Annotated in this window: 62 protein-coding genes (2 of these 62 cut by a window edge); all 62 read right to left on the reverse strand. The window is 37.3% G+C overall.

Annotated elements, in window-relative coordinates; all coding sequences use genetic code 11:
- Nucleotides 1-1,108 carry the 5' portion of an aspartate kinase gene (gene dapG, locus BMX63_RS08025; RefSeq protein WP_093133855.1) on the reverse strand. The gene continues 104 nt to the left of window position 1, outside the view, so only the first 1,108 of its 1,212 coding nucleotides appear in the window; the start codon lies at nucleotides 1,106-1,108; its stop codon lies beyond the left edge, outside the window.
- An 18-nt stretch (nucleotides 1,109-1,126) separates the two neighbouring features.
- Nucleotides 1,127-2,182 carry an aspartate-semialdehyde dehydrogenase gene (gene asd, locus BMX63_RS08030; RefSeq protein ID WP_093133858.1) on the reverse strand — a complete coding sequence of 352 codons (1,056 nt, stop codon included), beginning with the start codon at nucleotides 2,180-2,182 and terminating at the stop codon, nucleotides 1,127-1,129.
- Between the two features lie 166 nt (nucleotides 2,183-2,348).
- Nucleotides 2,349-2,948, reverse strand: a complete 600-nt coding sequence (dpaB, locus tag BMX63_RS08035) for a dipicolinate synthase subunit B (protein ID WP_093133861.1) — start codon at nucleotides 2,946-2,948, stop codon at nucleotides 2,349-2,351.
- A gap of 17 nt (nucleotides 2,949-2,965) precedes the next feature.
- Nucleotides 2,966-3,844 carry a dipicolinic acid synthetase subunit A gene (gene dpaA, locus BMX63_RS08040; RefSeq protein WP_093133864.1) on the reverse strand — a complete coding sequence of 293 codons (879 nt, stop codon included), beginning with the start codon at nucleotides 3,842-3,844 and terminating at the stop codon, nucleotides 2,966-2,968.
- 209 nt (nucleotides 3,845-4,053) lie between these two features.
- Nucleotides 4,054-4,299: a YlmC/YmxH family sporulation protein gene (locus BMX63_RS08045; protein WP_093133867.1), complete on the reverse strand. Its 246-nt coding sequence runs from the start codon at nucleotides 4,297-4,299 to the stop codon at nucleotides 4,054-4,056.
- Nucleotides 4,300-4,349: 50 nt separating this feature from the next.
- Nucleotides 4,350-5,567 carry a M16 family metallopeptidase gene (locus BMX63_RS08050; RefSeq protein WP_093133869.1) on the reverse strand — a complete coding sequence of 406 codons (1,218 nt, stop codon included), beginning with the start codon at nucleotides 5,565-5,567 and terminating at the stop codon, nucleotides 4,350-4,352.
- Between the two features lie 32 nt (nucleotides 5,568-5,599).
- The gene (locus tag BMX63_RS08055; protein WP_093133872.1) at nucleotides 5,600-6,556 is read right to left on the reverse strand and encodes a polysaccharide deacetylase family protein; all 957 of its coding nucleotides are present in this window, start codon (nucleotides 6,554-6,556) and stop codon (nucleotides 5,600-5,602) included.
- 267 nt (nucleotides 6,557-6,823) lie between these two features.
- Nucleotides 6,824-8,935, reverse strand: a complete 2,112-nt coding sequence (gene pnp, locus BMX63_RS08060) for a polyribonucleotide nucleotidyltransferase (protein ID WP_093133875.1) — start codon at nucleotides 8,933-8,935, stop codon at nucleotides 6,824-6,826.
- Between the two features lie 179 nt (nucleotides 8,936-9,114).
- Entirely contained in the window at nucleotides 9,115-9,384 is a 270-nt protein-coding gene (gene rpsO / locus BMX63_RS08065; protein ID WP_093133878.1) for a 30S ribosomal protein S15, read from the reverse strand.
- Between the two features lie 130 nt (nucleotides 9,385-9,514).
- Nucleotides 9,515-10,462, reverse strand: coding sequence for a riboflavin biosynthesis protein RibF (ribF, locus tag BMX63_RS08070; protein ID WP_093133881.1), 948 nt, complete (start codon nucleotides 10,460-10,462; stop codon nucleotides 9,515-9,517).
- Between the two features lie 46 nt (nucleotides 10,463-10,508).
- Nucleotides 10,509-11,429, reverse strand: coding sequence for a tRNA pseudouridine(55) synthase TruB (truB, locus tag BMX63_RS08075; RefSeq protein WP_093133884.1), 921 nt, complete (start codon nucleotides 11,427-11,429; stop codon nucleotides 10,509-10,511).
- An 81-nt stretch (nucleotides 11,430-11,510) separates the two neighbouring features.
- Entirely contained in the window at nucleotides 11,511-11,867 is a 357-nt protein-coding gene (rbfA, locus tag BMX63_RS08080) for a 30S ribosome-binding factor RbfA (protein ID WP_093133886.1), read from the reverse strand.
- 32 nt (nucleotides 11,868-11,899) lie between these two features.
- Nucleotides 11,900-12,178, reverse strand: a complete 279-nt coding sequence (locus BMX63_RS08085; RefSeq protein ID WP_093133889.1) for a DUF503 domain-containing protein — start codon at nucleotides 12,176-12,178, stop codon at nucleotides 11,900-11,902.
- On the reverse strand, nucleotides 12,175-14,310 hold the full coding sequence (infB, locus tag BMX63_RS08090) for a translation initiation factor IF-2 (protein ID WP_093133892.1): 2,136 nt from the start codon (nucleotides 14,308-14,310) through the stop codon (nucleotides 12,175-12,177). The genes BMX63_RS08085 and infB overlap by 4 nt, the downstream gene beginning before the upstream one ends.
- Before the next feature lie 4 nt (nucleotides 14,311-14,314).
- Nucleotides 14,315-14,629 carry a L7Ae/L30e/S12e/Gadd45 family ribosomal protein gene (locus BMX63_RS08095; protein WP_093133895.1) on the reverse strand — a complete coding sequence of 105 codons (315 nt, stop codon included), beginning with the start codon at nucleotides 14,627-14,629 and terminating at the stop codon, nucleotides 14,315-14,317.
- Nucleotides 14,626-14,901 (reverse strand): RNase P modulator RnpM, encoded by a 276-nt coding sequence (rnpM, locus tag BMX63_RS08100; RefSeq protein ID WP_093133898.1) that lies wholly within the window; start codon nucleotides 14,899-14,901, stop codon nucleotides 14,626-14,628. The genes BMX63_RS08095 and rnpM overlap by 4 nt, the downstream gene beginning before the upstream one ends.
- 68 nt (nucleotides 14,902-14,969) lie before the next feature.
- On the reverse strand, nucleotides 14,970-16,022 hold the full coding sequence (gene nusA / locus BMX63_RS08105; protein ID WP_425441463.1) for a transcription termination factor NusA: 1,053 nt from the start codon (nucleotides 16,020-16,022) through the stop codon (nucleotides 14,970-14,972).
- 12 nt (nucleotides 16,023-16,034) lie between these two features.
- Nucleotides 16,035-16,508, reverse strand: a complete 474-nt coding sequence (gene rimP, locus BMX63_RS08110) for a ribosome maturation factor RimP (RefSeq protein WP_093133901.1) — start codon at nucleotides 16,506-16,508, stop codon at nucleotides 16,035-16,037.
- Between the two features lie 321 nt (nucleotides 16,509-16,829).
- The gene (locus BMX63_RS08115) at nucleotides 16,830-21,122 is read right to left on the reverse strand and encodes a PolC-type DNA polymerase III (protein WP_093133904.1); all 4,293 of its coding nucleotides are present in this window, start codon (nucleotides 21,120-21,122) and stop codon (nucleotides 16,830-16,832) included.
- A 74-nt stretch (nucleotides 21,123-21,196) separates the two neighbouring features.
- Nucleotides 21,197-22,906: a proline--tRNA ligase gene (locus tag BMX63_RS08120; RefSeq protein ID WP_093133907.1), complete on the reverse strand. Its 1,710-nt coding sequence runs from the start codon at nucleotides 22,904-22,906 to the stop codon at nucleotides 21,197-21,199.
- Nucleotides 22,907-22,978: 72 nt separating this feature from the next.
- Nucleotides 22,979-24,238 carry an RIP metalloprotease RseP gene (gene rseP / locus BMX63_RS08125; RefSeq protein WP_093133910.1) on the reverse strand — a complete coding sequence of 420 codons (1,260 nt, stop codon included), beginning with the start codon at nucleotides 24,236-24,238 and terminating at the stop codon, nucleotides 22,979-22,981.
- 15 nt (nucleotides 24,239-24,253) lie between these two features.
- The gene (gene dxr, locus BMX63_RS08130; RefSeq protein WP_093133913.1) at nucleotides 24,254-25,402 is read right to left on the reverse strand and encodes a 1-deoxy-D-xylulose-5-phosphate reductoisomerase; all 1,149 of its coding nucleotides are present in this window, start codon (nucleotides 25,400-25,402) and stop codon (nucleotides 24,254-24,256) included.
- A 20-nt stretch (nucleotides 25,403-25,422) separates the two neighbouring features.
- The gene (locus BMX63_RS08135) at nucleotides 25,423-26,217 is read right to left on the reverse strand and encodes a phosphatidate cytidylyltransferase (protein ID WP_093133916.1); all 795 of its coding nucleotides are present in this window, start codon (nucleotides 26,215-26,217) and stop codon (nucleotides 25,423-25,425) included.
- Between the two features lie 15 nt (nucleotides 26,218-26,232).
- Nucleotides 26,233-26,994 carry an undecaprenyl pyrophosphate synthase gene (locus BMX63_RS08140; RefSeq protein ID WP_093133919.1) on the reverse strand — a complete coding sequence of 254 codons (762 nt, stop codon included), beginning with the start codon at nucleotides 26,992-26,994 and terminating at the stop codon, nucleotides 26,233-26,235.
- A 207-nt stretch (nucleotides 26,995-27,201) separates the two neighbouring features.
- Nucleotides 27,202-27,759 carry a ribosome recycling factor gene (gene frr / locus BMX63_RS08145; RefSeq protein ID WP_093133921.1) on the reverse strand — a complete coding sequence of 186 codons (558 nt, stop codon included), beginning with the start codon at nucleotides 27,757-27,759 and terminating at the stop codon, nucleotides 27,202-27,204.
- A complete protein-coding gene (gene pyrH, locus BMX63_RS08150) occupies nucleotides 27,756-28,484 on the reverse strand; it encodes a UMP kinase (protein ID WP_093133924.1) in 729 nt (242 codons plus the stop codon). Before pyrH ends, frr begins: the two co-directional genes overlap by 4 nt.
- A 192-nt stretch (nucleotides 28,485-28,676) precedes the next feature.
- Nucleotides 28,677-29,561, reverse strand: coding sequence for a translation elongation factor Ts (gene tsf, locus BMX63_RS08155; protein ID WP_093133926.1), 885 nt, complete (start codon nucleotides 29,559-29,561; stop codon nucleotides 28,677-28,679).
- A 135-nt stretch (nucleotides 29,562-29,696) separates the two neighbouring features.
- Nucleotides 29,697-30,428: a 30S ribosomal protein S2 gene (gene rpsB, locus BMX63_RS08160; RefSeq protein ID WP_093133929.1), complete on the reverse strand. Its 732-nt coding sequence runs from the start codon at nucleotides 30,426-30,428 to the stop codon at nucleotides 29,697-29,699.
- A gap of 155 nt (nucleotides 30,429-30,583) precedes the next feature.
- Nucleotides 30,584-31,105, reverse strand: a complete 522-nt coding sequence (locus BMX63_RS08165) for a DUF6115 domain-containing protein (RefSeq protein WP_093133932.1) — start codon at nucleotides 31,103-31,105, stop codon at nucleotides 30,584-30,586.
- Between the two features lie 11 nt (nucleotides 31,106-31,116).
- The gene (locus BMX63_RS08170; RefSeq protein ID WP_093133935.1) at nucleotides 31,117-31,428 is read right to left on the reverse strand and encodes a hypothetical protein; all 312 of its coding nucleotides are present in this window, start codon (nucleotides 31,426-31,428) and stop codon (nucleotides 31,117-31,119) included.
- A gap of 22 nt (nucleotides 31,429-31,450) precedes the next feature.
- Entirely contained in the window at nucleotides 31,451-32,836 is a 1,386-nt protein-coding gene (locus tag BMX63_RS08175; RefSeq protein ID WP_093133937.1) for a flagellar assembly protein A, read from the reverse strand.
- A 58-nt stretch (nucleotides 32,837-32,894) separates the two neighbouring features.
- Nucleotides 32,895-33,668, reverse strand: a complete 774-nt coding sequence (locus tag BMX63_RS08180) for a FliA/WhiG family RNA polymerase sigma factor (protein WP_093133940.1) — start codon at nucleotides 33,666-33,668, stop codon at nucleotides 32,895-32,897.
- 31 nt (nucleotides 33,669-33,699) lie between these two features.
- Nucleotides 33,700-34,197 carry a chemotaxis protein CheD gene (locus BMX63_RS08185; RefSeq protein WP_093134095.1) on the reverse strand — a complete coding sequence of 166 codons (498 nt, stop codon included), beginning with the start codon at nucleotides 34,195-34,197 and terminating at the stop codon, nucleotides 33,700-33,702.
- 2 nt (nucleotides 34,198-34,199) lie between these two features.
- Complete coding sequence (locus BMX63_RS08190; RefSeq protein ID WP_093134098.1) at nucleotides 34,200-34,832, reverse strand: chemotaxis protein CheC; 633 nt, start codon at nucleotides 34,830-34,832, stop codon at nucleotides 34,200-34,202.
- An 8-nt stretch (nucleotides 34,833-34,840) separates the two neighbouring features.
- Nucleotides 34,841-35,308, reverse strand: a complete 468-nt coding sequence (locus tag BMX63_RS08195) for a chemotaxis protein CheW (protein ID WP_093133943.1) — start codon at nucleotides 35,306-35,308, stop codon at nucleotides 34,841-34,843.
- Between the two features lie 122 nt (nucleotides 35,309-35,430).
- Nucleotides 35,431-36,486: a protein-glutamate methylesterase/protein-glutamine glutaminase gene (locus BMX63_RS08200; RefSeq protein ID WP_093133946.1), complete on the reverse strand. Its 1,056-nt coding sequence runs from the start codon at nucleotides 36,484-36,486 to the stop codon at nucleotides 35,431-35,433.
- Between the two features lies 1 nt (nucleotide 36,487).
- Entirely contained in the window at nucleotides 36,488-37,357 is an 870-nt protein-coding gene (locus tag BMX63_RS08205) for a MinD/ParA family protein (protein ID WP_093133949.1), read from the reverse strand.
- A complete protein-coding gene (flhF, locus tag BMX63_RS08210; RefSeq protein ID WP_093133952.1) occupies nucleotides 37,350-38,507 on the reverse strand; it encodes a flagellar biosynthesis GTPase FlhF in 1,158 nt (385 codons plus the stop codon). The genes BMX63_RS08205 and flhF overlap by 8 nt, the downstream gene beginning before the upstream one ends.
- Nucleotides 38,507-40,537: a flagellar biosynthesis protein FlhA gene (flhA, locus tag BMX63_RS08215; RefSeq protein ID WP_093133955.1), complete on the reverse strand. Its 2,031-nt coding sequence runs from the start codon at nucleotides 40,535-40,537 to the stop codon at nucleotides 38,507-38,509. Before flhA ends, flhF begins: the two co-directional genes overlap by 1 nt.
- A gap of 20 nt (nucleotides 40,538-40,557) precedes the next feature.
- Nucleotides 40,558-41,640 carry a flagellar biosynthesis protein FlhB gene (gene flhB, locus BMX63_RS08220; RefSeq protein WP_093133958.1) on the reverse strand — a complete coding sequence of 361 codons (1,083 nt, stop codon included), beginning with the start codon at nucleotides 41,638-41,640 and terminating at the stop codon, nucleotides 40,558-40,560.
- A gap of 1 nt (nucleotide 41,641) precedes the next feature.
- Nucleotides 41,642-42,421, reverse strand: a complete 780-nt coding sequence (gene fliR / locus BMX63_RS08225) for a flagellar biosynthetic protein FliR (RefSeq protein WP_093133961.1) — start codon at nucleotides 42,419-42,421, stop codon at nucleotides 41,642-41,644.
- Between the two features lies 1 nt (nucleotide 42,422).
- The gene (gene fliQ / locus BMX63_RS08230; RefSeq protein WP_093133964.1) at nucleotides 42,423-42,692 is read right to left on the reverse strand and encodes a flagellar biosynthesis protein FliQ; all 270 of its coding nucleotides are present in this window, start codon (nucleotides 42,690-42,692) and stop codon (nucleotides 42,423-42,425) included.
- Nucleotides 42,693-42,716: 24 nt separating this feature from the next.
- Nucleotides 42,717-43,382, reverse strand: coding sequence for a flagellar type III secretion system pore protein FliP (gene fliP / locus BMX63_RS08235; protein WP_093133967.1), 666 nt, complete (start codon nucleotides 43,380-43,382; stop codon nucleotides 42,717-42,719).
- On the reverse strand, nucleotides 43,375-44,043 hold the full coding sequence (locus tag BMX63_RS08240) for a flagellar biosynthetic protein FliO (protein WP_093133970.1): 669 nt from the start codon (nucleotides 44,041-44,043) through the stop codon (nucleotides 43,375-43,377). The genes fliP and BMX63_RS08240 overlap by 8 nt, the downstream gene beginning before the upstream one ends.
- 41 nt (nucleotides 44,044-44,084) lie before the next feature.
- A complete protein-coding gene (locus tag BMX63_RS08245) occupies nucleotides 44,085-44,450 on the reverse strand; it encodes a response regulator (protein ID WP_093133973.1) in 366 nt (121 codons plus the stop codon).
- Nucleotides 44,451-44,470: 20 nt separating this feature from the next.
- Nucleotides 44,471-45,673, reverse strand: coding sequence for a flagellar motor switch phosphatase FliY (gene fliY, locus BMX63_RS08250; RefSeq protein ID WP_093133976.1), 1,203 nt, complete (start codon nucleotides 45,671-45,673; stop codon nucleotides 44,471-44,473).
- A complete protein-coding gene (gene fliM / locus BMX63_RS08255; RefSeq protein WP_093133979.1) occupies nucleotides 45,666-46,661 on the reverse strand; it encodes a flagellar motor switch protein FliM in 996 nt (331 codons plus the stop codon). Before fliM ends, fliY begins: the two co-directional genes overlap by 8 nt.
- Nucleotides 46,662-46,702: 41 nt before the next feature.
- A complete protein-coding gene (locus tag BMX63_RS08260; protein WP_177167241.1) occupies nucleotides 46,703-47,122 on the reverse strand; it encodes a flagellar basal body-associated FliL family protein in 420 nt (139 codons plus the stop codon).
- Nucleotides 47,115-47,333: a flagellar FlbD family protein gene (locus BMX63_RS08265; RefSeq protein ID WP_093134101.1), complete on the reverse strand. Its 219-nt coding sequence runs from the start codon at nucleotides 47,331-47,333 to the stop codon at nucleotides 47,115-47,117. The genes BMX63_RS08260 and BMX63_RS08265 overlap by 8 nt, the downstream gene beginning before the upstream one ends.
- 176 nt (nucleotides 47,334-47,509) lie before the next feature.
- Nucleotides 47,510-48,490 (reverse strand): flagellar basal body rod protein FlgG, encoded by a 981-nt coding sequence (gene flgG / locus BMX63_RS08270; protein WP_093133986.1) that lies wholly within the window; start codon nucleotides 48,488-48,490, stop codon nucleotides 47,510-47,512.
- A gap of 86 nt (nucleotides 48,491-48,576) precedes the next feature.
- Complete coding sequence (locus BMX63_RS08275) at nucleotides 48,577-48,963, reverse strand: TIGR02530 family flagellar biosynthesis protein (RefSeq protein ID WP_093133989.1); 387 nt, start codon at nucleotides 48,961-48,963, stop codon at nucleotides 48,577-48,579.
- Nucleotides 48,964-48,980: 17 nt separating this feature from the next.
- Nucleotides 48,981-49,436, reverse strand: coding sequence for a flagellar hook assembly protein FlgD (flgD, locus tag BMX63_RS08280; RefSeq protein WP_342732110.1), 456 nt, complete (start codon nucleotides 49,434-49,436; stop codon nucleotides 48,981-48,983).
- Between the two features lie 4 nt (nucleotides 49,437-49,440).
- Nucleotides 49,441-50,790 carry a flagellar hook-length control protein FliK gene (locus BMX63_RS08285; RefSeq protein ID WP_177167242.1) on the reverse strand — a complete coding sequence of 450 codons (1,350 nt, stop codon included), beginning with the start codon at nucleotides 50,788-50,790 and terminating at the stop codon, nucleotides 49,441-49,443.
- Nucleotides 50,791-50,833: 43 nt separating this feature from the next.
- Nucleotides 50,834-51,409, reverse strand: coding sequence for a MotE family protein (locus BMX63_RS08290; protein WP_093133998.1), 576 nt, complete (start codon nucleotides 51,407-51,409; stop codon nucleotides 50,834-50,836).
- Nucleotides 51,406-51,861 carry a flagellar export protein FliJ gene (gene fliJ, locus BMX63_RS08295; protein ID WP_093134001.1) on the reverse strand — a complete coding sequence of 152 codons (456 nt, stop codon included), beginning with the start codon at nucleotides 51,859-51,861 and terminating at the stop codon, nucleotides 51,406-51,408. Before fliJ ends, BMX63_RS08290 begins: the two co-directional genes overlap by 4 nt.
- A complete protein-coding gene (fliI, locus tag BMX63_RS08300) occupies nucleotides 51,861-53,180 on the reverse strand; it encodes a flagellar protein export ATPase FliI (protein WP_093134003.1) in 1,320 nt (439 codons plus the stop codon). The genes fliJ and fliI overlap by 1 nt, the downstream gene beginning before the upstream one ends.
- Nucleotides 53,167-53,955 (reverse strand): flagellar assembly protein FliH, encoded by a 789-nt coding sequence (gene fliH / locus BMX63_RS08305; RefSeq protein WP_177167243.1) that lies wholly within the window; start codon nucleotides 53,953-53,955, stop codon nucleotides 53,167-53,169. The genes fliI and fliH overlap by 14 nt, the downstream gene beginning before the upstream one ends.
- The gene (fliG, locus tag BMX63_RS08310; protein WP_093134009.1) at nucleotides 53,948-54,961 is read right to left on the reverse strand and encodes a flagellar motor switch protein FliG; all 1,014 of its coding nucleotides are present in this window, start codon (nucleotides 54,959-54,961) and stop codon (nucleotides 53,948-53,950) included. The genes fliH and fliG overlap by 8 nt, the downstream gene beginning before the upstream one ends.
- A 14-nt stretch (nucleotides 54,962-54,975) precedes the next feature.
- Nucleotides 54,976-56,574, reverse strand: coding sequence for a flagellar basal-body MS-ring/collar protein FliF (gene fliF, locus BMX63_RS08315; RefSeq protein WP_093134012.1), 1,599 nt, complete (start codon nucleotides 56,572-56,574; stop codon nucleotides 54,976-54,978).
- A 166-nt stretch (nucleotides 56,575-56,740) separates the two neighbouring features.
- On the reverse strand, nucleotides 56,741-56,998 hold the full coding sequence (gene fliE / locus BMX63_RS08320; RefSeq protein WP_245732777.1) for a flagellar hook-basal body complex protein FliE: 258 nt from the start codon (nucleotides 56,996-56,998) through the stop codon (nucleotides 56,741-56,743).
- Nucleotides 56,999-57,052: 54 nt separating this feature from the next.
- Complete coding sequence (flgC, locus tag BMX63_RS08325) at nucleotides 57,053-57,520, reverse strand: flagellar basal body rod protein FlgC (RefSeq protein WP_093134018.1); 468 nt, start codon at nucleotides 57,518-57,520, stop codon at nucleotides 57,053-57,055.
- Nucleotides 57,520-57,671, reverse strand: partial view of a flagellar basal body rod protein FlgB gene (gene flgB, locus BMX63_RS08330; protein ID WP_093134021.1) — the 3' portion only. 244 nt of this gene lie beyond the right edge of the window; 152 of the gene's 396 nt are visible here — the last part of the coding sequence; its start codon lies beyond the right edge, outside the window; the stop codon is at nucleotides 57,520-57,522. The genes flgC and flgB overlap by 1 nt, the downstream gene beginning before the upstream one ends.

Below are 57,671 nucleotides of genomic sequence, written 5' to 3' on the forward strand. Positions count from 1 at the left end.
TTTGAATTCCTTTTGAAGTTAAAGAACTAACGATTTTTGAAGTAACACCAGGGACCCCGGTCATACCGGCACCAACTGTAGAAACCTTTGCACAGTTCGGTACAGTCGCAGGCTTATATCCTAAATCCTCTAAAAGTTGAACAGCTTGATCCGCTGATGTACTTGGCACTGTATAGGTTACCCCATCAGGTGAAATATTAATAAAGTCCACTGAAATATTTGCCTCAGCCATTGTTGTAAAAACATCTTTATGAAGTTTATCTATATTGGCCTCTGATTTTACAGTAATTTGAGTAATATTCGATAAGTGAGCAATTCCTGTGATAAGACGATCCGGGATATCCTGGCCATTAGCCTCGGTTCTTGAAGATGTTACCAGGGTTCCTTCATCTTCGGAATAGGTAGAACGTATGCGAAGAGGTATCTCCGCTTGCATAGCAAGCTCTACAGCTCTAGGGTGAATCACTTTTGCACCTTGATGGGCAAGATTATTGATTTCATTATACGTAACCACTGATAATGGTCGTGCCTCTTCAACGATACGCGGATCTGCGGTCATTATCCCTTCAACGTCAGTGAAAATATCAACATAGTCGGATTTTAAGGCTGCTCCTAATGCTGCTGCTGTTGTGTCTGATCCACCTCTTCCAATGGTTGTGATTTCATCATGCTCATCTTTACCTTGAAAGCCCGCAACAACAACAACATCCTGAGTCTCTAATTCTTTTAGTATTCTTGCCGTTTTTACCTTTTCAATTTTAGCATTTGTAAAATCACTATTGGTTAAAAAACCAGCTTGTGCTCCAGTTAAAGCTGTTGCTTTTATATTTTGCTCATTTAGTTCATTTGAGAACACAATAGAAGATATGGTCTCTCCGCACGAAACCAATAAGTCCTTTTCACGATTTGAAATATAGGAATGTATGTCGTTCACAAGAGAAAGGAGCGTATCTGTAGCATAAGGATCTCCTTGCCTGCCGATAGCTGATACGACTACTACTACCTTATACCCTTCATCCATTGCTTTTTTTATATGGGAAATAGCGCTCTTCCTTGTATCTTTTGAACGTACAGAAGTTCCACCGAATTTTTGAACTACTAGTTTCATTGATACACCTCTACAACGTTATTTTTTCAACCAGTTATTTTCTATAATACTTTGAGCAATTTGAACAGAATTCCAGGCTGCACCTTTTAATAGATTGTCAGAAACAACCCAAAGGTGGAAGCCATTTGATTGATCCATATCCTGACGTATCCGACCAACAAACACATCTCTTTTTCCTTCTGCGCTTAATGGAGTTGGATAGGTTTGTGTGTTTGGATCATCTTCAAGTACAATTCCAGGAGCGTTTTGGAAAAGCTCTTTAATCTTTTCAACAGATGCTCCTCCCTGTTCCACTTCAACATACACACTTTCAGCATGTGATGTGAAGAATGGGAGTCGAACACAGGTTGCGGATACAGGTAATTCATTTAGGTGCATAATCTTTTTCGTTTCGTTTATCATTTTCATTTCTTCAAATGTATACCCATTATCCTGGAAAACATCAATTTGCGGTAATGCATTAAAGGCAATTGGGTAATGTTTTTCATCACTCTTAACAGGTAAGAGTTCAGCATTTACCTCATCACCGTTTAATAAAGCCTGAGATTGCTCTTTTAACTCTTCTACAGCTGCATTACCCGCTCCGGAAACTGCCTGATAAGTGGAGACAATCACTCTATTTATCCCAAAAGCTTTACGGATGGGTTCCAGTGCAGCTACCATTTGTATCGTTGAACAGTTTGGATTGGCTATAATCCCATTGTGTTCTTTAATATCCTTTTCATTTACTTCAGGTACAACCAAAGGGACCTCTGGATCCATACGATAGGCACTTGTATTATCAACAACCACTGCACCACGCTTCACTGCCTCGGGTGCTAATTTTTTTGAAATACTGCCACCTGCTGAAAATAACGCAATATCTACACCTTCGAAAGCTTCAGGTATCGCTTCCTTTATTTCAACTTCTTCCCCATTAAATGAAACCTTCTTTCCAAGAGAGCGTTTGGATGCTAGAAGAGAGATTTTATCAATTGGAAGATTTTGTTCTTCAAGTGTTTGAATCATTTTCTGGCCAACTGCTCCTGTTGCACCAACTACTGCTACATGATAGCTTTGTTGATTTTGTGACATTCATTTTCTCCTTTCCGTAATCAGTTAATCTTTTACTATTCATAATATTATAGATTAAAATTTTGCTCTAATCACAAGTTTACAATAATCAATTTTAAATTCAATCATAACCTCATTTATTAATCTCCATTCTAGCATAATGACGCTCTGAAAAGTATGGTTTTCCTTAATTTTCGTTAAACATACGCTGAATTAGAACCGGTTGATATTGTTTGCGTTCTAATGCACTTTCTACCGCTACTTGAAGCTGTTCCAGATCAGCAACAAGTGAATTCGGTTTTTTAAATGGATGATCCTGACCAAATGGAATAAAATAGAAGAATTGACTTGCCATTAGTCTCATTAAATTTACACCATTTAGTCCTAATGCATCATTTGTTGATATCCCTAATACGATTGGATTTTGATTTCTCATGGTTGCTTTTGCTGCCATTAAGACAGGTGAATCGGTTAATGCATTAGCAAGTTTACTCAAAGAATTCCCTGTTAAAGGGGCAATCACCATACAATCCAAAGGGTGCTTCGGCCCAAGGGGTTCTGCTTCAGGAATCGTTGAAATGACCTTTTGACCGGTAATCTCTTCTATTTTGCTTACATGATCAACCGCTTTCCCAAATTTTGTATCTACAAACTTCACTGTATTGGAAATTACAGGAACAACCTCCGCTCCTGCATCTACCAGGTTTTGAATTTGCGGAAAAATTTCATCATAGGTGCAATGAGAGCCGGTAACTCCAAAACCGATACGTTTACCTTTGACATCCATACGTCAAAACTCCTTTCTTATTGTTCATCTGTTAAAATTTGAGTAATGACACTGGCCAGTATATCTCCAGCTGTTTTTGGGGCCACAATTGAGGGTAAGCTGGGTGTAAGAATCGCTTTTACCCCTCTACGCTTTGCATAGCGAAAATCTGTTCCCCCCGGCTTAGATGCCACATCCAATATAATCGAAGTCAAGGGTAGATTTTGAATAACTTTAACATTAACAACTGGAGCTGGAATGGTATTCAAAAGAATATCGCAATCATCTACAGATTCACTGACATTCTTCATTTCAAACGATTCAAAGCCCATTTCATAAATACGGGCGAGATCCTTTTGACTTCGAGCTCCTACTTTGACTCTTGCACCTAAGGCTTGAAAGGTTCTGGCAATCGTAATTCCTACTCTTCCAAACCCAAGCACTGCAACTGTAGATCCATGTATTGTAAAATCTGTATATTGAATAGCAAGCATTAATAATCCTTCAACAGTTGGAATAGAGTTGTAAATAGCAACATCATCACGATTAAATAACGGAATTAATGTAAGATTTTTCTCTTCGCATAAGTTGGTTAAATACGGATTTGTAATCCCGGTAAATACCCGAGAGGATGGTGACAATTGGTCTAACCATTCTTTTGTTAACCTTGGGGAGTAATCGGAAAAATCAGTGTCTAAATACCCTTCCTGATCAACACCGCGTACAGGTAAAAGAACAGCGTCCAGTTCTTCGGGATTGATTTCTTCCATATTGGTTTTATTTACACCTGGAATCTCTTCCTCTAACTCGTCATAGCCAACTAAATATAAGGTTGCATCTGATTCACAAAGTTTTTTAATCACTTGCAGCTGCCTCGCATCCCCTCCAAGTACTCCTATTCGATAACCTGTTAACATGACAACACCTCACTATAGAGAACAGTTTATTTTAGTTAATTAGCCCAAATCATTTACGCTTTTATCGTATGACGGTTATTCCATAACGTGAATGGAATCTTCATGGAAAGGTTTGAAATGGGTTGTCTAATCGGAGCTAAAACGAAAAAAACCTTTGTTTTCACGCATATGTTATGCGGAAAACAAAGGTTTTTAATACCAGTATCTTTTTAATAGGAATCCTGAGAAGGCTTTACGACGACAATATCGTCACCTATTGTCTCAATTTCACTCCAATAAATTTTATCCTGCATTTCGCCCTTTTTAACACCAAACCATTTATAGTCCGGTATTAATATAGACTCAATCTTACCTGTTTTAGTGTCTACATCCAAATCTGACTGACCAAGAACACCCAGACGGGAGCCTTTTGTTACATCAATTAATTCCTTTCCGCTCAAGTCTTTAAATCTCATATCATTCCCCCCCTCCCACTTCCATACTATGCGAAGAGAGAGAAACTTATTTAATCTTTTGCAGAGATTAGCGCGCTAGAGTATGCCTGGTTAAAGGTTTGCTGAATGATGTTATTTATGGATTCATGATTGACTGCATCAATATGCTTAATAATATCATCAAGGGAACGATGACGTTTCAACAGCAGTTCGTTTTTACCATTGCGGCTCATACGACTGTTTGTACTTTCTAATCCAAGCATTAAATTCCCTTTTAATTGCTCTTTACTATTGTTCAATTCCTTATCTGTTAAACCATCTGTGATTAACTTTTGAATCGTGTCATGGATGGTTTCCTCCAAAACTTCCAGCTGGTCATTTCCTGTTCCTCCATAAACCGTTAAAAGGCCATCATCTAAAAAGGAACTATGATAGGAAAATACAGAATAAGCAAGACCTTTCGTTTCTCGTACCTCCTGGAATAAACGGGAACTCATACTTCCGCCTAAAACATTATTTACGACCACTAGGCTGTAAATATCATCATGTCCAACTGGCAAACCTTGATAACCCAGACAAAGGTGAGCTTGTTCTGTATCCTTCTTGCGCTTAAATTGCTGATGTAAAAAGGAGGGCTTCTCAAATTGGTTCTTCCCGCCTTTACGCTCAAAGGAACCAAACAGCTTTTCCACTTCTTTTATAAAGCCTTCATCCACATTACCTGCAACAGAAATCACAACATTTTCGGGACTATAATTTTCATCCATATAAGCATGTAAATCATTAGGAGTAAAGGAGGCTAATGTCTCCTCTGTTCCTAAAATCGGGTAACCCAACGGATGGTTTCCATAACTTGCTTCAGACAATAAATCATGGACAATATCATCTGGAGTATCTTCATACATTTTAATTTCTTCGTTTACTACCTTCTTTTCACGGTCCATTTCATCTTTATCCAAGGTAGAATGAAAGAACATATCTCCCAGGATATCCAGAGCATAAGTTGCATGCGTATCCATTACTTTAGCAAAATAACAGGTATATTCTTTAGAAGTAAAGGCATTCACTTGCCCTCCAATAGAATCAAAGCTTTCCGCAATTTCACGGGCTGATCGATTTTTGGTACCCTTAAACATCATATGTTCTATAAAATGGGAGATACCATTATTCATGTTCCCTTCATTACGAGAACCAGCAAGCACCCATATTCCAATTGAAACTGATCTTACTGTTGGGATTTCTTCTAAAACGATACGAAGTCCATTATCACATGTATATTTTTTAACCAAAATTCATCCTCCTATTATTGAGCATATTTCCATTACGATCGATTCTCTGTTAACAAATTGCCAACGGTACCAATTTTATAGTTTTTTTCCTTGATTTTCAAAATTAATTCTTCAAGTGTATCTTCCATAACTTCTGTAGGATGCATTAATATCATTGATCCACCTTCTAATTTAGGAACTACACGGTTCATAACATCCGATGGGCTGGGATCTTTCCAGTCAATAGTATCGATGGTCCACATAATGGTTTCCATATCATGCTGATCAGCTATATCAACAACATTAGCATTAAAACTACCTGCTGGTGGAGCTAATAGTTTAGGCTCTTTCTTAATAATGGAGTTAATAATTCCGTTTGTTTTGGTAACCTGGCTGGTCAGTTGTGATGAATTCATTTGACTCATATCTGGATGATTATAGCCATGACTTCCAATTTCATGACCTTCCTCATCAATCATTTTTAACAGGTCCACATTCTCCTGTGCCCACTTTCCATCTATAAAAAAGGTCGCTTTTATGTTATGTTTTTTTAAAATTTTCATCATGCTTGGAATGTATTCTTCTCCCCAGGAAACATTAATTAAAAAAGATACCATATTTTTCTCAGGATGCCCACGGTACACAGGGGCAGCTGGAAGGTCTTCAAACTTTACTTCAGGTTGTGTTTCACTAAATACTAATTTATTTTCGTCAAACTCTCCTTGTTTCTCCATGTTTAAGTATGATTTATCCAAATTAACCTTTAAGCCGTTTAGTCCCGGCATTTTTTTCCAAACCTTATCTATTTTAGCATCTTGAGGTTTTACCTCATATTCTGATGCTTTTTGTTCAATTTCCTTATACAGCGGATCATTTTTATCCACTGAGGAAACAGATATATTCTCAATCACCGAAACATAATCTTTAGTAAAGGAATTTTCAAAAAAACCGTATGATAGCATTACCAATCCAACAAACAAAAGCCCCTGCATCCAAAAACGCCGCCTCATAAAACCCCCCCTCCCTAAACCCTATGAAAAACATGTCCTATGTAGAACCGAAAAGCGGAGGTGACTGGTCAGGTCTGGTGGGATAAGCCAGAGACATGGAGTGGCACGTTTTTTTCGCCACGGAATGGCTTTGGCTTATATCCGCTTAGACCTAGGAGCCGCAGCTGGACATAGAAAAGCGAAGGCGACTGGGCATGTCCTGCCATACAAAAAAGACAATAAAAAAGAAACTGGCAGGCCAGCTTCTTACTTAAATTCTTGGTTTTACTATTCCTTATTCGCTACTTCCTGTTCTTTCATTGCATCCTTTCTGGAAAGATTAACTCTGCCTTGGTTATCAATTTCCTTAACCTTAACCAGAATTTCATCTCCAACGGAAACAACGTCTGAAACATTTTTAATATGGCGTTCATCCAGTTGTGAAATGTGAACAAGGCCCTCTTTGCCTTTAAAGAGTTCAACAAACGCACCAAATTTCTCAATACGTTTAACTTTACCAAGATATATTTTACCTACTTCAACCTCTCGAACAAGATCCTCAATAATCCCTTTAGCTTCTTTGTTCATTTCCATATCAGCCGATGAAATAAAGATATTTCCATCTTGTTCAATATCAATTTTCACACCAGTATCTTCAATGATTTTGTTAATCTGTTTTCCACTAGGTCCGATAACATCTCTGATCTTATCAGGATTAATACTCATCGTTAAGATTTTTGGTGCATACGTTGACAATTCATGACGTGGTTGATTAATGGTTTCAAGCATATGTCCTAATATATGCATACGTCCCTTTTTAGCCTGCGTTAGAGCTTCGTCTAAAATTTCACGTGATAGGCCTTCAATTTTAATATCCATCTGTAGAGCCGTTACGCCTGCTTCTGTACCGGCTACTTTAAAGTCCATATCACCAAGATGGTCTTCCATTCCCTGTATATCAGTTAAAATAGTATAATCGTCATCTTGTTTCACTAATCCCATTGCAATACCTGCTACTGGTGCTTTAATTGGGACACCTGCATCCATCATAGCCATTGTACTTCCGCAAATACTAGCCTGAGAGGTAGATCCATTGGATTCTAATACTTCTGAAACCACGCGAATGGTATAAGGGAAATCTTTTTCAGAAGGTACAATCGGTTCTAATGCACGCTCACCTAATGCACCATGTCCAATTTCACGACGACCCGGGCCACGGATAGGTCCTGTTTCTCCTACACTAAAGGAAGGGAAATTATAGTGATGCATAAAGCGTTTTGACTCTTCTAAATCAAGTCCGTCTAAAATTTGAACATCACCAAGTGCTCCTAACGTACATACACTTAAAGCCTGTGTTTGACCTCTGGTAAATAAGCCTGAACCGTGTGCTCGTGGTAAGACTCCAACACGTGAAGATAGAGGTCTGATTTCATCTGGAGCACGGCCATCCGGACGAACCTTTTCCTTCGTAATTAAACGGCGAACTTCTTCTTTAACCAATGCCTCTAGAACCTCACGAACTTGCCCAAGCACATCTTCGTCTGCTTCTTCTTCCGTATATTTCTCTATTATTTCATCTTTCACCTGGTCAATCGCTTCATCCCGTGCATGCTTTTCTTTTACCTGAATGGCTTCAACTAATTTTTCTTTTGCATCCTTTTCTACTTGCTCTCTAATGGACTCTTCAGCTTGAAAAAGTTCTACTTCCATTTTCTCTTTACCGACTTCTTCAATAATCTTTTCCTGGAATTCAACGAGTCTTCGGATTTCTTTATGACCAAACATAATCGCTTCAAGCATGACTTCTTCAGGTACTTCATTAGCTCCGGCTTCTACCATGTTGACCGCATCTTTGGTGCCGGCAACGGAAAGATTAATGTCACTTTGTTCTAATTGCTCCACAGTAGGATTAATGATGAATTCCCCATCAATTCGTCCTACGATTACACCTGCAATCGGTCCATTAAATGGGATATCTGAAACACCTAAAGCAATAGAAGATCCAATCATGGCAGCTACTTCTGATGAGCAGTCCTGATCAACACTCATTACTGTACTGATAACCTGAACTTCATTACGGAAGCCATCCGGAAATAGAGGTCTTATCGGACGGTCGATTAAGCGGGAAGTTAAAATCGCTTTCTCACTAGGTCTACCTTCCCTTTTAATAAAACCACCTGGAATTTTTCCTACAGCATATAACCTTTCTTCATAGTTCACTGTAAGCGGGAAAAAATTTAAATTTTTAGGTTCATTTGATGCAGTAGCTGTACATAATACAGCTGTTTCTCCATATCTTATCATGCAGGCACCATTTGCTTGCTTGGCAAGTTCACCAATTTCAATTTTAAGTGTACGGCCTGCAATATCAATGGAGTATTCCTTTTTGTCTTCTGCCATTTTATATACTACTCCTCTCAAACAAAAATTACGTTTATAGTTAGATTGTAACAACCGCATTTGAATTTATGTAAAAAAATACCCCTATCCAAAATATAACAATACTTCTTTCTATAGAAAAAGCGGGATTCTATCCCGCTTTTGTTCCTTCTCTAAAAATCCACGAAACTAAAATAGAATTAGCGACGCAGACCAAGTTTTTGAATTAACTCACGATAGCGAGTTACATCTTTTTTACGTAAGTAGTTCAACAAGTTACGACGTTTACCTACCATCTTCAAAAGACCACGACGTGAATGATGATCTTTCTTATGATAACGTAAATGGTCATTGAGTTTTGTAATTTCTTCAGTTAGGACAGCAACTTGAACCTCTGGAGATCCAGTATCATTTTCGTGTGTCTTAAACTCATTGATGATTTCATTCTTACGTTCTTGTGTTAGAGCCATCCTGTTTCACCTCCTAATTATGATAATCCCCATTCTCCTAGCGTAGCGTTGGTGAAGCGCTAAGCCAAGCGATGGTTGAATAACGTACGGATTATACGATACATCTTTTTAACTAAAAATGCAAGAGGATTTATGAGGAAATCGCAAAAAAATGTCGTATTCTTTCCTCGTCATTATGCAACTGTGACTTAAGCTCCTCAATACTGGAGAATTTCTGTTCGCCGCGTATATAATGGAACAAGTCTATTACGACCTCTTTACCATAAATGTTTCCAGAAAAATCAAAAATATACACTTCTATCGAAGGTTTTCCTTCATTTTCATTGAATGTTGGTTTATATCCGATATTAGCCATCCCATCATAAATAACCTCACTTACTGTAATTTTAACAGCATATACTCCTGCTTTAGGTAAATAATAGTCATCGGAAAGTTCAATATTTGTAGTTGGAAATCCTAGTGTACGTCCTCTTTTATCTCCTTGAATTACAGTACCTCTTAAGTGATAAGGTCTTCCTAATAGTTGATGGGCCTCTTCCATTTTACCAGTAGAAATTTTTTCCCGTATAGCCGTAGAACTTATTTTTTCCTCATTATGTGTAATCTTGTCTATAGTCGAAAAGGTAAACATCCCTCGAGAATGCTCTTCAATCGTATTCATCGTACCTTTCCCTTTATGACCATATGAAAAATCAAAGCCGGCTACCAAATGCTTAACACCAAGTTTGATTAGAAATTCATCTACAAATTGTTGTGGCTCTAATTGAGCTAAAGCTTCATTAAACCTTACAATAAAGACATAATCGATACCGAATTGCTCAAACTGATCCATTTTGTCCCTTTTTGGTGTTATGTAGTGGATCTCCTTTTTTTGTTTACTTAATACAACAGAAGGATGAGGATGAAAGGTCATAACCGCACTCTTATACCCCTTTTTTTGGGCAACTCTTTTCGCTTCCCCAATAACCTCCTGGTGCCCCCGATGTACGCCGTCAAAATAGCCAATAGCTAAAGACATCATTTCCTGTATATCATCCAAATAAATTTGATTTGGATATTCCAGATTAAAAACTTCCATTTTTCCACCTTCTTTACAACAGCAAATATTCTCTCTACGTTTAAGACTAAGTATGGACTTGAAACATTTTAAACGGTTTCATTAGGCTGTCCTTATTCGGATGAATTTGATATAAAGCAATTAATTCTTCCTTCATTGTCTTAATTCGAAAAGGGTTGGTTTGTGGTAAATCATTTGGTAAAGGCAATACTTGTCCATGCATAAAACGACTTTTTTCGTGATCACTCACATATAGTGTATCAAATTTTTGTAAAGCAAAGTCGATTGAGTATACATTTTCTTTCATTGTATTTTCATTTACGGTCTTTTTCAATTTTTCCAGAGAAATGGACTGTTTACAAGTAAATGAGCCAGACTCTGTGCGGGTCAACTTTGACATATATGCAGGATAACCCAGTGCTTTACCTATATCGACACATAACGTTCGAATATATGTACCTTTTGAGCATTCGATACGAACACGAAATGATGCTGTTGAATCGTTTTGTGACCAGGAAATGGAATGGGATAACAATTCCAGGTTATAAATATTTACTTGTCTTTTAGGCCGTTCCACTTCAATTCCTTGTCTGGCATATTCATAAAGCTTTTTCCCTTTTACCTTTACAGCAGAATACATGGGAGGTATTTGCTGAATCTCTCCTTCAAAATGGAATAAAACCTTCTTAATATCATCGATAGTAAAGTTATGAGAAACCTCTTTTTGGTCTATGATGCGCCCTTCCTTATCCTCTGTTTCGGTAGCCATCCCTAAGCAAACTTCCGCCTCATACACCTTTGGAGAATCCATAATGATGGATGAGATTTTAGTACCTTGCCCAATACAAATCGGCAAAACACCATCAACCTGGGGATCCAGCGTTCCTGTATGACCAGCCTTTTTTGTTTTTAAAAGCTTTCGAACTTGAAAAACACAATCATAAGATGTCATTCCAGCTTCTTTCCATAAGGGGAGGATTCCGTCCATTTTGATTCCTCCTATCTATATCTAATGGGTGTATGTAAACAAGTAAAAAGGATAGACACAAATTGCCTATCCCTTTTATGTCTACTGTCCATTCGAATCTTCATTGAGCTCACTTAAGATTCTTTCAATTCGATTTCCATACTCAATGGTTTCATCAAATTCAAAAGTAATTTCAGGTGTCTTACGTAATCGAATTCGTTTTCCAATTTCTGAGCGGATAAAGCCTTTTGCTTTTGCAAGACCAGCCAATGTATCGTGTTTTTGGTCTTCATCCCCTAAAACGGAAATAAAAATCTTCGCCTGCTGCAAGTCACCTGTTACTTTTACATCTGTTACAGTAACAAAGCCAATACGAGGATCCTTAATCTTTTTTCCAATAATATCCCCGAGTTCTTTTTTCATCTGTTCAGCAATTCGATTGACACGTAGTTCACTCATTATCTAACACCTCTTTATGTCAAGGGATGAGTCTATAACCATTCAAATTGTTTATGGGTTACTTCCAGTTCTGTAAAAGAGTCGACTACTTTTAAAACTTCTTGTAAAACCTTTTCTGCCTGTATTTTATCGGAAGAAACATGAGCGATTCCTATTGCTGTTCGCTGCCACAAATCTTGATAATCTAATTCACTTATGGACACATTAAATAAATGTCTGATTTTATGAATCAAACGTTTTAAAACCGATCGTTTTTGCTTTAGTGATTGGGTGTCATAAATGAAGCATTCGATTTCAAGATAGAGAATCATACAGGTTTAACTTCCTCCATTACAAAGGCTTCAATGATATCTCCTTCTTTAATATCATTATAGTTTTTAATCGTTATACCACACTCATACCCTTGGGCAACTTCTTTTACATCATCCTTATAACGTTTTAATGAATCGATTTCTCCTTCAAATTGTACGATTCCATCACGGATGAGGCGTACACCTGCATTACGGGTTACTTTACCATCCGTAATATAGCAGCCTGCAATGGTTCCCACCTTGGAAACTTTAAAGGTTTCACGAACTTCCGCCTGCCCCGTAACTTTTTCTTGATATTCAGGATCAAGCATACCTTTCATAGCCGATTCAATTTCTTCAATCGCTTTGTAAATAACGCGGTGAAGCCTTACATCAACATTTTCTGTTTCTGCAGTCTTCTTAGCATTTGCATCAGGCCTTACATTAAAGCCAATAACAATCGCGTTTGATGCCGAGGCAAGTATAATATCTGATTCCGTAATGGCTCCAACACCAGTGTGAATAATTTTCACTTTCACACCCTCTACTTCAATTTTACGTAAAGATGCTGCAACAGCTTCAACGGAACCTTGAACATCGGCTTTAACAATAAGATTAATTTCTTTCATATCTTGTTGCTTAATCTGCTCAAATAGGTCATCAAGGTTTAATTTAGCTGTATCATTTCGTTGAGCCTCAATTTGCTGTTGTTGTCTTGCTTCACCAATTTGTCTTGCCTTTTTCTCATCTTCAAAAGCTACGAAGCGGTCTCCAGCCTCAGGCACATCATTTAAGCCTGTAATCTCAATCGGAGTCGATGGTCCCGCCTCTTTAATACGACGTCCTTCATCATTAACCATAGCTCTTACTCGACCATGAGTATGGCCAACAACTAAAGGATCCCCAACATTTAACGTACCATTTTGAACGAGTAATGTAGCTACGGAGCCCCGTCCTTTATCTAATTGAGCTTCAATCACTGTTCCAACTGCATGTCTATTAGGATTTGCTTTTAATTCTTCTACTTCTGCAACAAGCGTAATCATTTCAAGCAAATCATCAATACCTTCTCCTTTAAGAGCAGATACAGGAACAAAGATTGTGTCTCCTCCCCAATCTTCCGGAACAAGCTCATACTCAGTTAGTTCCTGCATAACACGGTCAGGGTTCGCCCCTTCTTTATCGGTTTTATTTACCGCTATAATAATCGGGACTTCGGCAGCTTTAGCATGATTGATCGCTTCAACAGTTTGAGGCATAACCCCATCATCTGCTGCTACGACTAATATAGCAATATCCGTTACTTGAGCCCCTCTGGAACGCATACTTGTGAAAGCAGCATGCCCAGGAGTATCTAAAAAGGTAATTTTCTTCCCTTCATCCTGTTCAATTTGATAAGCACCAATATGCTGCGTGATTCCACCTGCTTCACCTTCTGTTACTTTGGTATGACGAATAGAGTCAAGTAATGTTGTCTTACCATGATCAACGTGCCCCATAATGGTTACAACAGATGGCCGCTCAACTAAATCTTCTTCAGCGTCTTCAAAAACATAATTTTCGATGTCTGTTTCATCAACAACCACTTCTTCTTCAACTTCAACTCCGTATTCTTCACCAAGAAGTTCTATAGTATCTTTATCCAGATCTTGATTAATCGTTGCCATAACTCCTAAAAACATTAACTTTTTAATAAGTTCAGATGGTTCTTTATTTAACTTTTCCGCTAATTCACCAACACTTAAAGAACCAGAAAAGGTAATCTTATTAGGGGCTTGGGTTTGACTATTTTGTTTATTTGATTGTTGTTGATTTTTATTATTGTTTTGTTTCATAGTATTTTTATTTTTCTTTTGTTTTTCTTTTTTATGACCGTTTTTTCTATTTTCATTAGTCTTTTTGTCAGACTTCTTATTCTGAGCTTGGTTGTTATTCTTAGGTTTTTTGTCTTGTTTCTTATTGTCTGGTTTCGTTGTTTGATCTTCAGGTTTTCCACCAAAACCAAATTCTTTATCCAATAAAGCTTTCGTTCCATCTGTTATGGTGGACATGTGGTTAGATACCTCAATGTCTAAACTTTTTAGTTTTTCAATGACTTCCTTACTTTTTAGCTTGTTCTGTTTTGCGTATTCATAAATTCGCATTTTACTCATACATTCACCCCCGGTTAGTTTGTTCGACCATGGAGACAATCTTTTTGGCGAATCCGCTATCTTTTACTCCGACAGCTACTCTGCCTTCTTTTCCAATCGCTTGGGATAATGTGTCACGATTATCTCCAATTACAAACGGTATATCATAAAACGTACACTTATCCGTAAATTTCTTTATTGTATTTGGTGCTGCATCCTCTGCAATAATTAAGAGCTTTAATTGCTTTGAACGGATATCTTTTAAAATGGTTTCCTCTCCTAAGCTGCACTTTCCAGCTCTGAAAGCTAATCCGACAAGATTTAAGTAGGACTGTTTCAATGCTTCACACCTTCAACATAGTCACGTAATTCTTGATATATTTTCGTATCTACCTTTACATTAAATGTTTGAGACAGAACATCTTTACTTTCAGCTTGTTCAATGACTTCTTTATCTTTAGATAAATAAGCACCCCGACCATTTTTCTTACCTGTCTCATCTATAAAAATATCGCCTTCTTTATTCTTTACAACTCGAATAAGCTCTTTCTTAGGCTTCATTTCTTTTGTCAAAACACATTTTCGTAAAGGTATTTTTTTATTTTTTGCCATAAGAAAATCTCCCCTTATTCAAAAGAATTGTCTTCTAATTCGGAATAAGTTTCTTCCTCATGGTTTTCCTATAGTAAACCTTCTTCTTTTGCAACAGACTCACTCTTAATATCAATCTTCCAGCCTGTTAATTTAGCTGCCAGTCGTGCATTTTGACCTCGTTTACCAATTGCTAATGATAACTGATAATCCGGAACGATTACAGTGGTTGCTTTGTCTTCCTCATCAACCAGAACAGATAGAACCTTTGCTGGACTTAACGCATTCGAAATATACACAACAGGATCCTCTGACCACTCTACGATATCAATTTTTTCTCCTTTTAGCTCATCAACCACAGCTTGAACTCTTTGGCCGCGCTGACCTACACAAGAGCCAACTGGATCAATTTCAGGATCCTCCGCATGTACAGAAATCTTGGAACGATCCCCTGCTTCTCTTGAAACAGATTTAATTTCTACGATTCCATCATAGATTTCAGGAACCTCCATCTCAAACAAACGTTTTAAAAGCCCAGGATGGGTACGGGATACAAATATTTGAGGTCCTTTATTGGTACTCTCAACTTTTGTTAGGAAAACCTTAATGCGATCATGGACATCATACGTTTCATTTGGCATAACTTCATTATGTGGTAAGCGACCTTCCGCTTTTCCTAAATCGATATAAATAAAACGATGGTCTTTACGTTGAATGATTCCTGTCATAACATCTTCTACACGATCAATAAAATCATTATAAATGACTCCACGTTCTGCTTCTCTAACGCGCTGGGTGACGACTTGTTTAGCTGCCTGAGCAGCGATTCGTCCGAAATCCTTTGGCGTTACCTCAAGCTCAACAACATCGCCTTCTTCATAACTTGGATCAATTTGTTGTGCTTCTTGCATGCTAATTTCGGTTTGTGTATCTTCAACTGAATCGACAACTGTTTTTCGTGCCAGTACATGCATGGAGCCTGTTTCCTCATTCAAGTCTACTCTAACATTCGTTTTAGACTTGAAATTCTTTTTATATGCTGATATTAAGGCAGCCTCCAGGGCATCGACTAATACTTCTTTATCGATGCCTTTTTCTTTCTCTAAATATTGGATTGCCTCAAAGAGATCGGTGTTCACCATTATGTCCTCCTTTTAATTAAATGTAACAGCTAAATGTGCTTTGGCTATTTGGTCGAAAGGAATCTCTACATTTTTCGTTCTTGTTTTCACTTGTACTTCCAAATTTACGATGTCATTTTCAAAAGAACGGAGCTTTCCTTCAAATTCTTTTTCACCATCAATAGCCTTATATACTTTCACGTAGATATTTTCACCTACATGATCGACAAAGTCCTTCTTCTTCTTTAGAGGTCTTTCTACTCCTGGTGATGATACTTCTAAGTAATATGGATCTTTAATAGGCTCCACTTCATCTAACTTTTCACTTAAAGCCTCACTTACTTTGCCGCATTCTTCTATATCCACACCGCCTTCTTTATCGACATAAACACGCAAGAACCAGTTTTTACCTTCCTTCACGAATTCAGTGTCTACAAGTTCCAAATTCATGTCGTCTAAAATGGGTTGAACGAGCTCTTCTGTTGTGTCTGTTACCTTTTTTCCCATTTTGATCACTCCTTTAGCGTTTATGTAGAATTCCCCCTGGCACTTAGCTCTTAATAGCTCAATGGACGATAAAATTCCCTGCCATTAAAGCAGGGAATTTACTAGAGCCATTTGCACAACATAACAAAAACGGAAGGGCTTAAAACGCTCTTAAACAAAAATGGAGGTTTATAAGACCTGATTTATACTTTATTTTTCTAAATAAAGTAATTTCCATCCAAGTAATAGGAAAGAGTGGGGTTCCCCACTCTTTATCCTCACTTCGTATCCTTTGTTATACCAACAAAAATATACCATAACTTCATAAACTTTGCAAACGTATTAAAATAGGGATAACTGATTGGCATCAGGTAATCCTTCTAAACAACCATGATCATCTAAATATTCGAGAACCGTTTTAGAGATACGACTTCTTTCGCGTAAGTCTTCTTTGGATAGGAATTCGCCATCTTCACGGACTTTCTGAATGTTTAATGCAGCATTTGTACCGAGTCCATCAATGGCATTAAAAGGTGGTATTAATGTATCTCCATCCACAAGGAAATCCTTTGCATCAGAACGATACAAATCTACTTTTTGGAATGAAAATCCTCTTTCATTCATCTCTAACGCCACCTCAAGCACGGTTAACAAGCTTTTTTCTTTTGGAGAAGCGTCATTTCCTTTGTTCATGATTTCTTCAATCCGCTTTCGAATGGCCTGACTGCCTTTAATCATAGTATCCAGTTCGAAATCACTGGCCCGCACACTGAAATAGGCCGCATAAAAGTAAATAGGGTAATGAACTTTAAAATAAGCAATTCGTATCGCCATGAGTACATATGCAGCTGCGTGAGCTTTCGGGAACATGTACTTAATTTTTTTACAGGATTCAATATACCAATCAGGTACATCATGCTTTTTCATTTCTTCAATCCATTCATCCTGTAGTCCTTTCCCTTTACGCACAAATTCCATAATCTTAAATGCCAGGGAAGCTTCTAAGCCTTTATGAAGTAAATAAACCATAATGTCATCCCGACAGCCAATAACCTCAGGTAACGTACAAATTCCTTTGTTAATCAGTTCCTGCGCATTTCCAAGCCAAACATCTGTACCATGAGATAATCCGGATATCATAACGAGTTCGGCAAATGTAGATGGTTTTGTATCTTCCAGCATTTGTCGAACAAATCTTGTACCAAATTCCGGCACCCCTAATGTTCCAGTTTTACACATGATTTGGTCCGCATCAACCCCAAGCGATTCAGGACCACTGAAAATTTTCATCACTTCAGAGTCATCAGTAGGTACATCTTGAGGGTCAATTCCGGTTAAATCCTGCAGCATACGTATGACGGTCGGATCATCGTGTCCAAGTATATCCAGCTTAAGCAAATTATCATGAATAGAATGGAAATCAAAGTGAGTCGTTCTCCACTCTGAGCTCCGATCATCTGCTGGATACTGAATGGGTGTGAAGTCGTAAATATCTTTATCATCCGGAACCACGATAATGCCACCTGGATGCTGTCCAGTTGTTCGTTTTACACCTGTACATCCCTGAACTAGACGATCAACCTCAGTCTGTTTATAAGTAATATCATGATCAGATGCATATCCTTTCACATAGCCATAGGCCGTTTTATCAGCTACCGTACCTATAGTTCCAGCACGATAAACCTTATCCTCACCAAATAGTACTTTTGTATAGTTATGAGCACGTGGCTGATATTCTCCTGAAAAGTTCAAATCAATATCAGGAACTTTATCTCCTTTAAAACCTAAGAACGTTTCAAACGGTATGTCCTGTCCATCTTTATTTAATCGTGTACCACATTGTGGACAATCCTTTTCTGCCAAATCAAAACCAGAACCAACTGATCCATCATCAAAAAACTCAGAATGCTGACAATTAGGACATACATAGTGAGGTGGCAGAGGATTAACTTCTGTGATTTCTGACATCGTTGCTACTAATGATGACCCAACAGATCCCCTTGAACCAACTAAATAACCATCATCCAACGACTTTTTAACTAGTTTATGTGAAATGAGATAGATAACCGCAAAGCCATTACCTATGATACTATCAAGCTCTTTATCCAGACGTTTTTCGACTATCTCTGGCAGTGGATCACCGTAAATACTTTTGGCACGACCATAGCTCATATTTCGCATTTCATCTTCTGCGCCATCAATATTTGGTGTATATAAATCCTCTTTAACTGGTTTAATGTTCTCAATCCAGTCACTAATTTTTTGTGTGTTTTGAACGACAAGCTCAAAAGCCTTATCTTCACCTAAAAAGGCTAAATCCTCCACCATTTCATTTGTTGTTTTGAAATAAACATCAGGTAGTGTCTGACGATTTAACGGATTTCCACTTTGAGATGCAATGAGAATCTGACGGTACACTTTTTCATGTTTTTCAATGTAGTGAGTGTTTCCAGTGGCAACAACAGGCTTGTCTAATTTGTCCCCAAGCTCTACTAGATTCTTTAAAATATCGTGTAAATCATGTTCATCCCGAACAAGCTCTTTTTCGATTAAATGAGCATAATTAGAAGGCGGCTGTATTTCAATATAATCATAAAAAGCTGCAACGTTTTCTGCTTCTTCTTTAGACTTCTGCATCATCGTCTCGAACAGTTCACCCTTATCACAGCCTGAACCTATTAAAATCCCCTCACGATATTTTTGCAGCTTTGAACGGGGAATTCGTGGAACCCGGTAAAAATAATCAATATGTGAATGGGATACTAACTTATATAAGTTCTTTAACCCTTCCTGATTTTGTGCTAATAACGTTACATGAAATGGTCTTGAACGCTGATAAGCATTCCCCTCTCCCATGTGGTTATTAAGCTGATTATGATTGGAAATGTCCTTTTTAAAGCATTCTTGAACCAGCTTCCAGAGTAAGTAACCCGTAGCTTCTGCATCATAGATTGCTCGGTGATGTTGGGTTAATTCAATGTTAAACTGTTTACATAACGTATTTAGACGGTGATTTTTTAAATTAGGAAGTAAAAATCTTGCAAGTTCAAGGGTATCAATAACTGGATTTGAAGCCTTTTCTTTCCCAATTTTCTTAAGCCCAGCATTTAAAAAACCCATATCGAAACTGGCATTATGAGCAACCAAAATGGAATCACCCATCCAGGTATGAAAGTCTTCTAATACTTCATCCACTTCAGGTGCGTCCTGAACCATATCATCCGTAATTCCTGTTAATTCAGTAGTGGTTTCACTTAACGGATGATGGGGATTGGCAAAGGCTTCAAATCGATCAACAATTTCACCATTTTTCACTTTTACGGCAGCAAGTTCAATAATGGTATCATAGACGGCCGATAAACCAGTTGTTTCGACGTCATAAACAACATACTCTGCATCTTCTAAAGAACGGTCCTGTTCATTATAAGCAATGGGAACTCCGTCATCGACTACATTAGCTTCAACACCGTATAGAACTTTAATGTTGTGCTTTTCTCCTGCAGCATAAGCTTCAGGAAATGACTGGACAACGGCGTGATCAGTTATGGCAACAGCTGGATGCTGCCACTTTGCTGCGGTTTCAATCAACCGGGAAGCCGATACAGGAGCATCCATTTGACTCATCATGGTATGGGCATGTAGTTCTACGCGTTTTTTATCCTCTGGGGCATTATCTGAACGAACCGTTTTTTGGATCTCGTTAATATCGCGTCCCATCATCGTAAGTTCGTTTGTAAAGGTGTCCGTTTGAATACTTCCTCTTGCACGTACCCACATACCTTTTTTGAACTGTTTAAACTTATCCTGATCACTCTCACCGTTTGAAAACATTTTAATCGTAATAGAATCCGTATAATCTGTTACTTTGGCAATCAACAGATGACGACCCGATCGAAGCTCACGAATCTCAACATCAAAAACATAACCTTCAATCGCTATTCTTCGTTCCTCTTCAATAATAGCCTTCATTCCAATCGGTTCTTCCTGAATAGGATAACCAATCATAAATGGCTCATCGCTTTTTTCTTCACTTTGTTTTCTTGCTCTTTCTTCCTTATCTTTCACAGCTTTTTGTATCAAGGTTTTATCTTCCTGCTGTCTCATCTCCATAAAACGCTTCCGGTCTTCTTCGGATTCTTTAGCATCGACTTGGATTTGCAACGGCGAACAGCCAATTTTCATACAAAAGTCTTGTAAAGGGCCTTGTAAACGTTTTTTAATGGCTTGTGATTCAGCCTCATTCCGAGCTGTTATCGTTAATTTGTTACCAGAGACTTCCGGAGTTTGTTCATAAAGATTATCTTTATAAGCTGGTAATAAATCAGGTATAGATTGAATAAAGACTGTCCAATATTCACCTAGATGCTCTTCCTTAAATTCCTTATTATCACTCTTTAGTATAAAATCTACAGAAGCGATATGATCAAAAGCTTCATGTATTTTGGTTTCAAATAGCTGGAATACGTCTGGGGGCAACAAATCCTGAATATGAAACGTAAAACGCCATTTTTTCTCCTTCTTAAAAACAGTTAATTTCTCTAAGGAGGCTTCTTGAAAATAGGTATTTATGATGTCATTAGGTAATTGAATTTGCTCCAGTAATATATCCATTTTTTCACGGTTGGTGACCGTCATAATCAAACCTCCCCTTTATAAACTGGAAAGCCCCTGTCGAATTTGGATGACAAGGGCTCAAAAAATGTTCTATTCTATTTTACCTCACTCATGAAAGAACGTACAGTATCAATAATATCAGATTTATAAATATCCTGCTGATCTCCGGATTGACGATATTTAAGCTCTGCGAAGCCTTCATCCGCACGCTTTCCAACAGTTATTCTAAGTGGAATTCCCACGAGGTCACTGTCTGCAAATTTAACACCTGCGCGTTCTTTTCGATCATCAAATAAAACTTCAATACCGGCTTTTTTCAATGTTTCATAAATTTCCTCAGCAAGCTCTTTTTGCTCATCCTTTTTCATGTTTAAAGCAAGAAGATGGACCTGATATGGAGCCACTTGAACAGGCCATGTGATTCCATGATCGTCATGATACTGTTCAACAATAGCAGCTAACGTCCTGGAAACTCCTATACCATAGCAACCCATAATGAACGGATTCGCTTTTCCATTTTGATCTAAGTAGGAGGCATCCATTTTCTCAGAATAGAACTTTCCTAATTTAAATACATGACCTACTTCAATCCCTCTGGCAAACTTTATCATTCCTTTACCATCAGGAGATGGATCCCCTTCTTGAATAAAACGTAAATCTGCATATTCTTTCACCATAAAATCCCGTTCAGGGTTTACATTAATATAGTGATAGCCATCTTCATTAGCCCCGCAAGAAACATTTACCACAGATTGAACAGCATAATCAGCTATAATGTCTACATTTTCTGGTACACCTATAGGACCTAATGATCCAAACCCTGCGTTCATGGCTTGCTTTGTTTCTTCTTCACTTGCTAAATCAACGATACTAGCGTCATATAAATTTTTTAATTTTACATCATTTACTTCATGATCCCCACGCGTAATAACTAAAACTAGCTGCTCGTCCACTTTAAACATAAGAGCCTTCAAGCCCTTATCCAGTGAATGTCCTAAATAATGAGCTACGTCTTCCATCGTTTTTTGATTTGGTGTTTCAACCTTTTGTAATTCTTTTGCTTCTTCATTTGAGGGTTCATATTTTGTAATGACAGGTGCCATTTCAATATTCGCAGCATAATCAGATGTATCAGAATAGGCAATCACATCTTCCCCTACATCTGATAAAACCATAAATTCATGGGTATCCTTTCCTCCCATAGCACCTGAATCAGCAATAACAGCACGGAAATCCAATCCACAACGAGTAAAAATGTTACGATAAGCATTAAATATTGTTTCATAGGTTTTATCTAAGCTGTCAAAGCTATCATGGAAGGAATAGGCGTCCTTCATTAGAAATTCACGCCCTCTTAGCAATCCGAACCGGGGTCTTTTTTCATCTCTAAATTTTGATTGAATTTGATAGACCGTTAAAGGTAACTTTTTGTAACTTTTCACTTCATCTCGAATTATACTGGTAATAACCTCTTCATGAGTGGCACCTAAAGCAAATTCCCGACTATGACGGTCATCAATTCGCATTAGTTCGAGACCATATGTCTGCCAACGGCCCGATTCCTTCCACAACTCAGATGGCTGTAAAGCAGGCATAAGAATTTCGGTAGCACCAGCTTCATCCATTTCTTCTCGTACGATTTGTTCTACCTTTCTTAAAACACGATTCCCTAATGGTAAAAAGCTGTACAGACCTGAAGCAATTTGTCTCATATATCCAGCTCTCACAAGCAATTGATGACTTTTAATCTCAGCATCAGTTGGATTCTCTTTTAAAGTAGGTAATAGCAAGTTACTTTGTTTCATAATCATGCACCTCGATTTTCTATTCTAAAAAGATTCGAATTTTTGTTCAATCTATGGGTGCCATCGAAATCACTAAGGAGTGAATAATCGTTGGATATCATTCCATGTTACAACAATCATGAGTAACATAAGGAGTGCGAATCCGAGAAAATGGACAATCCCTTCTTTTTGAGGATCAATTGGTTTACCTCGAACGGCTTCATATCCTATAAATATCAGGCGTCCTCCGTCAAGTGCCGGAAGCGGTAATAGATTGATGATTCCTAAGTTTACGCTTAACATCGCTGTCCAGGTTAAGAATGTATAAAAACCTGTTTGTACAGCCTGGTCTGTCACATCATAAATTCCCACAGGACCGGCAAGGCTGTCAATCGATAACTGGCCTGTAACTAATTGACCAACACTTGTTAAAATAAGTGTTGACAGTTCATAAGTTTCTGTAAAACCAAATTTCACAATTTCACCTGGTGAGTGCTCAAATGCCTGTCGAACCCCAATTTGACCAATTTCTTTTCCTTGCTCTTCAATCGCATCAGGCGTGATAGGAACGCTCATAACTTCCCCATTTCGGTCAACCATTAATTCAACTTCTTCATTCGGATGCTCTTGAATTTCCATAACGAAATCCACCCACGTATCTATGGACTGATTATCCACCTGTAAAATACGGTCCCCTTGTTGCAAACCTGACTCAGCTGCAGGATAATTTTCGCTAATCTCTCCAAGCTGCGCTTCCTCCACTGGAACCCCTTGTGCAAAACCTAAGATGATAAATACTATGATGGCAAGTACAAAATTCATCATTGGTCCTGCAAAAATTTGCATGGCTTTCTTCGGTACTGACTTTGATGCAAATTGACGATCATATGGAGCAATTTGTGTTTCATTTTCATCCATAATAAAGAATGCTTTAGGATCAACATCAAACGTTAAGCGCTCTTCACTATCCACATCATAACCCGTTATAACTAACTCATGATCCAAATCAGCCCCTTCCACCTCTATCACTCGGGCATTTGGATGTTTTGATTTATTGTTTACTATAATTTTTTCGACCTTGTCAGACTCATTAAATTCCAGGCCAATATGATGTCCGGGTTTTAGTTCAATAATTTCTGGATCTTCACCCGCAACACGTACATAACCCCCTATTGGGAGAAGTCTTATTGTATATAAAGTTTCCTTTTTGCGATAAGAAAAGATTTTCGGTCCAAATCCAATGGCAAATTCGCGAACTAACATTCCTGCTCTTTTCGCGAAAATCATATGGCCGAACTCGTGGATAAATACGAGCAGACCAAACATAAAGATAAATGCAATAACGGTATTCAAAGAAAGCACCTTCCTTTAGTTTACATAAGATTTTACTCGTCGTCTTGTTGATTGATCTACTTCTATAATTGTAGATAAATCAGGATCCTTTACTATTGTATGCTCATCCATTGCTTTTTGAATAAAATCTTCAATAGCAAGGAAAGAAATTTTGTTATTCAAAAACAATTCAACAGCTTGTTCATTTGCAGAATTCAAAACTGCAGGCATTGTCCCTCCATATTTCCCTGCATCATATGCCATTTTTAAACAAGGAAAGCGTTCCAAACTCATTTCTTCAAAATGAAGTTTACCTATATCAATTAAGTTTAACCCTTTTGTAATTGAAATATCAAGCCTTTTTGGATACGTTAAAGCATATTGAATTGGACCTTTCATATCTGTTGATCCGAGTTGGGCCATTATACTATGATCTTTAAATTCTACCATGGAATGAATCATGCTTTCTCTATGTAAAATTACATCGATTTGCTGAAAGGGGATGTTAAATAACCAGTGAGCCTCAATTACTTCCAGACCTTTATTCATCATCGTAGCCGAGTCTATCGTAATTTTAGCCCCCATGCTCCAATTTGGATGTTTAAGAGCATCCTTTAAGGTAACGTTCTGAAGTTCATTTCTCGTTTTGTCTCTAAAACTACCACCTGAGGCTGTTATAATGAGACGATTGATTTCATCTGTTCGCTCACCTTTAAGACATTGGTGGATAGCTGCATGCTCACTATCAACAGGAAGGAGTTCAACACCATATTTTCTAGCTTCCTTCATGACGAGGTGTCCAGCTGTGGCCAGGGTCTCTTTATTAGCAAAAGCAATTTTTTTTCTTTCTCTAATAGCTTCCAAAGTTGGCTCAAGTCCTACACTTCCCATAACTGCATTCACAACTATATCTACATCGGGGAGAGTCGCGATTTCAGTCATCCCTTCACTCCCCACACTTATTTTGGGATTATAGGTTATGGTTTTTTCTAATTCCTGCTTAGTCTCTTTATTTTTGACAACAATATATTCCGGGCGAAACTCATAGATAACAGGAAGTGCTTTTTCTATGTTTGAACCAAATGCAATAGCACTTAAATGAAATTCATTTTTTAATTGCCGAATAACTTCAATCGTTTGAAAGCCAACGGACCCTGTTGCGCCAAGCAATGTAATAGTTTGCACTTAAACCGCTCCTCACCCATTTAAGTAAAAAATCCAATAAAATATAAAACAGGCAGCATAAAAATTAAACTATCAAAGCGATCTAATATACCACCATGCCCCGGTAAAATTTTCCCCGAATCTTTTACATCATATCTCCGTTTAATGGCCGATTCCACTAAGTCACCAATTTGTCCTACAATCGATGCTATTACAGTAACCAATATGATCTGAAAAATGGAATATGCAGTAAATGGATAGATCAATTGAAAAATAGCAGCCGCAATGCAGGCTAATAAAACACCACCCAAGGAGCCTTCAACAGTTTTCTTCGGACTAATATCAGGCCATAATTTTATCTTTCCCATCGAGCGTCCAACGAAATAAGCACCTGTATCTGTTGCCCAGATCACAACTAGAGCATACAGCAAATATTCCAGTCCTGCTTCTCTTGCCACAATAAAATAATAGAATCCCATTCCTACATAAATAATAGCAGTAACCATAAAACCAACGGCTTCAAATGTAAACGTATTTTTTTTCAAAACCATATACCCTAATAATAAAAATAAACCTAAAGTAAACCATTCAATTTTAATAAAGTTCTCTAGAAAAGGGACTTGTAGCATAGATGAATCGTATAAAATAATCCATAATGATAGCATAGAAATCATTGACGGCCAGGAAAGGAAAGAAATATTGCGCATTTTTAATAACTCTAAAAGTGATAGTGAGGCTAATAAATAAATGATAAGCTGAAAAAACCACCCACCAAATATGACAATCGGTACAAATATGAGTAATGCTATAATGGCAGTTAACACTCTTTCTTTCATGCTTTCTTCAACACCTTAAATTCCCCCATATCTCCTCTTACGATTTTGATACTCTATGAGGGATTTTTCAAATTCATTTTCATCAAAATCTGGCCATAATACATCCGTGAAGTAAAATTCAGCGTATGCAATTTGCCATAATAAAAAGTTACTGATGCGAACTTCGCCACTGGTTCGTATTAATAAGTCTGGATCATTATAATCTTTTGTATACAATCTATCGGAAATTACTTCTTCATTTATCTCATCCACTGTCAAGCGGTGTTTGTTCACATCATTAACAATTTGTGTAACAGCTCCCACAATTTCATTTCTGCTTCCATAATTTAAGGCAAAATTTAAAATAAGTCCATCATTATGTGCAGTTTTATCAATGGAAGTCTGAACGGCTTGTTGGGTATGTGCAGGTAATTCACTAAAGTCACCTATGGTTCTTACTTGAACATTATTATCTATCAATTCCTGTAAATATGTATCTAAGAATTCATTTGGTAATTTCATAATAAAATCAATTTCTGATTTAGGCCGTTTCCAGTTTTCTGTCGAGAAAGCATATAGTGTAAGAACATTTAGGTTCAGTTCAACTGCTTTTTTGACAACTTTTTTAATCGTTTTCATTCCTTCTTTATGGCCCGCGGCCCTAGGACGACCTCTTTTTTTCGCCCATCTCCCATTACCATCCATAATAATTGCGACGTGTCCTGGCAGATTTTCTTTTGATTGTATTTTACTATGTTTGGTATTCTTACGTTTTAAAAAAGGAATCCGTATTGCCATACATTAAATCCTCCAGTCAGGATTTATCTATCCATTTAATAAAAATAACATTCACATATGTATGAATATGAAAGGGAGATTATCCTCCTCCCTCACGAATATTTCATACATGCGAAAAATCCCCCAAAATGAGGGAGATTTTTATATCCTTATCCAATTTTTATGAAGGTAACAAGGATATCATATCATCTAAAAGGAAAATTCTCATTAAACCTCTAGGATTCCGTCTTCCTTCGCTTTTGTTAAGTCATCAATCTTATTTATATATTTATCTGTTTCTTTTTGAACATCATCCTGAAATCCATGCAATTCATCTTCCGTTAAATCTCCATCTTTTTCAAGCTTCTTTAACTGATCGTTACTGTCTCTGCGAATATTACGTATCTGTACCCTTGCTTCCTCAGCATATTTACGTACAATTTTCACTAATTCTTTTCGTCGTTCTTCTGTCAATGCAGGGATATTAATACGAATAAGATTTCCATCATTATTTGGTGTTAATCCTAAATCTGCCTTTTGAATCGCTTTTTCCATATTGCCCAATGCACTTTTATCAAATGGTGTAATGACAAGTAACCGGGCCTCAGGAGCAGAAATATTAGCTAGCTGGTTAAGTGGGGTCATAGCACCATAGTATTCCACTAAAACACCATCTAATATCGATGGGTTTGCTCGACCTGTTCGTACCGTTGCTAATTGTTTAGAATATGCCTCAGTCGCCTTTTCCATTTTTTGTCGTGTTTCATTCATTACAGCTTGACTCATTTTTCTTTCCCCCTCACAATGGTTCCGATATTTTCTCCTTGGACAACACGTTTAATATTTCCTTCCTCGGTAATGGAAAATACAATAAGCGGTATGTTGTTGTCCATACAGAGTGAAGATGCAGTTGAATCCATAACAGCTAATCCTTCATTTAAAATATCTAAATAGGATAATTCCGTGTATTTTCTCGCATCCTTATTCTTAACAGGGTCATCATTATAAACACCGTCAACATTATTTTTAGCCATAAGGATAACGTTGGCTTCGATTTCGGCTGCCCGCAGTGCTGCAGTTGTATCTGTTGAAAAATACGGATTACCTGTTCCGCCTGCAAAAATAACTACTCGTTTTTTCTCTAAATGGCGCATGGCCTTTCTTCTAATATAAGGCTCAGCAACTTGTCTCATTTCAATAGATGTCTGAACCCTTGTTGGAATGCCGATATTCTCAAGACTGTCCTGTAAAGCAAGAGAATTCATAACCGTAGCAAGCATTCCCATGTAATCAGCCGTAGCCCTGTCCATCCCCATTTCACTACCAACTTTTCCGCGCCATATATTGCCGCCACCTACAACAACGGCCACTTCTACTCCTAATTCTGACACTTCTTTTACTTGTTGTGCAATGGACTTAACAATTGCAGGATCAAGTCCATAACCTGCAGTCCCACTGAGAGCTTCCCCACTTAATTTTAACACAATGCGTTTGTATCGGATTGATGTCATAGTAACCTCCATCTATTATCAATTTTTCACATTCTATAAAGAATAATCCTTATAGCAAAGCGAAAAAGTGATAAATGTAAGATTTGGTTTCAATTTTGATGTGTTCTAAAAAGATTTCAATATGTATTCTGTTTTTTTGAAAATAGGGAACACGATGTGTCCCCTATTTTTAATTTCAACTCGTTTGTGGTGTTATTTTTTCACTTGACCCATAACTTCGTCAGCAAAGTTTTCTTCACGTTTTTCCATTCCTTCGCCAACTTCATAACGTACAAAGTTTTTAACAGTTGCATTGTTGGACTCAACATATTTTTTAACGGTTTGATCAGGATCTTTAACAAATTCCTGTTCTAACAAGCAAATACCCTGGAAGAACTTACCAAGTCGTCCTTCAACCATTTTTTCAACAATATGTTCTGGCTTTCCTTCGTTTAGAGATTGTTGCTTAAGTACTTCGCGCTCGCTGTCAACCTCTTCTTTAGGTACATCCTCACGGGATAGATACTTCGGATTTACAGCAGCAACATGCATGGCAACATCTTTTGCTACCGATTCATCCGTTGTACCTTCTAGTACTGTTAATACACCAATGCGTCCACCCATATGAAGGTAAGCCCCAAACGCATCATTGTCAGTTTTTTCTGCTACGGTAAAACGACGTAGAGAAATTTTTTCACCAATCTTGGCAATAGCATCCGTGATGTAAGCTTCTAAAGTATCACCTTCACCATGCAATTTTTGCTGAAGAGCTTCCTCAACAGTTGCAGGCTTTTGTTTAACAAGATGTTTACCAAGTTCAGCTAATAGATTTTTGAACTGATCATTTTTTGCAACAAAGTCTGTTTCAGCATTCACTTCAAAAATAGCAGCCGTATTTCCATCTACCTCAATATATGTAGAACCTTCTGCAGCAATACGATCAGCTTTTTTCGCCGCTTTTGCGATTCCTTTCTCACGAAGAAAATCAACAGCTTTATCCATGTCACCGTCTGTTTCAGTCAATGCTTTTTTGCAGTCCATCATACCTGCACCTGTTTTTTCACGTAACTCTTTGACCATTTTTGCCGTTACAGCCATGAAATTTCCTCCTTAACATTTTCATTAATAAAATGGTTTTTATTATTATTTAAGATTAACATTGTACATATCCATCATCTTTGTGTAAAAAAGGTGATAAAAGGCTTTTCCCTCTTATCACCTTCAAAACCTTTCTTACTCTTCTACTGGTTGAGCTTCTTCTTCAGGTACTTCTTCGCTTGTTTCACCTTGTCTAGCTTCAAGAATTGCATCAGCCATTTTACCGGTAAGAAGTTTCACAGCACGAATTGCATCGTCGTTAGCAGGGATTACATAATCCACTTCATCCGGATCGCAATTCGTATCAACCATTGCTACGATTGGAATATTCAGCTTATGTGCTTCTGCAATTGCAATACGCTCTTTACGAGGGTCAATAACAAATAGCACATCAGGAATTCCTTCCATATCTTTAATACCACCAAGGAATTTCTCAAGGCGTTCTTTTTCTTTATTAATCATAACAACTTCTTTTTTAGGAAGTACATCAAATGTTCCATCCTCTTCCATACGCTCGATATCTTTTAGGCGTTGGATACGTTTGCGGATGGTTTCAAAGTTCGTAAGAGTACCACCTAACCAGCGTTGGTTTACATAGAACATTCCAGAACGTTCTGCTTCATCACGGACAGTATCCTGTGCTTGCTTCTTAGTACCTACAAAAAGTACAGTACCGCCATCAGCAGCAACATTCTTAACATATTCATATGCTTCTTCAACCTTCTTTACGGTTTTTTGAAGGTCAATAATGTAAATGCCGTTTCTTTCTGTGAAGATATACCTCTTCATCTTTGGATTCCAACGGCGTGTCTGGTGTCCGAAGTGTACACCAGCTTCTAAAAGTTGTTTCATTGAAATAACTGACATTCTATTTTCCTCCTATATATTGGTTTTTGGCCTCCGTTTGTCTCATCTTTATATAGGGACTTTCATGAAGAAAGCACCACCTATAAAATCGACAAACGTGTGTTTTACACCAAAAGTAAATATATCATATGGGTGGTATTCATTCAAGCAGAAATTTATGAATGTGATTGAAATTTAATAAATAATTCAATTTCTGTTTTCCCTTTGTTAAGCTTCTTTGCAATTTCTTCTATTGACAAACCTTCCTGATATAGCTGCAGAGCTTTTGAATGATCCGATAATCCATCAACCTCATCCGCTACCATGATGGTTTCAGGCTGATATTCCTTTGACTTTTCATCCGTCTCCTTAGCCTCTTTGACTGTTTGTGAAATCGCTTCTTCCTCCTGAGATGAATGGTTATCCTGATCCTGAAATACCAATGGCTGTGCTGTTGAAGTTGATTGAACGGGTTTTTCCTTCACATTTTTACCATTTTCATTAATGATATTCAATAACCTTTCGTTTTCCTCTTTCATCTCATTAATATAGGATGATAGCATCGCTTCTATTTCTTCTTTTTCTTGTAAATTTATAGATGCATTAGAATTTTGAGAGAAACGTCGATAAAGAAAAATAATAAACATAAAAATAATAGCGTGTAACATTAAGCTGAAAATAACTAAAAACTCTATCATAGCTTCCATTCCTATCCATTAATATCAAATCGATTTCCTAAAAAAGGATGCTTTTGTTGCTGTCTATTCAAACGCTTTACCATCTCTTGATTGTTCATTAGGATTTTAGCTGATTCGGCACTGGAATCACCATTTTGCAATCGATATTGTTCCTTTTGTCTTAACTCATTTACCTTTTTTCTCCGTTGTTCTTCTTCATGTAGTTTGACCTGGGCCAAATAATGCTGACTATTAGCTGATCGTTGGTCCAGTTGATTCTGTATCTGGCCTGCATCTTGTGTTCTGGGTAACGCAATCTGCATTTCAACCGCTTTCCAGCTCATGAAGAGTCAACCCCCACTTTACCTATTTAAATGGTAACACTTCAATCTCGTAATCGTTTAACTTCACATGTACATTTTGATGCTGATGTAAAAAGCCTTTCTGATATTTGCCAAAATTAACTTTGGTGTTCGGATATAGTATATCACGAACATAAAGAGCAGGCTGCACAAAATCAACATTTTTTTCCGTTTTATCCTGATAGGCTTCCTGTACTTCTTTATATTCTGCAGCAAGTAAACGTAATGAATTTTGTTGTTTTAATCGGGTTGTCTTTTCTTTTGGTGTGAGAGTACCCTTTACAGATTCAATTTTTTTAATTTTCTCGCCTAATTGTTTCAACTTATTAATGGAATCGTATAGCTCTTTTAATCTTTCTTCCAAATGGCTTATACCTTCCAAGGACTTCTTGTCTTCTCCCAGATAAACACTGGTTTCTGCATTCAAACGGTTACCTAAATCTTTAACATATATTTGCTGTCCAGCTGATATATGTCCTCCAATGAGACTTCCTTTCTGACAAAAAACTTTCTCCCTTGCTATACATTCACTTAGCATAATCGATTCTTCTACAAATATATCTCTGCCAGCTTCTATCTTACCTTGGTTTACATACTTTGCATGAACATCCAATCCCGAATGAATCATTCCTTTATACATAGCAGAAATCCCTTTTTGTATGAAGATAGAGCCTCCTGCATCTAAATGGGCACCTTCCACTAATCCAAAAATATGAATATCCCCTTTTGCTTTAACAGTAAAACCGGTTGGGACATCTCCGCGTATAATAACTGAACCATTAAAGTCTACATTACCTGAACGCATATCAACACTATGATCAACTTCATAAGTCGGTAAGACGTGGATTTTATTCCCGGACTGTGAAACTTGTCCATCCATTGTAGCGATGATTGTATCATCTGTTTTCCATTTGGTATTCTGACCCGGATTGATTCGGGCTTCCTGTACAGGCTCAGGTTTGATTTCTTCTCCTAACACATTCATACCAGACTTGCCTTCTTCTTTCGGGATGACCTTAAGAATAGAATCTCCACTTGAAACAGTGGGTATCTTTATCACCTCACGAAAATCTAATTCTTCCTTTTCCTTAATAGTAAGATCAGATTGTAAGTTTACCATGAATTCAAGCTTTCCATCTCGTCCTTGTTCAGCTGGAAGACCTCGGGCAATTAAACATGGAAAATTCACAGAATAAGGGCTATCTACTATTTGATTCAGGTTCTCATCAATTCGTCCATAATAAATTTTACTTTCTTCAAGAAGCTGTATAACTTCTGTTTTAGTCGTTTCCATTTTTTCTATGTCTGATTTAATTTCTACGAAAGCTTCCATTTTATCATCTGTAACTGTAATCCCAAACAAATCCTTAACTGACTGTGTTTGTACCATATTGTCCTTCCCCCCCCCCAATACTTGGACTAAATACGGATAAAGACATGTTAAGCCCTTATTCGATAGCTTGTGATAAAATTTTCCTTAGTTTAAAAATGGCCCGGCTATGAATTTGTGAAATCCTTGATGTTGAAAGTTCCAGCACCTCTCCAATTTCTGTTAACGTTAATTCTTCCTGATAAAAAAGACTAACAACCATTTGTTCTTTTTCATTTAAATGCTGAATGGCATCGGCTAACTCACTTACCTTTTCCTGATCAATCATTTGATCTTCTGGTAATGACACCTTTTCATCAGGAATCATATAGCCAATACCTTCTGAGGATTGATTGTCTTCATCATTCGATTTTTCTTCCAATGATAAAGTATTTGCATACAGGGAATCTTTCAAGGTGCTTAACACTTCCTGACTTGAAATGCCCATCCTGTCTGCAATTTCCTCTGGCTGCGGTTCCCTGCCTAAGACTTGTTCTAAATCTTCAGCAACAACCTCCATTTTTTTCGCTTTATCACGAACGGTACGTGGCAGCCAATCCTCTCTTCTTAATCCATCCATTATTGATCCTCTAATTCGAAAGGAGGCGTACGTATCAAATTTCAAGTCACGATTGTAATCAAACTTTTCTATTGCATCTACTAATCCTAACAGCCCTAAACTCTTAACTTCCTGACGACTAACATTTTTAGGTAAATGAGCCGCTATCCTTTTGACATGATAATCGACTAAAGGCATGTATAGGGCAACAAGTTCGTTCCCCGCATCCTCATCTTTATGCTGTTGCCATTTATTCCATATTGACTCTAATTCGGGAGCTGCTTGCTGTTTCATCCCTTTACCTCCTTCAGACGCTAAACCCTTTTCAAATTTCCTTCATTCCTTCATTAACCGTTCGGATTGTTAATGTTCCAATAATGGAATGAAATTCAATCGTACGTCCGCTTGTCCCACCCACTTCCTCACTTACAATGGGAATGCGGTGCTTCGATAATTCTTTCTTTACAGCTTCTACATTGCGAGGACCTATTCGCATCATGTCCTGACCAGCCGATAGCTGAAACATTTGGGCTCCTCCTGCTATTTTTGCTTTTAAAGCATGACGTTGTGCGCCATTTTTTATTAACAACGATATAGCTTCCTGTATTCCTGTGTCTGCATATTTAGCCCTTTTTAATTCTTTTCCTCTAAAAACCGTTGAATCAGGTAACATGATGTGCACTAATGAAGCTAATTGAGCGCGAAGATCATAGATTACAACTCCCACACAGGAACCTAATCCGGATGTGCGAATTTTTTGCCGGCCTTTAGCAATACCGATATCTGCAATACCTACTTTCACCATTTCCAATTCGGCACTCATCTTCATCGTGGAACTCCTAAAGCCTTAAAAATACGGTCAAAGGAGTGAGGATCCGGCAGCAGGAAAAAGTGACCCTTCATACGATTGTAAAGATTTTCTTCATCCGATAATAACGTGTCAATAAAAATCGCCTGATCAGCAACCTCCGAGAGTTCCACCAGACCCACAGATAAAATCGCCCCCACCATATCAAACGCAGCTGAAGGAACAGAAGGCTGTATATTTAAACTTGTTAAATCAGACATTGCACTTAAATATGAACCACATAAAATGTTACCTAATTCCATATATGCGGAAACCGCAAGATTAGAATACGGTGGATTCTGAAAGTGAAAATCCTCATTACCTGTCATTTCACGTATCAACAAACTCGCCTCATGAGGAGGTAAAACGAAAAACATACTGCCAGAAATATCACCTTTAATTTTCACAAAAATAGATGCGATTTCTGTTTCAGGGCCTCCTACCATATCCATCATTTCGTCAAAGCTAACAATGTTTACTTTAGGAACTTTCATTTGTATTTTTCGATTTAATAATGCAGATAAAGAGGTCGTGGCATTTCCTGAACCAATATTTCCGACTTCTTTTAAAATATCTAATTGGATGGGAGATAACGAGAACGATTCACTCATCGCCATGACTACCCTTCTACTTTCGAAATATCATTTAATTCTTCTCTTGAAAGAACCTTTTCAATGTTTAAGAGGATTAACAGACGACTTTCCAAATTCGCAACCCCTCGAATATAATCAACATCAACTGAACCAATTACTTCCGGCGGAGGCTCTATAGCTTCAGATGAAACATCAATAACATCATTGGCACTATCCACAATCATTCCAACTACTTTATCATCCATAGATACAATAATAATTCTTGTCCGGTCATCATATTCAGCAGGTTCAATCTCAAATCGTTCCCGTAAATCAATAATAGGCGTGACAACCCCTCTTAAATTCATAACTCCCTTAACAAATTTCGGGGTGCCAGGCACTCTTGTCACTTGCATCATTCGTTCAATAGATCCTACCACATCTACTGGAACTCCATATTCTTCATTTTTTAGTTGAAAAACGATTACCTTTTCATCACGATTTTCATTTGACATTTTTAATTCTCCCCTTTTACATCAATGATTTTCTAACAATAATAAGTGCAAGTTCACCTTTTCCTTCAGAAGCGTTTACCATTTTATTTCTTTTTTGAGAAGAGTGTTCATATAAATATTCTTCATTCATTCTGGATAAGTTCACTTAACAAGGACCCCATTTCTTCAATCCGTACAACATGGCTTACCTGATTGGTTTCAATGGCTGCTTTCGGCATTCCGAAAATAACAGCAGATTCTTTGGACTCTACCACAATAGTGGTATCAGGATCCTTTTCTTTTAATGTTTTTATCCCTATAGAGCCGTCAGAACCCATTCCTGTTAAAACTAAAGCATATTTCTGATAGTTTCCCAAATCAGCAACTGATTCAAACAGTTTATTCACGGAAGGGCGATGCCCCCCAATAGGTTCTGTTTGATTAATAAAGGCTGTTAGCGAGATTCCAATTTTCCTTACTTCTAAATGATAGTCACCAGGGGCAATATAAATGTTCCCTTTTGAAAGGAATTCACCATTTGTCGCCTCTTTTACTGTTAAGCTGGATTCTCTATCCAGACGTTCGGCTAAAGATTTTGTAAACCCTCCTGGCATATGCTGTACAACTAAAATAGGTGCTGGAAAATCTTTAGGTAAAATTGGTAATAATTTCTGTAATGCTCTTGGTCCCCCGGTGGATACCCCAATGACTACGATTTTCTTTGATTTATGCTGACTTCGTTGGGGTTTCATCGCAATCGGAAGAGAAAGATTTGTTTTGTTATCAATCTGACGAATATCAACTTTTGCTGCCTGCTTAACCTTCATTATCATTTCTTGTTCGGTTTTATACATATCCAGAGAAATAGAACCTGATGGTTTTGTAATAAAGTCTATAGCCCCATACTGTAGCGCTTTTAGTGTGCTGTCAGCTCCTGACTTTGTAAGACTTGATACCATAACAACCGGAAGCGGGTATTCCTTCATAATTTGCTGTAATGCTTCAAAACCATCCATTACAGGCATTTCCACATCCAATGTAACTACATCAGGTGATAATTTATTGATTTTCTCAAGGCCGTCCTGGCCATTTCGCGCTGTTGCTATCACTTCTAATTGCTCATCTTGACTTAAAATCTCTGAAATCATCTTCCGCATAAAAGCCGAATCATCAATTACTAGTACTCGGATAGTACGCACGTTAATCTACCTTTCTAGTAAACATCTTTTTTAGCTTCGTGACAAAAGAATGGGGCTGTGTTGATCGATGATTGACGTTGCGAATCCCTAAATATCCTTCTACAATATAATTTAATCGGAGGCTAATGTCAGATTTTTTATTATGAATCAGAAATGGGACTTGCGCCTTAACCGCATTGATAACGGCCCGGTCATCTGGTAAAACACCTAAAGGAATAAAGGAATGCTTTAAAAACCGCTCAACAACTGCCTTTAGCTTTATGAGTGTTGAATCACCGTCATTTTGAAAGGAACGATTAACTAATACATAAATGGGTATAAAATTTTCCAGTGAATATAAGTGTTTCATCACGGCATATGCATCTGTAATCGATGTCGGTTCTGTAGTCGTAACAATAAAACATTCATTGGCCGCAAGTGCAAATCGCAGGTGCTGATCCTGCATACCAGCTCCCAGATCAAAAATAATATAATCATAGTGCATGGTAATCGTCTCTAACTGTTTAATGAAATAATCAAAATAATGAGGGTTAAAATGGAAAATGTCTGTTAACCCGGAACCTGCAGCAACATAGGAAATAGAATGAGGACCTTCTTCAATGATATCCTTTATCTTTAAAGACTCTTCAAACATTTGAATAATGGTCTTTTTTGGTGTTAATCCCATAAGGACATCAATATTTCCCATACCAAAATCCAAATCAAATAACAGTACTTTTTTCCCTTTTTGTTGCAGACCAATGGAAAAGTTCAATGCGAAGTTAGATTTCCCTACCCCACCTTTTCCACTTAATATTGCAATACTTTTAGCTTCTTTTACATTCCCTTTATTGTTTAGTAAATCTCTTAGTTTTTGTGCTTGATCAGTCATGTTTCCAGCCACCAAGTAATAAAGATACAAGTTGTTCAGTTGATGCTATAATCATATCGTCCGGGACATCCTGACCATTTGAAAGAAAAGCTATTCCAGCATTGCAATCCTTAATCATATTTATGATTGGACCAAATTCAGTTATTTCATCCACTTTGGTAAAAATAAGTTGTTGAATCGGAAAGACTTTAAACTGTTTATAAACCTCCCTTAATTCTTTATACTTTGTCGTTGCGGATAAAACGAGAAACATCTCATCATTTTTATCAAACTGGATGGTTTCTTCCAGCTGTTTAATAAATTCGACCTGCTTATAGTTACGTCCTGCCGTATCAACCAAAATTATGTAGAAATCCGCGAATTTTTCTTTTGCTTTTTGAAAATCTTCTTGATTATAAGCCACTTCTACAGGAATATCCAAGATTTTTCCATATGTTTTTAATTGGTCGATTGCACCAATTCGATACGTATCTGTTGTTAAAAAAGCAACTTTTTTCTTTTCTTCTACAACAGCCTTTGCAGCTATTTTGGCGATAGTTGTTGTCTTGCCTACCCCAGTTGGCCCCACAAAATACATCATTTTTGACCGAAAACCTTTATAACCATTAGGATACGATTGTAATTGTTTGTAAAGCACTTCCTTTAACCATTGAAGGACAAGTTGATGATCTACTTGTTTATTATGAAGATAATACTTATCAAGCAAGTCATTAGTAATGATTCTTACCGTTTCCTCATGAAGATCCTGATTCATGAGATATTGGTATGTTTTTTTTAGGAAATCAGGATAGTGGTCGATTGTGCCAGCAGTTTTTTCCTGTTGTAATGACAATGATTGCTTTAATTCCTGAATCTCTTTTATGATTTCATCACTAACGGTTTTCTGCTTTGATGCCCTAATCTGGTTGGTTAAAGGCTTGGATTCTTTTTGATTATATCCAACCGGTTGAACTGGTCTCGTCTTTGTTTCCTGTGCTGGATTTGGATCAATGGCGGCAATCACTTCAATGTTATTTTTCTTAAACATCCCTAATAAGCCTTTAGGTTTCACAACCTTTGAGTTTAAAATAACTGCATCACTACCAAGCTCTTTTCGAACCTGCTTCATGGCTTCAGGCATTGTCTGGGCTGTATACTTTTTTACCTTCATTAAACATTCACCACCCCTACGCTTTGTACCTCAATGGCTGGTTCTAACTCGTTGTAAGATAAAACCACAACTTGAGGCAGAAATCTTTCTATCAATTGCTTCACATACATTCGAACTGCCGGTGAGCATAAAATAATTGGTGTAGCTTCTTGCAATGATAGTTTTTCTACTTCCTGATGAATAGACTGTATAATCTTTTGCTGTGATTCAGGATCTAATGATAAGTAACTTCCATGTTCTGTCTGTTGGACATGGTCCGCAATGAGCTTTTCTACTTGACCAGAAATCGTAATCACTTTAATCATCTGTTCATCATTTATATATTGATTTGAAATTTGGCTTGACAAGGCTTGTCTTGCGTACTCCCCTAAAAGATCTGTGTCATTTGTCATTTTGCCAAAGTCCGCCAGTGTTTCAAAAATAACAGGTAAATTTCGGATGGACACTTGTTCTCGTAAGAGCTTGGCTAATACCTTCTGTACATCCCCGATCGACAATGGTTCTGGTGTAACTTCTTCCACAAGGATTGGATTGCTTTCTTTCAAATGATCGATTAGCTGTTTCGTTTCCTCTCTTCCTAATAACTCATGAGCATACTGCTTGATAATCTCTGTAATATGGGTGGAAACCACAGATGGTGGATCCACAACCGTAGCCCCCATCATTTCTGCTTCATCTTTAAGATTCTCTGCAATCCATTTTGCCGGTAGACCGAAAGCGGGCTCTGTGGTATCAATTCCGTCCAAATCCTCTTCCTCGATTCCAGGCATCATAGCCATATAATGATCCAGATAAACTTCACCTTTTGCCACTTCATTGCCTTTTACTTTTAAACTGTATTCATTAGGATTCAACTGTATATTATCGCGTATTCGAACAACTGGAATGACCATCCCTAACTCTAAAGCTAATTGTCTGCGAATCATTACAACACGATCGAGCAAATCTCCACCTTGATTGGCATCAGCTAAAGGAATCAGTGCATAACCAAATTCGAATTCGATGGGATCATTGCTTATCATTTGAATAATATTGTCAGGAGAAGACATATCCTGCTTCTCCATTTCCTCTTCTTCTGGCCATTCAACAGGGTCTTCTTCCGTTTGTTTTTTACTCAATTGATAACCGCCAAACACTAAAAAGCCGGCAATCACAGATGTCAATCCAAAGTTTATGGGAGTTAAACCAAACATAAATATAGTAAAAGCAGCAACATAGAGTAACTTCGGAAAACGAAGCAACTGCTTTGTTATATCTGTACCAAGATTCCCTTCTGAAGCTACACGGGTTACGACAATACCAGTCGCTGTGGAAATTAATAACGCCGGGATTTGAGAAACCAGGCCATCACCAACTGTTAGACGAAGAAACTGATTGGATGCTTCACCAAAGCTTAATCCCATTTGGGCAACACCGATTATTAAACCGAAAATAATATTTATAATAACAATGACAATGCCGGCAATTGCATCTCCTTTGACAAACTTACTGGCACCATCCATAGCTCCATAAAAATCAGCTTCCTGCTCAATTTTTTCACGGCGATCCTTCGCCTGTTGTTCAGATATTAATCCCGAATTCAAATCTGCATCAATACTCATTTGCTTACCAGGCATTGCATCTAATGTGAAACGGGCGGAAACTTCAGATACACGTTCCGAACCCTTGGTAATAACAATAAACTGAATAATGATTAAAATCAGGAAGATAACAAAACCTACTAATGGATTGTCACCTATAACAAAACTGCCAAATGTATCAATAACAACTCCTGCGTCACCTTCAGATAAGATGGAACGGGTAGTCGAAACGTTTAATCCTAATCGAAATAAAGTCAAAAGCAATAAGAGAGAGGGGAAAACCGCAAACTCAAGTGCCTCTGTTGTGTTCATGGCTACTAAAATTACGATTAAAGCAAGAGTTATATTGATTAAGATTAAAACACTTAAGAGCCAGCCCGGCATAGGAATAACGAGCATGACGATAATTAATATAACAGCTGATAATACAGATAAATCTTTAATTTTCATGATTGTCTCTCCTCATTGCTTTAAACTTTATTTTGGATTCGATATACATAAGCCAGAACCTCCGCCACTGCCTGGTAAAAATCTTCATGAATGACCTCACCAATTTCCACTTTTGCATAAAGGGAACGGGCTAATGGACGATTTTCGACCATAGGAATATGATGATAGTTAGCTACTTCTCGAATTTTTAGCGCAATATAATCGACCCCTTTAGCTACAACATACGGAGCATCATATTTATTTTCATCATATTTAACAGCTATTGAATAATGGGTTGGGTTTGTAATGACAACATCCGCATCCGGTACCTCACTCATCATTCTGGAATTAGCCATTTGCCGCTGCCGTTCCTTTACCTTGGATTTAATTTGCGGGTCGCCTTCCATGTTTTTATGTTCATCTTTAATATCCTGTTTGGACATTTTAATATTTTTTTCGTGATCATAGCGCTGATAGATATAGTCAATAACAGATATGACTAATAGACCAATAGAAGCGGCAATCCCCATTGTTATGGTCATTTGTCCAAAAAAGCCAAGTGCTGCATCTACACTTTTTAAAGACATAAGCATCATTTCATCTTTATTCAGCCAAATAACCGTAAAGGTTAGGGTGCCGATTACTGTAATTTTTAACAAAGATTTTAAGAGTTCAACCAAAGCGCGACCAGAAAATATTTTTTTTGCACCTTTCAGTGGATTAATTTTCCCAAGGTTGAACTTTAAGGGCTCTGTCGTAAACAGGAAGCCAATCTGTAAAAAATTCGCAGCCAATCCAGCAATCACAGCAACAATCATGATTGGCAGTAAAAGCATTACACCATCAATCGTATACTGAAAAAACATTGATTCAATGGTTTCAGCGGTAACATCCCATTGAATATACTCTACAAATCCCTTTTCATAGATAGCGAGTAATCGTTCTTTTAAATAACCACCCATAACATAAAACAATATAAACATTGCAAATAATAAAATGGCTGTATTAACATCCTGGCTTTTTGCGACTTGTCCTTTTTTCCTGGAGTCCTGGCGCTTCTTTGGGGTTGCCTTTTCGGTCTTTTCACCCGCAAAGTATTGTAAATTTAAAGATAACCATTCCATTCTAAGCGCCCCCGAATAATGACATTAAACCTCTCATGGAATAAAGAGTCGTTTCAAACAGTTGCTGAACTAACGCTGCAAAAACACCAAATGAAACAAAAATAACCACAAAACTAACAAAAATCTTCAAAGGCAGACCCACAACAAATACATTTAATTGAGGGACCGTCCGGGCAACAATTCCTAACGCAACATCAACTAAAAATAAACAGCCAACAATAGGAATGGACATTTGAAATGCAATAAGAAACATTTTATTAAAACTATCAATCACAAACTCAACAATTGAACCGTCCTGAAAAGGTATAAACTGATCAATTTCAATAAATTGATAGCTGTAAAAGATTCCATCAAGCAATAAATGGTGCGCATCTACTGTAATCAAAAACAACAAAGTAATAGTATAAAGAAATTGACCAATTAACGGACTTTGAACTCCTGTCTGTGGGTCTACCACATTTGCAATCGCAAATCCCATTTGAAAGTCGATAAAACCGCCTGCAATTTGGATAGCACCAAGTATTATAAAAGCAATTAAACCGATAAATATCCCAACCAATAATTCTTTAAGTAATAATAAAATATAATGGCCATCAAATTGTAACGTTGGAATTTCTACGGTATAAAACATAATCCACGATAAAAAAATGGCAAAACCGATTTTATGGGTTCGCGGAAAATTACGATATGAAAATATAGGAATTGTCACAAAAAAACCTATGACCCTTGCAAAGATCAGGATAAACCCTGGCAGTCTGGATATATCAAAGAGTTCAAACATATTAACGAATCACTGTATGGAGATTATTAAATATATTCGCCGTAAAATCTACTACTTGAACGAGCATCCAGGGACCAAAAAAAATAATCCCTATAAAGACAGCAATGATTTTTGGTATAAATGCAAGGGTTTGTTCCTGAATTTGTGTTGTTGCCTGAAAAATACTAACTAACAACCCTACTACTAAGGCTAAGATTAATATTGGTCCAATAACGATGAGTAATGTATAAACAGCTTTTTCTGCTAAAGAAATAACAAACTCACTATTCAAAATATTGCGCTCCCTTCCTTATAGCTAGAAGCTTTCCAGTAATGAATGGGTGATCAAATACCAGCCATCCACGAGTACAAACAATAAGATTTTAAAAGGTAAAGAAATCATAACTGGTGGTAACATCATCATTCCCATTGACATTAAAATACTGGCGACCGCCATATCTATGATTAAAAAGGGAACAAATATCATGAAGCCCATTTGAAAGGCTGTTTTTAATTCACTTATAGCAAATGAAGGAATTAATGTTGTAAGTGGAATATCCTCTAAAGACTCTGGTTCTTCCATTTGGGAATACTCCATAAATAAAGCCAAATCCTTTTGACGTGTATGCTCAGACATAAATTCTTTCATTGGCATACTCGCCTGATCATATGCTTCTTCGATGGTTATTTCTTCGTTAAATAAGGGCTGTAAGGCTTCATCGTTGATTTCCTGAAAAGTTGGTGCCATGATAAAAAAGGTTAAAAACAATGCCAAACCAATTAATATCTGGTTAGGAGGCATTTGCTGTGTAGCCAGAGACGTACGAACAAATGATAATACAATAACAATTCTTGCAAAACTCGTCATTAAAATAAGAATACTCGGTGCAAGGGCTAATACAGTTAATAAAAGTAATAATTTTACGGATGTTGATACACTTTCAGGATCAGAATTACTAAAAAAATCGACAAACTCACCCATCTTGATCCTCTTTTCTATATCCTTTGTGATCGATTAATTGATTTCTTTCCCGTTTTAATTTTTTCATTTCATTTGAAAATTGTTCCTTGAAAGATTTTGCTGGATTCCCTTTTTTTCTCTGATCCTTTATTTGGTCAAGAGAATGTATAATAGATTTAAAAGGTTGATTGGTGTTTTTATCATCATCTTCTTGCAATATATCCTCTTTTGTTGCTTCATCATCGATTTCCGTTAGCAGCGAGATATCCTCTCCAACTCCTACAACAAAAATACGGTCACCAATTCTCACCATTTGCATAGATTTATTGGAACCTAGTGATATACCACCCAGATTCTCCATTGCCCGCACCTGCTGAAACATCTTGTTCCTCTTTTGCAGAAACCTTAACAAAAAATAAATAAGAGCCAACACAACAGCAAGCATAAAGACCATTTTGATTATATTCCCCATTAAGGAACCATTGTCTTTTTGCAAAGTAGACTCCTCATCATTGGTAGTTTTCTGGTTTTCTTCTTGCTTAATCTGCTTATCATTTTGTTTTTGCTCAAAAAACTCGTCCACATTCATATCTGTTTGCGCATAAATAAAATAATTTGGCTGCACCATTAGAACAAATACAGATAACAATGATGTGACGATTAGCCTTACAAGTTTGTTCATAACGTCTCCCCGTTTCACTTAACTGGTAATCTACTTAACCACTACAAATCCAATGTTTTATTAATAGCTTCTATTACACGATCGCCCTGAAATGGTTTTACAATAAAGTCTTTAGCACCAGTCTGAATAGCCTCAATAACCATAGCCTGTTGTCCCATTGCTGAGCACATAATTATTTTGGCATTAGGATCGTTTTCTTTAATTTCTTTTAAAGCAGTAATGCCATCTTTTTCAGGCATAGTAATATCAAGGGTAACTAAATCAGGCTGCAGTTCTTGATATTTTTCAACCGCTTCATTACCGTCTTGGGCTTCTCCGACAACCTCAAAGTTATTTTTCTCTAAAATATCTTTTATCATCATTCTCATGAACGCAGCATCATCTACAATAAGTACTTTATGTGACATGAACTTTTCCCCCTATTCTATTATCTGATTTTTTGTATTCTTTCCGTTTGACTTAATATATCTGTTACCCTAACTCCAAAGTTTTCATCAATGACCACTACTTCACCTTTAGCAATCAATTTATCATTCACATGAATATCAACTGGCTCACCAGCTAATTTATCTAACTCTACAATGGAACCTGACCCCATTTCGAGAATTTCCTTTATGGTTCTTTTGGTACGGCCAAGTTCGACTGATACTTTTAATGGGATATCCATTAACATGTCTAAGTTTTGTTGCTGATGTGACTCCAAATTCGTATTTTCAAATTCCGAGAAAGCTGCCGTCTGTACATTTTGTGCTACAGCCTGCTCATGCCTGGAACCAAAATGCTTATTTTCATCAGGTACTCTTTTCTCTGCCTCCTGATTATTTTGTCCATTTGTCTTGGCAGATGGTGAGGTGTTCACCCCATGTTCATGTCCCAACGTATTTTCTTCCTGAACTGTGTTTTCCGATTGTTCCTCTTCTTGCTCGGTTTGACTGCTATTCAATAATTCATCAACAAATTCCCGGGCAAAGTCAATAGGAAGAATTTGCATAATATTTGAGTCAATGAGCTCCCCAACCTTCAAACGAAAGGAAACTTTTACAAATACATTTTCTTCCGGAATATAATCCGTTCCTTCTTCCCCTTTTATGTCAAGAACATTCGTCTTAGGTGGTGAAATATCCACACGTTTATCGAACACACTTGACATACTTGTTGCTGCTGAGCCCATCATTTGATTCATTGCTTCTTGTACTGCACTTAAGTGAATATCATTTAGTTCGGTTTCAGGTGATTTACCATCTCCGCCCAACATTAAATCCGCGATAACAGCCGCATCCTCCACCTTAATAACAAATAAGTTCACACCGGAAAAGCCGTCGGTATAGTCAACTGAAACAGCAACATGGGGTTGCGGAAACTCATCACTAAGCTCATCCTTTTTTACTACAGAAACTGCTGGTGTTGTAATTTCCACCTTTTGATTTAAAAGTGTGGAGAGAGTGGTTGCTGAAGTTCCAAATGAAATGTTTCCGATTTCTCCTAATGCATCCTGTTCAATCGGGGATAATTGATTGTCATTTGATGACGCCTCAGCAGCATGATTATTTTCTTCCATGAGATCATCCTGGTTTCCATTTAATAGTGCATCTATTTCTTCTTGTGATAGCATTTCTTCACGATTACTCATGTTCATCCCCCCTATTGATCTCATTTAAAATTTGTACAGCTAGTTTTTTCTTTTTCTTACCGGGTTGTGCTTCAAATTTTGGTTCCTGATGCACATACACGACAAGAGGTTTATCAATTTCCTGATTTAAGTGAATCACATCGTTTTCTTTCAGATGGAGAAATTCATCTATAGTAATGGATGATTCGCCTAACACAGCCCTTACATCCACATGCGCTTGTTTTATTTGACTGGATATTCGCTCAGAATCCTCTGGTTTTGCATTATTGGACTGATTTTGCATCCAATAATGAACGGATAATTTAGAGATGATAGGCTCCAGCACAATATGGGGAATACATATATTTATCATTCCGCTTGATTCCCCAATAGTAATATTTAACGAAATCACAACAACAGTCTCATTTGGAGAGACCATCTGCAGAAACTGGGGATTCACCTCAAAATCTTCCAGGATTGGATCAATGTCGACTAATGAACTCCAGGCCTCCTGTAAGCTTGTGATTGACTTCTCAAATACATCCGACATTATTTTGGTTTCGATTTCTGTTAAATTATCAACCTTATTAAAACTTACCCCTTTTCCACCTAATAACCTGTCCAGTATTGCATAAGCAATGTTAGGATTGACTTCTATTAACAATTGCCCTTCCAGTGGTGAAACAGAAAAAATGTTTAGAATCGTTCTCTTAGGTATTGAACGTATAAATTCTTCATAAGGAATTTGGTCAACAGATGCTACAGAGACAGATGAAAATGTACGAAGATTAGTAGATAAAAACGTTGTTAAAAGTCTTGCATAATTTTCATGGATTCGTGTAATCCCGCGAATTTGATCTTTTGAGAAACGCAAGGCCCTTTTAAAATCATAGACTCTTACTTTCTTTTCTGTCTCCTCTTTTTTTAACTCATCCGCGTCCATTTCACCTGAAGACAAGGCGGATAAAAGAGCATCAATTTCATTTTGTGATAGTACATCTTCGGCCAAGAAGTTCACCTCCTAAGTGGAGAATGTGATTATGAAAAACATTATTGAAGTATTTTGTTGGTTGTATATACATCTGTAACCATTCCAGTATCTAATAGTTTATTGAGTTCTTCTTTAATCGCTGTTTCCACCTCACCAAGACCTTCTCTAAAGTCCGATGATTTCTTTTTGGAAAGCTCTTTTATCATAATATTTTTTAAGCGAAAATCTTTTTGTAATTTTTCCATAGTCTTTTCCTCATCCGCTACAATTTGAAATTGAATGCGGACAAAGTTGCCATCTTTAAGGTCTGTTGTCATCTCTTCGGTCTCAAACGATGACTCAAGCATTTCCTCAACACTTTTTTCATCATCTGCATGTGTCTTATCTTTATTGTTCATAATGAATACAAGTGTAACGACACCAGCAAGAGTAATGATGATTAATAGGATAAGCATGATATTCATTACTTTCTTATTCATAAGACTCCTCCACATTCCCTTGTAATCCAGCCAAGCCTATGCTTTTATAAAACTGAATGGTTTTATCAACAATTTCTTTCTTCTCTTCTTTGACAAAATATTTTTTACCGGATACTAATGTAATGGTTGTATCTGGTAAATTTTGAACTTTTTCAATGTAAAGTGCATTTAATACAAAGGACTCTCCATTTAATCTCGTTACCTGAATCATAGTTTTATTAGGAGGCTGGAAAAAGTGTTTTATCAAAGAAAAAACCGAACGAAATAGAATTTATGGTTGGCGCATAAACGCGTTCCGGAAATATGCTTTACTAAAATCGTTCATTGTTCTCCTTTGGAGTTGATCGTTTTTGTTATATCCCAGCCTCCATCTACCTCCTCAATCTATTATCTCTTAAGATTTACAAGCTCCTGCAGTATTTCATCAGAGGTTGTAATGATTCTTGTATTTGCCTGGAAACCTCTTTGAGCAGTTATCATTTCAGTAAATTCTTCAGATAAGTCTACATTGGACATTTCGAGTGCACCTGACCGAATAGTGGCGGAACCTTGATCACCAGGTGATAATAGATCCATCACACCATAACCGTCCTCACCTTCATTATCCGCATCATATATCCCTGCATTTTGGGTTAATTGAAATAGATTTGAACCAGTCTTTTGCAACCCTTCAGGATTTGAGAATTTAGCAATTTGAATTTGTCCTGCCACTTGAGGAGAGCCATCTTGAACATAGTTTACTGTACCATCAGATGCAATACTGAAACTTTCAGCATCTTCAGGTATTTGTATTGGACTGTATGCCTTTTTACCAGTGCTGTCATCCGTTACTGAACTTCCTTCACCATTAATCGGATTCCCAACTAAATAGTTACCATTGGCATCAACAATGTATCCATCATCATCTAAATAAAAATTTCCTGCCCTTGTAAAATTAACATTATCTCCATCATCACCTAATGTAATACCAGGAGTACTAACTTCATTTCCAGCACTATCATTAAACGTATGAGTAGAGTCTGGGTTCGTATTTTTGGCTACAACAAACATCCCATCGCCCTCTAATGCAAAATCTAAAGTACGATTAGTGGTTTGAGTATTTCCTCCATCATGGATAGTATCAATACTGCCCGTACTAACACCAAGACCTACTTGCATAGGATTTTGACCACCTAATACGGGATCTCCAGCGTCATTTACTTGTGGTGCCTGTGCGCCTTGTACAGTTTGACTCATTAAATCCTGAAAGGTAACTCTTCCTTTTTTAAATCCAAATGTATTGACATTGGCTATATTATTTCCCACTACATCTAATTTCGTTTGAAAACCTTTCATTCCTGAAATACCTGCATACATAGAACGAAGCATATTTCATCATCCCTTCTTATTTCCGTTATTTTTTACTTTAGCTGCTTCAATCGGTCCACAGCTTAAGGCTTCCATACGGTCCAGCCTTATGAATCTTGTAACAAAATGGTTCCATTTATGTTAGTAAAAACATGATTGTTGGTTTCTTGACTGTCCATGGCCGTAATTACTGTATTGTTCTTGGTATTCACAACGAGCGTTGCATCGTCTAATACGACAAGAGAATCCGTTACGCCCTTTGTTTTGGCCCTATCCATTTGATTTTGAATTTCAGTCCATTGTGAATCATTAATATGGATATTTCGTTCCTCTAATCGCTTTTGTGCGTGCTTGCTAATTTTTAAAGACGATTGAACCTGTGCGTCTTGCAGATGATTTTGAAATGTCTTTGATGACTTATTTTGTGTTGGTTTCGATTTTAATCCTTGCTGGTATAACGGATGATTTTGTAACTGATGTATTCTGTGATCCATATCATCCCTTCTTTCTATCAATCTGCCTGTTTTTCAGCTTTCATAATTTCCGTTACTGAGTTAACAGAGATACGCTCATCATTTTGTAAAATAAATTCGGCTCCTTCTTCTCCCATAGCCACTCCTTCTACTATTCCATTTTTCTCTGAGCCAACTTCGCCATCTTCATTCAAAGTTTGATATTGAACCTCTTTTCCTATTAGATGACTATATTCGATTACAGGTGTAAAAGACTGATGTTGAACTAATTGATCAACAGAGCTTGAAATCGACATCATCTGCTCTAAAGAAGAAAAGGTAGCCATTTGTGAGATGAATTCCTTATCTTCCATAGGATTTGCAGGACTTTGATTTTGTAGCTGCGTCATTAAAATCTTTAGAAAATCGTCTTTACCAAGCGTATTACTCCCCGAAGTCTGACTCTTTTGATTGGATAAATATAAGGATGAATCAATTTGGGTCAATGTTTTCACCTGCCTATGTTTCGATTTGAGTTAAGTAATCCTCAAAGCTTTTTTCTTCTGATTCCTCATCGGTATCATTTTCCTGCTCCATCTGTTCTCTATATGAATGATCATTTCGTTCCTTTTCTTCCTCGTTTTGATTAAAATTAAAATAGGAAGCAGACTGTTGCGGTATCGTCGGCTCAGCTTGTTTATCAACAATTACCTGATGTGGATGAAACATATGTCGCAGCTGATTCATATTACTTTCCAGCATATCCTTGGCTGCTTGAGAAGAAACCGCGATTCGTACGGCCATTTCACCATTAGTTTGCGTGAATTTAACGACCATGTCTCCCAAATGTGCCGGCTTCAATTTAATGGTTAATTGTGTAGAACCTTCATTTTGAATAAAGCGACTGGACTTCAGTATTTTCTGTATCTGTTCCATGACATCAGAATTATTGGATGAAGGATTTCCCTCACCACGCTGTAAATAAATCGTATATTGTTCTATTTTAGACATCGGCATAGAGTCTATTGATAAAGGCTGTCCTGATTTCAAATGAGACAGATCGCTTGATGACGTTTGTGCAACCTGGGCTTTCGAATGTAAAAGGCTGTGGATTCTGTTTGGTGAAATCTCACTGGTATTCGTCTGCTTCCCCTGATTTACCTGAGCCAGAAATGTTGAATTATCTTGCTTTCCAGCTGTTTTCATGTCAGAAGCACGCAGGTTTTCTTTCAGCATTGCAGGATTCATATTCTGCATTAATCGATTGGCTTGCCTGGTTTGATTAGCTGCTTGAGCAGATGCCTGTCCATTCTGGATGGTATTTCCCAGTTGAGAAAGATAACTAGTTATTTTCACTAAAGCAGTCTGTAATTCATTTTTCAGAAGCTTTGAGTCTGTACCTTCAGGATTTGACATTTTCTCAACAACTTTATACAAATCTTCCGTCAATGAGAGAAGCTGTTGTTTCACATCTTTCTTACTATTAACGGCTTCAAGCACTTCACTAATCGAAATGGATTGTGTATGGAATAAAGAAGCCATACTCTCTTCACTATGAAAGGAAGAATCTATTTTTTGTTCCCCTAAAAGATTAGCAAGTTGACTAAGAGTACCTGTGAGTTCTTCTAATGTTGTTTCATCAGGTGAATCCATGCCGTCTATTACTTCCTTTAGTTGACCTAACCATTTTTCTAACATCGCTAAATCATCCTGATTATCTGATGTCTCGTCTTGAATCGATTGAAGATTTGAAAGGAATGATATAAAGCTTTTCGCATCTTCTTTAGACATCTCACTGCTAGGTAATGAATCTCCCTGGTTCATAGAATTCTTCTGGAACATAACTAATTGATTAAGTGCGACCTCCAACGTTTTCTCACCTCCTTTCAAATGGTTTTTCATTGATTGATTCCTATTGATTCAGCAATTCACTTGTAAGGTTTGCTGCCAGTTCTGGATTCATGGCTGATAATATCGCACCTCTTTGTTCAGAAGGGATTTCAGCTAATACTTTTAATGCAACGTCCTGTTCCATATTTTCTACAACTGGAGCAGCGGATTCAGGGTCCATCTCCTCAAATGTTGTTGAGACTTCCTTAATCTGTTCTGTCTGGTTTTGCTGTTGTTCTTCTTGTTGATTTAACTGATTGGTTAAATCCGATATCGTTTGTTGAAGCTTTGATATTTTTTCATCTTTTGACTTATTATCTACTTGTAATTGTTCGATATTAGCGTCTTTATCTTTAATCGTGGCCTGTAATTCCGATAACTGGTCTTGAGTGTTTTCCTTTTCCTTATCTTCATCACTTTGAACTAAAGCTGAGACGACAGGGATATTATGCTTTTCCGCCATATCAAAGAGATTAACTCCGGCGATATTTAATACAACGAAAAGGATCGTTACCGCAAAAATAGCAGGAATCACGATAACAAATAAAAACCATTGAAATTTACTTGCTTTTTGCTTTTCCGTATTCTTTACACTCATGGTCTCACCTTTTCCTGTCCCCGAATAAACTGTTGTACAGACGCTTCATCAATGACCTCTCTCTCATGTTTTTCCTCAAGTTTTTTGATTATGGTCTTTTTGTTAGAGACTATTTTTTCATATTTCTTTAGTTCAATATAGGATTCCGTCAGAGATTGCTGTTTAAGCTCCATATTCGTTCTGGCACTTTGTACATTTTGCTGTGAGGCCTTAATTTTCTGGTTTAACGTTTGAATGTATTGATCATAATTTCTGAGTTGGTCAGCACTGACACTGGACTGAATGCTATTTGACATTTCTGCTTCAAAATCTTCTTTTTCTTTTAAAAGATAATATAATTCTGTAGCATTCACCTCGAAATAATCCATTGCTTCCTGATAGTTTTTATGGGCTTTATCCTTTTCTATCATTTTTACATTTAAAATCTTTTCAAAGGTTTTCACATTTGACATTACGTTTCACTCCTGTTAGCCAAAGCCATTAGCTTCTCAATTGCCTCATCTCCAGTCACACATTCATGTACACCCTGCTTTAAGAACTGATTAATATTCGGATTGTATGAAATAGCCTCATCTACTTCCCTTGAGGTGCCCTTTTTATATGCGCCAATTTGGATTAATTCCTTATTTTCTTCATAAATAGCAAGCATATTACGAATATAATCAGCAGCCTGAAGATGCTCCTTTGATGAAATGTGATTCATGACTCTGCTAATCGATTTTAAAATGTTAATAGCAGGATAACGGCCTTGTTCTGCAATAGAACGATCCAGCACAAAGTGTCCATCTAAAGTTCCCCGGACAGCATCAGCTATTGGTTCATTCATGTCATCGCCATCTACTAGTACTGTATAAAAAGCCGTGATAGATCCTTTATCATTCGCCCCTGTACGTTCCAATAACTTCGGTAATGTTGCAAAAACACTTGGTGTATATCCTTTGGTTGTAGGTGGTTCTCCAGAAGCTAATCCAACTTCCCGCTGTGCCATAGCAACTCGTGTGACAGAATCCATCATAAGATTTACAGTTAGACCCTGATTACGGAAATATTCACTAATAGCTGTTGCAGTATAAGCACCTTTGATTCTTTGCAATGCTGGCTGGTCAGAAGTCGCCACCACTACAATCGATTTTTTTAATCCTTCCTCACCTAAGTCGTTTTCAATAAATTCACGGACTTCTCTGCCTCTTTCACCAATTAATGCAATGACATTAATATCTGCATCACTATTTCGTGCAATCATACCAAGCAAAGTACTTTTACCAACACCACTGCCAGCAAAGATTCCGATACGCTGACCCTTACCAACTGTTAGCAATCCATCAATGGCTTTAACCCCAATGGATATCCTCTCTCTAATTGGAGCTCTATGCATGGGATTAGGTGGCTCCTGATCTGTTGGAACAGCTGGAATTCCAGTTGGTATTTCAGAAGCATCTAATGGTTCTCCTAACCCATTTAACACCTTTCCTATTAAACTTTTACCTGCTTTCACCAACAGGGATTGATGAGTGGATTCCACTAAACACCCTGGTCCTATATGCTTGAGTTCAGAATAAGGCATTAATAATACACTTTCTTTTTCGAAGCCTACTACTTCTGCTTTAATAGGCTTACTCATCTTGCCTTTTGTATAGACAAAGCAGACATCACCTATACTTGTTTCAGGTCCAGTTGCTTCAATCATCAAACCAACCACACGGGTAACTTTTCCGTATCGTTTCATTGAGTCAGTATGATCAATCCACTTTAATACTTCACCGGTTTTCACTTACTTGATCCTCCTCAAGTAAATCTAACAGCTTTTGTTTTATAACATTCAGCTGCACCCCAATCCCTGCGTCAATTTGACCATGAGGGGTATCAATTATACATCCGTATTGATCCATTTCATGACTCGGATAAATAGTTAATTCTGCTTGATTACTTAACATATTTTGCAATTCCTCTTTATATTGAAGTAAATTTTCATATTCACACGCATGAACGTAGATATAAATGTGCATCGCATCTTTTTCAGCTAACATGGCCTGTTTGACTAATGAAGGAAATGCATCCACCTGATGTTCCAGGGTAAAACCTATAATTTTTTCCGAGGCCTTTATGGCCATTTTTAAAATATCTGCACTACTCTGATCAACAATATCTGCATACTCTTTCTTAGCTAAACGGATTAAAGAGCAAGCTTCATCTATATAGGATTGAAATTCATGTTCGGCTTTTTGCTTACCCTCTTGGAACCCGTCATGATAGGCACTTTCTTTCAATTCCTTATACAAAGATTCCTTTTCAAATTGCCACTTCTCATGTTCTTTCTGAATTTTCGCTTTAGCCTGCTCCATGATTTGTTCTGCTTCTGCTTTAGCATTTTCCAATTTTTGTTCAGCATCCATTAATAGCTTTTCCTGCTGTTTTTGCATAGAATTTGTTATAGCTTCTTCGGATTGTTCGAAACCAGCAGTCTCAAAAGGTTTTAACGGTTTTACAGAAATTGTTTTCGATTTTTCAGGTGTACCAGAAGACTTTATCTTGTAAATGTTAGACAATAATATCATCTCCTCCACCGCGGGCAATGACAATTTCACCTATTTCTTCTAAACGGCGGATAGCTGATACAATTCTTGTTTGCGCTTCTTCTACATTACGCAGACGAACAGGCCCCATAAATTCCATCTCTTCTCTAAAGTTTTCAGCCATACGGTTTGACATGTTTTTGAACAAGACCTGCTGTACCTCTTCACTGGCCACCTTAAGGGATAAGATAAGATCTTCATTATCCACTTCTCTAATAACCTTCTGAATCGAACGATTATCCAGAGTCACTATATCTTCAAAGACAAACATTCGTTTCTTAATCTCTTCTGCCAGCTCAGGATCCTGAGTTTCTAACTCCTCCAATATCGTTCTTTCAGTCGATCGATCCACACCATTCAACACTTCGACAACAGCTTGAACACCGCCCGTTTGTGTGTAATCCTGTGTGACGGTTGCAGATAGTTTCTTTTCTAAAATCTGTTCAACTTCATTTATGACATCAGGTGAAGTCGAATCCATGACCGCAATTCTTTTTGCAATATCTGCTTGAATATCCTCCGGCAGCTCTGACAATATCTGTGCTGATTGTTCAGCATCTAAATAAGAAAGAACAAGAGCAATGGTTTGAGGATGTTCATTTTGTATAAAATTTAAGATTTGTGAAGGTTCAGCTTTTCTCGCAAAATCAAAAGGTCTAACTTGTAAAGAAGCGGTAAGACGGTTAATAATTTGTGATGCCTCTCCTTCACCAAGTGCTTTCTCAAGTACGGTTTTGGCATATCCAATCCCTCCTTGAGAAATATAATCCTGTGCTAAGGCAATTTGATGAAATTGATTCATCACTTCTTCCTTTTGATTGGATTCAACCTTTCTTACTGATGAAATTTCCAATGTTAATTGCTCTATTTCTTCTTCAGTAAGATGCTTATAAACTTCAGCAGATACATCAGGACCTAATGAAATCAACAGAATGGCTGCTTTTTGTTTTCCTGTTAATTCTGTTTTGGCTTTGGCCATCCTTTATGTCCTCCTTAATCTTCCGAAATCCACGATCTAAGTAATTTAGCAAACTCCTCAGGTTTATCTTTTGCCATATTTTCGAGTTGTTTTTTGCGCATAGTTTCTTCGGTTTCCTGAGGTTGTTCAATATCCGGAATCGTAACCTGCTCTTCCATCTGTTCCTCCTGATATTCACCAGCCTCATCTCTATTTCTTCTCCTGACTAAGAGGATTAATAGAATAATAACCGCTAGTAACAGTATGCCACCTGCAATATATAACCAGGTTGGAATGCCAGGAGCCGGTGCTGGTTCGTTAACAGGCTGAGAACTGAATTCCTGAAATACAATGGACACTTTTTCTTCAGGATTAACCTCTCCATAATCACCTGAGACTGTCGTTGAAATCATGGAGTTTAAAATGGATGAGATACTCTCTCGTACCGTTTCTTGTTCTTGAGCTGTTAAGTATTGAGCATTCCCTTCCTCGTCGGGCTGTGATTTCTTCGAATCCACAGCTACCTGAATACCTAAGTCTCTAACCTTATAAGGGCTTTCTACAATATCTTTTTGAATACGATTAAACTCATTGTTAATTCTTTCTTCTACCTTCTCGTATTCAGAATTACCCTCCCCATCTTCTCCAGCTGGATAATTCGCAACTTCTTCTTCACCTGTACCAACTGCCCCTTCAGGGGGGTTCTCTCCAGAATAGGTTTCAGTAATCCGCTCTACACTTACCGGCAAACCTTCCATATCCTCTTCGTCAACAGGCTCTACTAGCTCTTCTACTCGATTTTCTTTCGTGAAATCAATATCAGGCGTTACAGATACAACAACATTTTCTCTCCCCATCATCGTACTTAAAAGCTGCTGAACTCTACTTTGAATATCCCGTTCGATATCTTTTTTGATTTCCTGTTGCTCCGCATAGGAATTTCCTGCTGTAGCATTATTTGAATTTTCTTGATCAAAATACTCAAAATTTTGGTTCATTAAGACGATATTATCAGTAGAAAGATTAGGTACTGCTTTTGATACCAAATGATAGAGTCCATCAATTTGACTTTGATCAAAATCATAGCCCGGCTCTGTATGAACTACAACAGAAGCTGACGCCTCCCCTTGTTTTTCATTCACGAAAACATCTTTTTCAGGCTTAGTGATCAATACATCAGAACTTTGTATACCTTGAATACTATTAATTAGATTTGAGATTTCAGTTTGCAGGGTATCTAACTCTATCATTTCCCTTTGCCCATCTGTCATCCCCCAGGAAGCATTTTCACTAAAGAATGAATAGTCAATATTTCCACTATCCGGGATGCCTTGAGCAGCCAGGTCAACGAGTAAAGAGTCAACATTTTCTTTTGGAACTAATATCGAAGAACCCCCATCGGTAACTTCATATTTAATTCCTCTTGATTCAAGTTCGGTTTTTATTTGGCCGGTTTCCTGAAGCGATAAATCGCTATATAACGGAACCATGTTTGAGCGATTAGCAAACAGGGTAACAAAAAGGATAATAGCGAATATCAGGACAGCACCGCCTATAATAAGCGATTTTTGCATAAGAGGCCTTTTGTTCCAAAATTCGATTGTTTTTTGATAATATTCTCGTACTTTATTCACTACTGCTGCCTCCGCATTTTATATTTTTAATGATATCTGAAGGATAACAATTAAAAATATTTTCATTACTTGATTTAAAGAGATATAAAAAATTTATAAAAAAATATTCAATTACCGACAAAAAATAATTTTGTGTAACGTAACCTTTAGTAGAAAAGGATAAAGATTATATTTGCATTCTCATCACTTGTTTATATGCTTCAACAGCTTTAGATTGAACTTCTACAGCTGTTTGAAGCATAACACTGCTTTTTTGCGCAGCAATCATAACATCATGTAAGTTATCGATTTCGCCAGCTGCAAGTGCTTTTGTTTTTTGATCTGACTCTATTTGTGCGTCATTCACTTGATTTATGGCATTTTTTAAAGAGTCTGCAAAGTTTTGCTGTGCCTTGAAAGGTGTTGTACGATTTGCATTTTGCATGGATGCTTCTTGATTTAACAATGCTTGATTAACAGTCGGCATCTATATTCACCTCTACTTTCCGATTTCTAAAGCTTTCATTAACATGTCCTTTGAAGCGTTCATAGATGTAACATTCGCTTCATAAGACCTGGTTGTACTCATTAGATCAACCATTTCTTGTAATGGATCAACATTAGGCATAGCTACATAACCATCTTCATTTGCATCAGGATGATTGGGATTATATACCATTTTGAAAGGTTCCTCATCCTCCGAAATTTCATTAACTTGAACACCGTTACCACTATTGCCAGCGTGGTTGGAATGCGAATGAATGGCATTTTGAAGTTTGGAATGAAAGGATGCATTCTTTTCCTCAAAAGAAACTAATTTTCGTCGATAAGGCTCCCATTCCCCGTTTTCATTTAATTGTGCTCGAGTGGTCTCTGCATTAGCAATATTCGATGATATTACATCCATCCTCAGTCTTTGAGCAGTTAAGCCACTACCACTTGTATTAATAGAATGAAAGATTCCCATTATTGACCTCCTCTAATAACTGTCTTCAAGCTATTAAACTTCCCGTTGATTCGATCAACCAAAGCTTGATAGTAAATTTGATTTTTGGCAAGTTCTGTCATTTCTTTATCCACATCGACATTGTTTCCGTTATGGTTGTACGTCGTATCCT

Source organism: Salinibacillus kushneri, from assembly GCF_900111405.1.
Lineage (GTDB): Bacteria > Bacillota > Bacilli > Bacillales > Alkalibacillaceae > Salinibacillus > Salinibacillus kushneri.

Bases quoted from the DNA above. Each gene is read 5' to 3' on its own strand.
- nusA (WP_425441463.1), bottom strand. From the start codon at position 16,022: ATGGTGAACACCGATCTCTTTGAGGCAATCCAATATTTAGAGAAAGAA.
- BMX63_RS08195 (WP_093133943.1), bottom strand. From the start codon at position 35,308: ATGTCAAATGAAAATCGTGATGAAAAGGTAATCGTTTTTCAACTAAAA.
- asd (WP_093133858.1), bottom strand. From the start codon at position 2,182: ATGTCACAAAATCAACAAAGCTATCATGTAGCAGTAGTTGGTGCAACA.
- pnp (WP_093133875.1), bottom strand. From the start codon at position 8,935: ATGGCAGAAGACAAAAAGGAATACTCCATTGATATTGCAGGCCGTACA.
- dpaA (WP_093133864.1), bottom strand. From the start codon at position 3,844: ATGTTAACAGGTTATCGAATAGGAGTACTTGGAGGGGATGCGAGGCAG.
- BMX63_RS08170 (WP_093133935.1), bottom strand. From the start codon at position 31,428: ATGAGCTGGAAAGCGGTTGAAATGCAGATTGCGTTACCCAGAACACAA.
- BMX63_RS08055 (WP_093133872.1), bottom strand. From the start codon at position 6,556: ATGAGGCGGCGTTTTTGGATGCAGGGGCTTTTGTTTGTTGGATTGGTA.
- flgC (WP_093134018.1), bottom strand. From the start codon at position 57,520: ATGGGAATCTTTCATTCTATTAATACAAGTGGTAGTGGCTTAACTGCT.
- BMX63_RS08140 (WP_093133919.1), bottom strand. From the start codon at position 26,994: ATGGCAATACGGATTCCTTTTTTAAAACGTAAGAATACCAAACATAGT.
- BMX63_RS08275 (WP_093133989.1), bottom strand. From the start codon at position 48,963: ATGGATCACAGAATACATCAGTTACAAAATCATCCGTTATACCAGCAA.
- infB (WP_093133892.1), bottom strand. From the start codon at position 14,310: ATGAGTAAAATGCGAATTTATGAATACGCAAAACAGAACAAGCTAAAA.
- BMX63_RS08175 (WP_093133937.1), bottom strand. From the start codon at position 32,836: ATGGTACAAACACAGTCAGTTAAGGATTTGTTTGGGATTACAGTTACA.
- BMX63_RS08245 (WP_093133973.1), bottom strand. From the start codon at position 44,450: ATGTCACATAAAGTACTTATTGTAGATGATGCTGCGTTCATGAGAATG.
- fliR (WP_093133961.1), bottom strand. From the start codon at position 42,421: ATGTTTGAACTCTTTGATATATCCAGACTGCCAGGGTTTATCCTGATC.
- BMX63_RS08290 (WP_093133998.1), bottom strand. From the start codon at position 51,409: ATGAGTGTAAAGAATACGGAAAAGCAAAAAGCAAGTAAATTTCAATGG.
- fliJ (WP_093134001.1), bottom strand. From the start codon at position 51,861: ATGTCAAATGTGAAAACCTTTGAAAAGATTTTAAATGTAAAAATGATA.
- flgG (WP_093133986.1), bottom strand. From the start codon at position 48,490: ATGCTTCGTTCTATGTATGCAGGTATTTCAGGAATGAAAGGTTTTCAA.
- BMX63_RS08120 (WP_093133907.1), bottom strand. From the start codon at position 22,906: ATGAAACAAAGTAACTTGCTATTACCTACTTTAAAAGAGAATCCAACT.
- rbfA (WP_093133886.1), bottom strand. From the start codon at position 11,867: ATGAGTGAACTACGTGTCAATCGAATTGCTGAACAGATGAAAAAAGAA.
- BMX63_RS08185 (WP_093134095.1), bottom strand. From the start codon at position 34,197: ATGAGTGCCGAATTGGAAATGGTGAAAGTAGGTATTGCAGATATCGGT.
- rpsO (WP_093133878.1), bottom strand. From the start codon at position 9,384: ATGGCTCTAACACAAGAACGTAAGAATGAAATCATCAATGAGTTTAAG.
- rnpM (WP_093133898.1), bottom strand. From the start codon at position 14,901: ATGGCAAAAAATAAAAAAATACCTTTACGAAAATGTGTTTTGACAAAA.
- tsf (WP_093133926.1), bottom strand. From the start codon at position 29,561: ATGGCTGTAACGGCAAAAATGGTCAAAGAGTTACGTGAAAAAACAGGT.
- BMX63_RS08045 (WP_093133867.1), bottom strand. From the start codon at position 4,299: ATGAGATTTAAAGACTTGAGCGGAAAGGAATTAATTGATGTAACAAAA.
- flhF (WP_093133952.1), bottom strand. From the start codon at position 38,507: ATGAAGGTAAAAAAGTATACAGCCCAGACAATGCCTGAAGCCATGAAG.
- frr (WP_093133921.1), bottom strand. From the start codon at position 27,759: ATGAGTCAAGCTGTAATGAATGAAACACGACAAAAAATGGAAAAGGCG.
- rpsB (WP_093133929.1), bottom strand. From the start codon at position 30,428: ATGTCAGTTATTTCAATGAAACAACTTTTAGAAGCTGGTGTACACTTC.
- BMX63_RS08165 (WP_093133932.1), bottom strand. From the start codon at position 31,105: ATGATAGAGTTTTTAGTTATTTTCAGCTTAATGTTACACGCTATTATT.
- ribF (WP_093133881.1), bottom strand. From the start codon at position 10,462: ATGGAAGTTTTTAATCTGGAATATCCAAATCAAATTTATTTGGATGAT.
- BMX63_RS08135 (WP_093133916.1), bottom strand. From the start codon at position 26,217: ATGAAAGAAAGAGTGTTAACTGCCATTATAGCATTACTCATATTTGTA.
- BMX63_RS08265 (WP_093134101.1), bottom strand. From the start codon at position 47,333: ATGATTCAGGTAACGAGATTAAATGGAGAGTCCTTTGTATTAAATGCA.
- BMX63_RS08240 (WP_093133970.1), bottom strand. From the start codon at position 44,043: ATGAACAAACTTGTAAGGCTAATCGTCACATCATTGTTATCTGTATTT.
- flhB (WP_093133958.1), bottom strand. From the start codon at position 41,640: ATGGAATGGTTATCTTTAAATTTACAATACTTTGCGGGTGAAAAGACC.
- fliP (WP_093133967.1), bottom strand. From the start codon at position 43,382: ATGGGTGAGTTTGTCGATTTTTTTAGTAATTCTGATCCTGAAAGTGTA.
- BMX63_RS08205 (WP_093133949.1), bottom strand. From the start codon at position 37,357: ATGACTGATCAAGCACAAAAACTAAGAGATTTACTAAACAATAAAGGG.
- BMX63_RS08180 (WP_093133940.1), bottom strand. From the start codon at position 33,668: ATGAAACAGCAAGCAGCTCCCGAATTAGAGTCAATATGGAATAAATGG.
- BMX63_RS08115 (WP_093133904.1), bottom strand. From the start codon at position 21,122: ATGACGGTCACCAACCGTGAAAAAATGGATATATTACTGGAGCAAATT.
- BMX63_RS08085 (WP_093133889.1), bottom strand. From the start codon at position 12,178: ATGATTCTCTATCTTGAAATCGAATGCTTCATTTATGACACCCAATCA.
- truB (WP_093133884.1), bottom strand. From the start codon at position 11,429: ATGGACGGAATCCTCCCCTTATGGAAAGAAGCTGGAATGACATCTTAT.
- pyrH (WP_093133924.1), bottom strand. From the start codon at position 28,484: ATGACATCAATCCGATACAAACGCATTGTGTTAAAATTAAGTGGGGAA.
- fliY (WP_093133976.1), bottom strand. From the start codon at position 45,673: ATGAGTAATCGTGAAGAAATGCTATCACAAGAAGAAATAGATGCACTA.
- fliG (WP_093134009.1), bottom strand. From the start codon at position 54,961: ATGGCCAAAGCCAAAACAGAATTAACAGGAAAACAAAAAGCAGCCATT.
- BMX63_RS08190 (WP_093134098.1), bottom strand. From the start codon at position 34,832: ATGAGTGAATCGTTCTCGTTATCTCCCATCCAATTAGATATTTTAAAA.
- fliE (WP_245732777.1), bottom strand. From the start codon at position 56,998: ATGCAAAATGCAAATCGTACAACACCTTTCAAGGCACAGCAAAACTTT.
- BMX63_RS08260 (WP_177167241.1), bottom strand. From the start codon at position 47,122: ATGAATAAGAAAGTAATGAATATCATGCTTATCCTATTAATCATCATT.
- flhA (WP_093133955.1), bottom strand. From the start codon at position 40,537: ATGAAAATTAAAGATTTATCTGTATTATCAGCTGTTATATTAATTATC.
- dpaB (WP_093133861.1), bottom strand. From the start codon at position 2,948: ATGGATGTCAAAGGTAAACGTATCGGTTTTGGAGTTACCGGCTCTCAT.
- rimP (WP_093133901.1), bottom strand. From the start codon at position 16,508: ATGGGAAAAAAGGTAACAGACACAACAGAAGAGCTCGTTCAACCCATT.